Annotated in this window: 55 protein-coding genes and 1 riboswitch (2 of these 56 only partly in view); of the genes, 26 read left to right on the forward strand and 29 right to left on the reverse strand. The window is 73.4% G+C overall.

From position 1 onward, the window contains the following. Positions 1–593, reverse strand: partial view of a 16S rRNA (cytosine(1402)-N(4))-methyltransferase RsmH gene (gene rsmH, locus IE118_RS01565; protein ID WP_189555376.1) — the 5' portion only. The gene continues 364 nt to the left of window position 1, outside the view; 593 of the gene's 957 nt are visible here — the first part of the coding sequence; it begins with the start codon at positions 591–593; its stop codon lies beyond the left edge, outside the window. A gap of 419 nt (positions 594–1012) precedes the next feature. Here rsmH and IE118_RS01570 point away from each other — a divergent pair, with 419 nt between their 5' ends. The 4 genes from IE118_RS01570 to IE118_RS01585 all read left to right on the forward strand — a co-directional run bounded on the left by IE118_RS01570 (position 1013) and on the right by IE118_RS01585 (position 6603). Next, positions 1013–1555 (forward strand): beta-class carbonic anhydrase, encoded by a 543-nt coding sequence (locus IE118_RS01570; protein WP_189555377.1) that lies wholly within the window; start codon positions 1013–1015, stop codon positions 1553–1555. Positions 1556–1817: 262 nt separating this feature from the next. Then, entirely contained in the window at positions 1818–2855 is a 1038-nt protein-coding gene (locus tag IE118_RS01575) for an AAA family ATPase (protein ID WP_189555378.1), read from the forward strand. After that, complete coding sequence (locus IE118_RS01580; protein ID WP_189555379.1) at positions 2855–4216, forward strand: DUF58 domain-containing protein; 1362 nt, start codon at positions 2855–2857, stop codon at positions 4214–4216. Before IE118_RS01575 ends, IE118_RS01580 begins: the two co-directional genes overlap by 1 nt. A 47-nt stretch (positions 4217–4263) precedes the next feature. Further along, positions 4264–6603, forward strand: coding sequence for a transglutaminase TgpA family protein (locus IE118_RS01585; protein WP_189556046.1), 2340 nt, complete (start codon positions 4264–4266; stop codon positions 6601–6603). Between the two features lie 309 nt (positions 6604–6912). Here IE118_RS01585 and IE118_RS01590 read toward each other — a convergent pair whose 3' ends face one another. From IE118_RS01590 to IE118_RS01600, 3 genes are all read right to left on the reverse strand, one after another. Further along, on the reverse strand, positions 6913–7317 hold the full coding sequence (locus IE118_RS01590; protein ID WP_189555380.1) for an SCO2097 family morphological protein: 405 nt from the start codon (positions 7315–7317) through the stop codon (positions 6913–6915). Between the two features lie 288 nt (positions 7318–7605). Then, complete coding sequence (locus IE118_RS01595; protein WP_189555381.1) at positions 7606–8376, reverse strand: methyltransferase; 771 nt, start codon at positions 8374–8376, stop codon at positions 7606–7608. A gap of 75 nt (positions 8377–8451) precedes the next feature. Next, the gene (locus IE118_RS01600) at positions 8452–9009 is read right to left on the reverse strand and encodes an SAV_6107 family HEPN domain-containing protein (RefSeq protein WP_189555382.1); all 558 of its coding nucleotides are present in this window, start codon (positions 9007–9009) and stop codon (positions 8452–8454) included. Between the two features lie 179 nt (positions 9010–9188). Here IE118_RS01600 and IE118_RS01605 point away from each other — a divergent pair, with 179 nt between their 5' ends. From IE118_RS01605 to IE118_RS01620, 4 genes are all read left to right on the forward strand, one after another. Beyond that, the gene (locus tag IE118_RS01605) at positions 9189–9941 is read left to right on the forward strand and encodes an ATP-binding cassette domain-containing protein (protein ID WP_189555383.1); all 753 of its coding nucleotides are present in this window, start codon (positions 9189–9191) and stop codon (positions 9939–9941) included. Continuing rightward, the gene (locus IE118_RS01610) at positions 9913–11997 is read left to right on the forward strand and encodes a YhgE/Pip domain-containing protein (RefSeq protein ID WP_189555384.1); all 2085 of its coding nucleotides are present in this window, start codon (positions 9913–9915) and stop codon (positions 11995–11997) included. Before IE118_RS01605 ends, IE118_RS01610 begins: the two co-directional genes overlap by 29 nt. 35 nt (positions 11998–12032) lie before the next feature. Continuing rightward, a complete protein-coding gene (locus IE118_RS01615) occupies positions 12033–12662 on the forward strand; it encodes a TetR/AcrR family transcriptional regulator (protein ID WP_189555385.1) in 630 nt (209 codons plus the stop codon). Positions 12663–13089: 427 nt separating this feature from the next. Next, positions 13090–14604 (forward strand): phytoene desaturase family protein, encoded by a 1515-nt coding sequence (locus IE118_RS01620; protein WP_189555386.1) that lies wholly within the window; start codon positions 13090–13092, stop codon positions 14602–14604. A gap of 7 nt (positions 14605–14611) precedes the next feature. On the opposite strand, the gene IE118_RS01625 is transcribed toward IE118_RS01620, so the two are convergent. The 6 genes from IE118_RS01625 to IE118_RS01650 form a co-directional block, all read right to left on the reverse strand. Next, complete coding sequence (locus tag IE118_RS01625; RefSeq protein WP_189555387.1) at positions 14612–15571, reverse strand: SCO2102 family sporulation regulator; 960 nt, start codon at positions 15569–15571, stop codon at positions 14612–14614. Between the two features lie 56 nt (positions 15572–15627). Then, complete coding sequence (gene metF / locus IE118_RS01630) at positions 15628–16551, reverse strand: methylenetetrahydrofolate reductase [NAD(P)H] (protein WP_189555388.1); 924 nt, start codon at positions 16549–16551, stop codon at positions 15628–15630. Between the two features lie 107 nt (positions 16552–16658). Beyond that, positions 16659–17321: a thiamine phosphate synthase gene (gene thiE / locus IE118_RS01635; RefSeq protein ID WP_189555389.1), complete on the reverse strand. Its 663-nt coding sequence runs from the start codon at positions 17319–17321 to the stop codon at positions 16659–16661. Positions 17322–17833: 512 nt separating this feature from the next. Then, positions 17834–18199 (reverse strand): Rv2175c family DNA-binding protein, encoded by a 366-nt coding sequence (locus IE118_RS01640; protein ID WP_189555390.1) that lies wholly within the window; start codon positions 18197–18199, stop codon positions 17834–17836. 91 nt (positions 18200–18290) lie between these two features. Further along, positions 18291–19532 carry an NAD(P)/FAD-dependent oxidoreductase gene (locus IE118_RS01645; RefSeq protein WP_189555391.1) on the reverse strand — a complete coding sequence of 414 codons (1242 nt, stop codon included), beginning with the start codon at positions 19530–19532 and terminating at the stop codon, positions 18291–18293. 9 nt (positions 19533–19541) lie between these two features. Next, complete coding sequence (locus IE118_RS01650) at positions 19542–19904, reverse strand: avidin-fold protein (protein WP_189555392.1); 363 nt, start codon at positions 19902–19904, stop codon at positions 19542–19544. Positions 19905–19954: 50 nt separating this feature from the next. After that, positions 19955–20066: riboswitch (TPP riboswitch) on the forward strand. Here IE118_RS01650 and thiO point away from each other — a divergent pair. From thiO to IE118_RS01675, 5 genes are all read left to right on the forward strand, one after another. After that, entirely contained in the window at positions 20064–21230 is a 1167-nt protein-coding gene (gene thiO, locus IE118_RS01655) for a glycine oxidase ThiO (RefSeq protein ID WP_189555393.1), read from the forward strand. (Overlaps the previous riboswitch by 3 nt.) After that, positions 21227–21427, forward strand: a complete 201-nt coding sequence (gene thiS / locus IE118_RS01660) for a sulfur carrier protein ThiS (RefSeq protein ID WP_189555394.1) — start codon at positions 21227–21229, stop codon at positions 21425–21427. Before thiO ends, thiS begins: the two co-directional genes overlap by 4 nt. A gap of 2 nt (positions 21428–21429) precedes the next feature. After that, positions 21430–22224 carry a thiazole synthase gene (locus IE118_RS01665; protein WP_189555395.1) on the forward strand — a complete coding sequence of 265 codons (795 nt, stop codon included), beginning with the start codon at positions 21430–21432 and terminating at the stop codon, positions 22222–22224. Between the two features lie 164 nt (positions 22225–22388). Continuing rightward, complete coding sequence (gene pknB / locus IE118_RS01670; RefSeq protein WP_189555396.1) at positions 22389–24314, forward strand: Stk1 family PASTA domain-containing Ser/Thr kinase; 1926 nt, start codon at positions 22389–22391, stop codon at positions 24312–24314. 47 nt (positions 24315–24361) lie between these two features. Further along, complete coding sequence (locus IE118_RS01675; protein WP_189555397.1) at positions 24362–25240, forward strand: deoxyribonuclease IV; 879 nt, start codon at positions 24362–24364, stop codon at positions 25238–25240. Between the two features lie 12 nt (positions 25241–25252). Here the strand turns inward: IE118_RS01675 and IE118_RS01680 are convergent, their stop codons facing one another. Beyond that, entirely contained in the window at positions 25253–25900 is a 648-nt protein-coding gene (locus tag IE118_RS01680; RefSeq protein WP_189555398.1) for a sulfite oxidase-like oxidoreductase, read from the reverse strand. 182 nt (positions 25901–26082) lie between these two features. Here IE118_RS01680 and bfr point away from each other — a divergent pair, with 182 nt between their 5' ends. Next, a complete protein-coding gene (bfr, locus tag IE118_RS01685) occupies positions 26083–26601 on the forward strand; it encodes a bacterioferritin (RefSeq protein WP_189555399.1) in 519 nt (172 codons plus the stop codon). A gap of 28 nt (positions 26602–26629) precedes the next feature. On the opposite strand, the gene IE118_RS01690 is transcribed toward bfr, so the two are convergent. Beyond that, entirely contained in the window at positions 26630–26857 is a 228-nt protein-coding gene (locus tag IE118_RS01690; protein ID WP_189555400.1) for a (2Fe-2S)-binding protein, read from the reverse strand. Positions 26858–27020: 163 nt separating this feature from the next. Next, on the reverse strand, positions 27021–28373 hold the full coding sequence (locus tag IE118_RS01695) for a class II 3-deoxy-7-phosphoheptulonate synthase (protein ID WP_189555401.1): 1353 nt from the start codon (positions 28371–28373) through the stop codon (positions 27021–27023). A gap of 96 nt (positions 28374–28469) precedes the next feature. Here IE118_RS01695 and IE118_RS34680 point away from each other — a divergent pair, with 96 nt between their 5' ends. Both IE118_RS34680 and IE118_RS01705 read left to right on the forward strand, forming a co-directional pair. After that, a complete protein-coding gene (locus tag IE118_RS34680) occupies positions 28470–28526 on the forward strand; it encodes a trp operon leader peptide (RefSeq protein WP_189556047.1) in 57 nt (18 codons plus the stop codon). 123 nt (positions 28527–28649) lie between these two features. After that, positions 28650–30554 carry an anthranilate synthase family protein gene (locus tag IE118_RS01705; protein ID WP_189555402.1) on the forward strand — a complete coding sequence of 635 codons (1905 nt, stop codon included), beginning with the start codon at positions 28650–28652 and terminating at the stop codon, positions 30552–30554. Here the strand turns inward: IE118_RS01705 and IE118_RS01710 are convergent. The 4 genes from IE118_RS01710 to IE118_RS01725 form a co-directional block, all read right to left on the reverse strand. After that, positions 30506–31501 (reverse strand): 2-hydroxyacid dehydrogenase, encoded by a 996-nt coding sequence (locus tag IE118_RS01710; protein WP_189555403.1) that lies wholly within the window; start codon positions 31499–31501, stop codon positions 30506–30508. The two genes, IE118_RS01705 and IE118_RS01710, sit on opposite strands and share 49 nt — an antisense overlap. Before the next feature lie 119 nt (positions 31502–31620). Beyond that, complete coding sequence (locus IE118_RS01715; protein WP_189555404.1) at positions 31621–32313, reverse strand: response regulator; 693 nt, start codon at positions 32311–32313, stop codon at positions 31621–31623. Then, positions 32310–33554: a MacS family sensor histidine kinase gene (macS, locus tag IE118_RS01720; RefSeq protein ID WP_189555405.1), complete on the reverse strand. Its 1245-nt coding sequence runs from the start codon at positions 33552–33554 to the stop codon at positions 32310–32312. The genes IE118_RS01715 and macS overlap by 4 nt, the downstream gene beginning before the upstream one ends. 35 nt (positions 33555–33589) lie before the next feature. Next, positions 33590–34393 (reverse strand): lysophospholipid acyltransferase family protein, encoded by an 804-nt coding sequence (locus IE118_RS01725; protein ID WP_189556048.1) that lies wholly within the window; start codon positions 34391–34393, stop codon positions 33590–33592. 198 nt (positions 34394–34591) lie between these two features. Here IE118_RS01725 and IE118_RS01730 point away from each other — a divergent pair, with 198 nt between their 5' ends. Further along, positions 34592–35389, forward strand: coding sequence for an alpha/beta hydrolase (locus IE118_RS01730; protein ID WP_189555406.1), 798 nt, complete (start codon positions 34592–34594; stop codon positions 35387–35389). Next, positions 35382–35975, forward strand: a complete 594-nt coding sequence (locus IE118_RS01735; protein ID WP_189555407.1) for a hypothetical protein — start codon at positions 35382–35384, stop codon at positions 35973–35975. The genes IE118_RS01730 and IE118_RS01735 overlap by 8 nt, the downstream gene beginning before the upstream one ends. A gap of 49 nt (positions 35976–36024) precedes the next feature. Here IE118_RS01735 and IE118_RS01740 read toward each other — a convergent pair whose 3' ends face one another. The 6 genes from IE118_RS01740 to IE118_RS01765 form a co-directional block, all read right to left on the reverse strand. Beyond that, positions 36025–36780, reverse strand: a complete 756-nt coding sequence (locus tag IE118_RS01740) for an endonuclease/exonuclease/phosphatase family protein (protein WP_189555408.1) — start codon at positions 36778–36780, stop codon at positions 36025–36027. A gap of 114 nt (positions 36781–36894) precedes the next feature. Then, positions 36895–37848, reverse strand: coding sequence for an ROK family glucokinase (locus tag IE118_RS01745; protein WP_189555409.1), 954 nt, complete (start codon positions 37846–37848; stop codon positions 36895–36897). Positions 37849–37974: 126 nt separating this feature from the next. Continuing rightward, the gene (locus IE118_RS01750; protein WP_189555410.1) at positions 37975–38499 is read right to left on the reverse strand and encodes a DUF5304 domain-containing protein; all 525 of its coding nucleotides are present in this window, start codon (positions 38497–38499) and stop codon (positions 37975–37977) included. 58 nt (positions 38500–38557) lie between these two features. Further along, positions 38558–39730 carry an ArsA family ATPase gene (locus tag IE118_RS01755; protein WP_189555411.1) on the reverse strand — a complete coding sequence of 391 codons (1173 nt, stop codon included), beginning with the start codon at positions 39728–39730 and terminating at the stop codon, positions 38558–38560. An 83-nt stretch (positions 39731–39813) separates the two neighbouring features. Next, entirely contained in the window at positions 39814–40257 is a 444-nt protein-coding gene (locus tag IE118_RS01760) for an SRPBCC family protein (protein WP_189555412.1), read from the reverse strand. 139 nt (positions 40258–40396) lie between these two features. Continuing rightward, positions 40397–41194: a metallophosphoesterase family protein gene (locus tag IE118_RS01765; protein ID WP_189555413.1), complete on the reverse strand. Its 798-nt coding sequence runs from the start codon at positions 41192–41194 to the stop codon at positions 40397–40399. A gap of 296 nt (positions 41195–41490) precedes the next feature. Between IE118_RS01765 and IE118_RS01770 the strand changes: the two genes are divergently transcribed. Then, positions 41491–43287: an AMP-dependent synthetase/ligase gene (locus tag IE118_RS01770; protein ID WP_189555414.1), complete on the forward strand. Its 1797-nt coding sequence runs from the start codon at positions 41491–41493 to the stop codon at positions 43285–43287. A gap of 120 nt (positions 43288–43407) precedes the next feature. Here IE118_RS01770 and IE118_RS01775 read toward each other — a convergent pair whose 3' ends face one another. Beyond that, positions 43408–44550 (reverse strand): glycosyltransferase family 4 protein, encoded by a 1143-nt coding sequence (locus IE118_RS01775; protein WP_189555415.1) that lies wholly within the window; start codon positions 44548–44550, stop codon positions 43408–43410. Between the two features lie 121 nt (positions 44551–44671). Between IE118_RS01775 and IE118_RS01780 the strand changes: the two genes are divergently transcribed. Beyond that, positions 44672–45907, forward strand: a complete 1236-nt coding sequence (locus IE118_RS01780) for a glycosyltransferase 87 family protein (protein WP_189555416.1) — start codon at positions 44672–44674, stop codon at positions 45905–45907. 27 nt (positions 45908–45934) lie between these two features. On the opposite strand, the gene IE118_RS01785 is transcribed toward IE118_RS01780, so the two are convergent. The 5 genes from IE118_RS01785 to IE118_RS01805 all read right to left on the reverse strand — a co-directional run bounded on the left by IE118_RS01785 (position 45935) and on the right by IE118_RS01805 (position 51328). Next, on the reverse strand, positions 45935–47125 hold the full coding sequence (locus tag IE118_RS01785) for a hypothetical protein (protein ID WP_229846636.1): 1191 nt from the start codon (positions 47123–47125) through the stop codon (positions 45935–45937). A gap of 33 nt (positions 47126–47158) precedes the next feature. After that, complete coding sequence (locus IE118_RS01790; protein WP_189555417.1) at positions 47159–48175, reverse strand: C40 family peptidase; 1017 nt, start codon at positions 48173–48175, stop codon at positions 47159–47161. Between the two features lie 194 nt (positions 48176–48369). Further along, positions 48370–49410 (reverse strand): C40 family peptidase, encoded by a 1041-nt coding sequence (locus tag IE118_RS01795; RefSeq protein ID WP_189555418.1) that lies wholly within the window; start codon positions 49408–49410, stop codon positions 48370–48372. 232 nt (positions 49411–49642) lie between these two features. Further along, on the reverse strand, positions 49643–50986 hold the full coding sequence (locus IE118_RS01800) for an NYN domain-containing protein (protein ID WP_189555419.1): 1344 nt from the start codon (positions 50984–50986) through the stop codon (positions 49643–49645). A 102-nt stretch (positions 50987–51088) separates the two neighbouring features. Then, positions 51089–51328 carry a hypothetical protein gene (locus IE118_RS01805; RefSeq protein ID WP_189555420.1) on the reverse strand — a complete coding sequence of 80 codons (240 nt, stop codon included), beginning with the start codon at positions 51326–51328 and terminating at the stop codon, positions 51089–51091. 157 nt (positions 51329–51485) lie between these two features. On the opposite strand from IE118_RS01805, the gene IE118_RS01810 reads away from it, so the two are divergent. The 6 genes from IE118_RS01810 to IE118_RS01835 all read left to right on the forward strand — a co-directional run. Next, positions 51486–52220 carry a rhomboid family intramembrane serine protease gene (locus IE118_RS01810; protein ID WP_189555421.1) on the forward strand — a complete coding sequence of 245 codons (735 nt, stop codon included), beginning with the start codon at positions 51486–51488 and terminating at the stop codon, positions 52218–52220. Continuing rightward, positions 52217–52498 carry an Lrp/AsnC family transcriptional regulator gene (locus IE118_RS01815; RefSeq protein ID WP_189555422.1) on the forward strand — a complete coding sequence of 94 codons (282 nt, stop codon included), beginning with the start codon at positions 52217–52219 and terminating at the stop codon, positions 52496–52498. The genes IE118_RS01810 and IE118_RS01815 overlap by 4 nt, the downstream gene beginning before the upstream one ends. A gap of 113 nt (positions 52499–52611) precedes the next feature. Next, positions 52612–52923 carry a small secreted hydrophilic protein gene (locus IE118_RS01820; protein WP_189555423.1) on the forward strand — a complete coding sequence of 104 codons (312 nt, stop codon included), beginning with the start codon at positions 52612–52614 and terminating at the stop codon, positions 52921–52923. Next, positions 52853–54349 carry a sensor histidine kinase gene (locus IE118_RS01825; protein ID WP_189555424.1) on the forward strand — a complete coding sequence of 499 codons (1497 nt, stop codon included), beginning with the start codon at positions 52853–52855 and terminating at the stop codon, positions 54347–54349. Before IE118_RS01820 ends, IE118_RS01825 begins: the two co-directional genes overlap by 71 nt. Then, complete coding sequence (locus IE118_RS01830; protein WP_189555425.1) at positions 54346–55008, forward strand: response regulator transcription factor; 663 nt, start codon at positions 54346–54348, stop codon at positions 55006–55008. The genes IE118_RS01825 and IE118_RS01830 overlap by 4 nt, the downstream gene beginning before the upstream one ends. Before the next feature lie 76 nt (positions 55009–55084). Next, on the forward strand, positions 55085–56328 hold the 5' portion of the coding sequence (locus tag IE118_RS01835) for an SLC13 family permease (protein ID WP_189555426.1). It continues 172 nt past the right edge of the window; 1244 of the gene's 1416 nt are visible here — the first part of the coding sequence; the start codon lies at positions 55085–55087; the stop codon falls past the right edge of the window.

Here is a 56328-nt window from a genome sequence, read left to right on the forward strand (position 1 = left end):
GCGGCCTGGGGCAGCGCGTCGCGGATCAGCTCGACCAGGCGCGCGCTGTTCGTGAACGGCTCCCGCTCCCGCTCGCGCACGACGGCGGACACGATCCGCTTGGCCTGCTTCTCCTCGCCGTAGGCCCGCAGGATGCGGACGAGCTCGCCGGGCGGGTAGGTGTTGAGGACCTCGGCGGCGCTCATCCCGGTCGTCTGGTCCATGCGCATGTCGAGCGGGGCGTCCTGGGCGTAGGCGAAGCCCCGGTCGGCCTCGTCGAGCTGCATGGAGGAGACGCCGAGGTCGAACAGGACGCCCCGGACGCGCGGGACGCCGAGGCGGTCGAGCACGTCGGGGAGCTCGTCGTAGACGGCGTGCACCAGGGTGGCCCGCTCACCGAAGGGGGCCAGCCGTTCTCCGGACAGGCGCAGGGCTTCCTTGTCGCGGTCGAGGGCGACGAGCCGGGCCTCGGGGAAGCGCCGGAGCAGGGCCTCGCTGTGGCCGCCGAGGCCGAGGGTGCAGTCGACCACCACCGCTCCGGGGCGCTCCAGTGCGGGCGCCAACAGGTCCAGGCACCGCTGGAGCATCACCGGGACGTGTCGACTGTGACTCAAGGGGCCCTCTCAGATCCGGCGCGGCGTCACGCACCGCCGGGTCCCCGCCCTCCCCCTGACGTGCGGGGCGGCCGGCGCCGGGAGGCGTGGGCCGAGCGGCGGCGGGAGGAGGCCGAGCCGTACGTACGCGCCGCGCACGCGGGGAGACCGTCCGCTCGTGGCCGCGGTCTCCGGGAAAACAGTGCGGCGGGCAGTCTCGCCTCCCGCCTGGCGTCACTTTAGTCCACGGCCCCGCCCGGTCAATCAACCGGCCTGCGCGTCGCGGCCCGCGCGACGGAGCCGGGGGACGGAGCGGACACATCCCCCCTGGGAAGGGCGTCACACCACTCCTGTGGATTACCTCACAACAAGGATCACTGACGTTCTTTGTCCCCTCTCACAACGGGCCCGGCGCCCTCCTGACCATTAACGTCATGGGTATGACGACTTCCGCATCGGTTCCCGCAGGCTCCGCGAACGCCACTCCCGGCACGGTCACCGACCGCCTGGTCAAAGCCAACGAGCGGTACGCGGCCGCCTTCACCGACCCCGGCATGGACGCCCGCCCGGTCCTGCACGTGGCCGTGGTCGCCTGCATGGACGCACGCCTGGACCTCCACGACGCGCTGGGCCTCTCGCTCGGCGACTGCCACACCATCCGCAACGCGGGCGGCGTCGTCACCGACGACGTGATCCGCTCGCTGACCATCAGCCAGCGGGCGCTCGGCACCCGCAGCGTCGTCCTCATCCACCACACCAACTGCGGTCTGGAGTCCCTCACCGAGGAGTTCCGGCACGACCTGGAGATGGAGGTGGGCCAGCGCCCCGCCTGGGCCGTGGAGGCCTTCCGGGACGTCGACCAGGACGTGCGCCAGTCGATGCAGCGGGTGCGCACCTCCCCGTTCCTGCTGCACACCGACGACGTGCGCGGATTCGTCTTCGACGTGAAGTCGGGCCTGCTGCGCGAGGTCGACCCGGCCTGACCTGGCCGCCCGCCCCGGAGCCGAGCTGAGTTCCGGAGCCGCTTCCGGCCGTAAGACCTGACATATCGCTGTCAGTTGTCCACAGGCGAGTGACACGAATCGGTAACGGCGGCAAGAATGCGGGAGTGGTGTCACGCGGAACTTTTCCCGCGTGATGTCCGTGATTCGGGGTGGGCCGGTCCGCACAGCAAGGCGTCGGCCCGGAACATTTGGGGTGACCCCGCTCCTCGTCGGAGCGTGGGGAAAGGCCGAGGAGGGCCGGGTGACGACCTATGACGATCGAGCGAGCCTCACTGATCTGACCGCCGTGGTGGAACGCGTGCGGAGTTCGGTGGAAGGCGTGATCGAGGGAAAGCCCGAGGTCGTACGGCTCTCGCTGACCGTACTGCTCGCCGAGGGACATCTGCTCATCGAGGATGTCCCGGGAGTCGGCAAGACGATGCTGGCCAAGGCACTGGCACGGTCGATCGACTGTTCGGTCCGGCGGATCCAGTTCACGCCGGACCTGCTGCCCTCGGACATCACGGGTGTGTCCATCTGGGACCAGCAGCGCCGTGACTTCGAGTTCAAGCCGGGAGCCATCTTCGCGCAGGTGGTGATCGGCGACGAGATCAACCGCGCGTCGCCGAAGACGCAGTCCGCGCTGCTGGAGTCGATGGAGGAGCGCCAGGTCACCATCGACGGCAAGACCTACGAGCTGCCCAGCCCGTTCATGGTGGTGGCGACGCAGAACCCGGTCGAGATGGAGGGCACCTACCCGCTGCCGGAGGCCCAGCGGGACCGCTTCATGGCCCGCGTGTCGGTCGGTTACCCGAGCGCGGAGGCCGAGTTGCAGATGCTGGACGTGCACGGCGGTGTCTCCCCGCTGGAGGACCTCCAGCCGGTGGCGCACGCGCACGAGATCGTGAAGCTGGTCGAGGCGGTGCGCGGCGTGCACGTGTCCGAGCCGGTCCGGCGGTACACCGTGGACCTGGTCGCCGCCACGCGCTCGCACCCCGACCTCAGACTCGGCGCCTCGCCGCGCGCGACGCTGCACCTGCTGCGCGCGGCGAAGGCGTCGGCCGCTCTCAGCGGCCGGGAGTACGCGCTGCCGGACGACGTGCAGGCGCTCGCGGTCGCGGTGCTCGCCCACCGGCTGCTGCCCACCGCGCAGGCCCAGCTCAACCGCCGCACCGCCGAGCAGGTGGTGCAGGAGATCGTGCAGCGCACGCCGGTGCCCGCGGCGGCCGGCCGGCCGAACGGGTTCGGTCTGGGCCGCGGCGGCCCGGGCTACGGCCAGCAGCCGCCCCGGAGGCTGTGATGACCGACCCCGGCGCGGTCCACGCCGAGGGCGACAGGGGCGACCGCAGCGGTGTCAGGACCGCCCTGGCGGGGCTCACCACCCGCGGGCGCTCCTTCCTGGCCGCCGGCGTGGCCGCCGCGATCTGCGCGTACGTGCTCGGGCAGAGCGATCTGCTGCGGGTCGGACTGCTGCTGGCGGTCCTTCCACTGGTGTGCGCGGGCGTGCTGTACCGCACCCGCTACCGGGTCGCCGGCAGCCGCCGGCTCGCCCCGGGGCGGGTGCCCGCCGGCTCCGAGTCACGGGTGCACCTGCGGATGGACAACGTCTCGCGGCTGCCCACAGGGCTGCTGATGCTCCAGGACCGGGTGCCCTACGTGCTCGGTCCGCGCCCGCGGTTCGTGCTGGACCGGGTGGAGGCGGGCGGGCGCCGCGAGGTGTCCTACCGGGTCCGCTCCGACCTGCGCGGCCGCTATCCGCTGGGCCCGCTGCAGCTGCGGCTGTCCGACCCGTTCGGGATGTGCGAGCTGACCCGGTCCTTCTCGACGTACGACACGCTGACGGTGATCCCGCGGGTGGAGCCGCTGCCGCCGGTGCGGCTGAGCGGCGAGGCGAAGGGGTACGGCGACGGGCGGCAGCGCTCGCTGGCCCTGGCCGGCGAGGACGACGTGATCCCGCGCGGCTACCGCTACGGCGACGATCTGCGCCGGGTGCACTGGCGCTCCACCGCCCGCTACGGCGAGCTGATGGTGCGCCGCGAGGAGCAGCCGCAGCGCGCCCGGTGCACGGTGCTGCTGGACACCCGGGCGGTGGCCTACGAGGGGGCGGGGCCGGACTCGGCGTTCGAATGGGCGGTGTCCGGGGCGGCCTCGGTGCTGGTGCACATGCTGGAGCGGGGCTTCTCGGTGCGGCTGCTGACCGACACCGGCAGTTCGGTGCCGGGTGAGGGGTCCGACGGTTTCGCGGGGGCGAACCAGGAGTCGGCGGACGCGGCCGGGATGATGATGGACACCCTCGCCGTGGTGGACCACTCCGACGAGGAGGGGCTCTCGCGGGCCTACGACGTGCTGCGCGGCGGCGGCGAGGGACTGCTCGTGGCCTTCCTCGGCGACCTCGACGAGGAGCAGGCTGCGGTGCTGGCCCGGATGCGGCACCGCAGCGGTGGCGCCCTGGCGTTCGTCCTGGACAGTGAGACCTGGCTGCGGGAGCCGGCCGGTGTGCCCGGTCCGTCGCACGGGGACGAGGAGCGGCTGCGGATGCTGCGCGAGGCGGGCTGGACCGCCCTGGGGGTGCCGAGGGGCGCCTCGCTGGACGAGCTGTGGCGGCAGGCGGACCGCGAGCGGTCGGGCCTGGCCGCGGCGAGCGGTGGGGAGGGACCGTGATCAGCGGGCGGGCGAGGCTGGCCATCTGTGCGTGGGCGGCCACACTGATGGCGGCGTGCGCCCTGCTGCCGCTGGTCGACTCGGCGACCTGGATCGTCCAGTCGGCGCTGCTGCTGGGCGTGCAGTCGGGCGTGGGCGCGGCGACCCGGCGGATACCGCTGCCGCGCCCGGTGACGGTGGCGGCGCAGGTCCTCGTGACGCTGATGCTGCTGACGCTGTTCTTCGCGCGTGAGCACGCCATCGCCGGGCTGATACCCGGGCCGGAGGCGTTCCGCTTCTTCGCCGAGCTGCTGGCGCAGGGCGGCGACGACGTCAACCGGTTCGCGATCCCGGCGCCGCTGACCGACGGCATCCGGCTGATGCTGGTCGGCGGGGTCCTGGTGATCGGCCTGCTGGTGGACACCCTCGCGGTGACCTTCCGCAGCGCGGCCCCGGCCGGGCTGCCGCTGCTCGCCCTGTACTCGGTGGCCGCGGGTCTGTCCGACAACGGCATCGACTGGTTGTGGTTCCTGCTGGCGGCGTCCGGCTACCTGATGCTGCTGCTCGCCGAGGGGCGGGACCGGCTCTCCCAGTGGGGGCGGGTGTTCAGCGGCACGGCGCGCGGCCCGGGCCAGGACCAGCCGGGTGCCGTCGCGCCGGTGCGTACCGGGCGGCGGATCGGAGTCCTGGCGGTGGGCATCGCCCTGGTGGTGCCGCTGGGCCTGCCCGCGATGAACGGCGGCCTGCTGGACCCGGCCGGTTCGGGCATCGGCTCGGGCGGCGGCGGGGGCGGCACGATCTCCGCGGTGAACCCGCTGGTGTCGCTGCGCGACTCGCTGAACGTGGACGAGGACCGCCAAGTGCTGTCGGTGCGCTCCGAGATGGCGGACGTGTCCGACCTGTACCTGCGGATCGTGTCGCTGGACGACTTCGACGGCACCACGTGGAAGCCGTCGAAGCGGTCCATCACCACGGTGCCCGACAACCGGTTCCCGACCCCGCCCGGCCTCGGCCCCGACATCGTGCGCACCGAGGTCGGGACGACGATCTCCACCGCCGACTGGTACGGCCAGAGCTGGCTGCCGATGCCGTACCCGCCGAGCGGGGTCAGCATCCGCGGCAAGTGGCGCTACGAGCCCGTCGGCATGACCCTGGTCGGCGACCACGGTCAGGACACCCGCGGTCTCTCGTACGAGGTGCGCAGTCTCGACGTGCGGCCCACCGCGGAGCAGCTGGCCGCCGCGCCGGAGCCGTCCCCCGCGATGAGGCGCGAGTACACCGAGCTGCCGGACTCCCTGCCGGCCCTGGTGGGGCGGACGGCCCGCGACGTGACCGCGGGCGCGGACAGCGCCTACGACCAGGCGGTCAAGCTCCAGGAGTACTTCACGCTGAACGGCGGGTTCGAGTACGACACCCAGGTCGACGTCGGCAGTGGTTCGGAGGCGATCGCCCGCTTCCTGCGGGACAAGCAGGGCTTCTGCGTGCACTACTCCTTCGCCATGGCGTCGATGGCCCGCTCGCTGGGCATACCGGCGCGGGTCGCGGTGGGCTTCGCGCCCGGCACCCCGCAGGCGGACGGCACGATCGCGGTCGGGCTGCGGGACGCGCACGCCTGGCCGGAGCTGTACTTCGAGGGCATCGGCTGGACCCGCTTCGAGCCGACCCCGACCCGGGGGTCGGCACCGCCGTACACCGTGCCGGAGGCGGCCGACAGCTCGGTGCCCGATCCGGCCCGGCCGTCCCAGGCCGCTCCGGAGGAGTCGTCCGCGGCGCCCTCACAGAGCGAGAGCTGCTCGCCGGAGCGCAGGAGGCTGGACGGGTGCGGCAGCGAGTCGCCGCAGGTGGCGCTGGACTCGGGCGGTGACGGACCGAAGTGGTACGCGCTGCTGCTGTGGGCGCTGGCCGGTCTCGCCCTCCTGGCGCTGCCGCTGTCGCCGGTGCTGTGGCGGCTGCGCACCCGGGCGGTGCGGCTCGGCGGGCACGGCCGGTCGGAGGCGGACGCGGCGCCCTACGTGCTCGCCCTGTGGGACGAGCTGACGGACACGGCGTGGGATCACGGGATCCCGCCGGACGAGTCGCTGACCCCGCGCGGCGCGGCCGCCCGGATCGTGCGGCTGGGGCGGCTCGACCAGGGCGCGGCGGCTTCGGTGCACCGGGTCGCCGACGCGGTGGAGCAGATCCTGTACGCGCCGCGACCGAGGCCGGTGGCGGGTCTGGCGGACGAGGTGCGCCGGGTGACCGCGGGACTGCGTGAGGGGGCCTCCCGGCGGGAGCGGCTGCGCGCGACCCTGGCGCCCCGCTCGGTGGTCCGGGTGGTGTGGGCGGCCTCGGCCCGGTGGGCGGACCTCCGGTCCCGTCTGCTCGCCCTCCGCCCGACCTGGCGCCGCCCGTCCCGCCAGCAGGGCTGACCCCTCCCCCCGGGCCGGCGGGACGTCTCCGCGGGCCCGGGGGCCGCGTCGATCGCCGCTCCGTGCTGCGCTCCGTGCCCCTGCGCTCCGTGCCCCTGCGCGCTGGGCCCTTACGCGGGTCGTCGTGCCACGGGGAGGGCGACGGGAGCGGTCCCTCGCGGGCGCGGGGTGCGCACCGGGCCGGCGATGACGACGTCAGGTGGCCCGGAGGCCCGGCTGCGCAGGTCGCACGCACGCGGACATGGTTCGGGGGGTGACCACCACCTGGTGGTCACCCCCCGAACCATGTCCCGATGTGCCGGAAGGCGGTCAGCGCCCGCCCTGCTCGTCCCGGCGCCGCTGCCACCGCTCTTCGATGCGGTTCATCATGGAGCGACGCTGTCTCCCCTGACGCCCCGCCTGCGGGGTGGCACCGGTGCCGGCGCCCACCTGCTCGCCCGGCTTGGGGGCCTTGCGCCAGCCGGTCACCGCGAGTACCGCGCAGCCCAGCATGACGAGGAATCCCACGACACTGAGCCAGACCTGCTGGGCGACCATACCGGCCATGAGGAGCGCAATACCAACGAGGAAGCCGGCGACCGCCTGGTAGACCCGTCGCCGGGTGTACGTACGCAGTCCGCTTCCCTCGAGCGCCGTCGCGAACTTGGGATCTTCGGCGTACAGCGCTCGCTCCATTTGCTCGAGCATGCGCTGCTCGTGCTCCGAGAGCGGCACGGAGTCCTCCTCATCGTGCAGTCGCCGGGGCGACCCGGGGGGTCCCTTCAGGATAGGCAGGGAATCGCCCCCGTGAAACCCGCCCCTCTACGCCAATTGGCCAACCGGTATCCACCATCACGTCCCGGCCCACTGAGGCTTCTCATTCCCCAACGGCCGACCCGTCATGCCGGGCGGTCTCCCTCGATCATACGGCTCCCCGCCGCCATTCGGGGGGCCTGTGGCGCACTCCATGCACGGCGGGGCCGCCGGACGCGCCGCTGATCAGCGGCGCGCCCCGGTCGTGTCTCAGGCCCCCCGGGCCCCTTCCGTCTCACCGAGCACGTGGAGCTGGGTGGCCACGGAGTGGAAGGCCGCGAGCTCGGCCGCCGCGGCCTCCAGCTTCAGCAGAGCGTCCAGGGCGCCCGGCTCGGTGTCCACGAGCACGCCGGGGACGAGGTCGGCGAAGACCCGTACGCCGTGTACGGCGCCGATCCGCAGGCCCGCGCCCTCCACCAGGGCGGTGAGCTGTTCGGCGGTGAAGCGGCGCGGCATGGGGTCACCGGTGCCCCATCGGCCGTTCGGGTCGTCGAGGGCCTGCCTGGCCTCCGTGAAGTGACCGGCGAGGGCGCGGGCGAGGACCGCGCCGCCGAGTCCCGAGGCGAGGAGGCTGAGGACGCCCTCGGGGCGCAGCGCGGCCACCGCGTTGCGCACGCCTTCGGCCGGGTCGTCGACGTACTCCAGGACGCCGTGGCAGAGCACGACGTCGTAGCCGCCGCGCTCGGCCACGTCGAAGAGGCCGTGGGCGTCGCCCTGGACGCCCCGCACCCGGTCGGCGACACCGTCCTCGGCCGCGCGGCGCTCCAGGGCGAACAGGGCGTTCGGGCTGGGGTCGACGACGGTCACCCGGTGGCCGAGGCGGGCGAGGGGCACGGCGAAGTTGCCGCTGCCGCCGCCGGTGTCGAGGACGTCGAGCGCCTGTCGTCCTGTCGCCTTGACCCGGCGTTCCAGGGCGTCCTGGAGGACTTCCCAGACCACGGCGGTACGGAGAGCGGCGCGGGGTCGCATCGGGTCCGACACGGTAGTGACTCCTCGGCGGGGCCCCGCCGGGGTCTTCGGCGGGGCGGTCGGGCTGGGGGTGCTGTGCCGTCCACCCTATGGCCTGCGGCGCGGGCGCCGGTCACCCGGAGGCTCGCTGCCGCCGTCGGCCCGCGGCGGGGGCAGGACCGGCTGGAGGACCAGCATGCGTTCGACCAGACGGAGGAACATCGTCACGTCGCGTATCAGGTCGTCGGCGTCGCGGGCGGTCGCCGCGCCCTGGACGCCCGCCTCGGCCAGGGCGCGGCGGCGGGCGCCGGCGGCGAACAGCGCGCTCCATTCGGCGAGCTCGGGCGCTATCTCGGGGAGGACGTCCCAGGCGCTGCGGATCTTGGCCCGGGCCCTGGAGGAGCTCTCGGGCCGGCCGCGGGCGGCGAGCACGGCGGCGGCGGTGCGCAGGGCGGCCAGGTGGGCCGTCGCGTAGCGCTCGTTCGGTGTCTCGAGGGCGGTGGTCTCGTCGAGGCCGGCGCGGGCCTGGGCGAGCAGGTCGAGGGCGGCGGGCGGGGCGGCGGCGCGGCGCAGCACCGGGTGGACGTCGCTCGCGGGGCCGTTCAGTGAGGGTGCAGGGCCGGCTGTGCGGCGCCGACGGGCGGCGGCTGCGGACGAGTTGGCCATGACGAACCTCCTGTCGTCTTCGTGACGGCGCGCCCCGAGACGGGGTGCCGTATGTGCACATCGTGAGGTATGCCACTGACAATCCGTTCTGACCTGCGCTTTTGCCTCGCTCGGACGTTCGGGCTAGTTTTTGCACTGACCAGTCAGTTCAAGTTAGTCGGTTCGACGGAGGGGGGACTGTGGACGACGGATTCGCCGTCACGGCCCACGACTTCGGCCTGAAGGGCTCGAAGGGCTGGGTGTTCCGCGGCATCTCGGCCGAGGCGGAGCCCGGATCGCTGATCGCGGTGGAGGGGCCGTCCGGTTCGGGCCGCACCTGCCTGCTGCTCGCGCTCACCGGGCGGATGCGGCCCACGGAGGGGGCGGCCGCCGTCGGCGGTCTGGAACTGCCCAGGCGGATGGCCGCCGTGCGCCGCCGCAGCGCCCTCGCGCACGTCGCCGGGGTGACCGATCTCGACCCGGCCTTCACCACCGGGGAGCACCTGCGTGAACAGGCGCTGCTGCAACGCCGGTTCGGCGGCCCGTTCGCCGGGTTCCCGCTCCGTGCGCGCGGTGGGCGCGCGCGATGGGAGAGGGATCGCATGGACACCGCCCTGGCCGCGGCCGGCCTGGACCTCGGGGCCCTGCCCAAGGGCCCGCGGACGGCCGTACGGGACCTGGAGCGGACGGAGGCACTGCGGCTGTCGCTCGCGCTGGCACTGCTGGGGCGTCCCCGGCTGCTCGGCGTGGACGACACGGACCTGAAGCTCTCCTCCGCCGAACGGGAGGAGATATGGAACCTGTTGAGGTCCGTCGCCGGCACCGGCACCACCGTGCTGGCCGTGTGCAGCGAGGCACCGGACGACGCGGTCGTCGTCCGCACCGCGGCAGGCCCGCTCGACGGGACGAAGGAGGTGGCGGCCGATGCGCTCGCCGAAACTGGCCGCCCTTGAGCTCCGGCGCTTCGGCCGGGGCACCCTGCCGCGCGCGGCGCTGGTCGCCCTGCTGGTGCTGCCGCTGCTGTACGGCGCCCTGTACCTGTGGTCGTTCTGGGATCCGTACGGGCGTCTGGACCGGATCCCGGTGGCACTCGTGAACGACGACGAGGGGGCCGGTGCCGAGGGGCGGCGGATCACCGCGGGCGACGAGATCGCCCAGGGCCTGCGCGACAGCGACACCTTCGACTGGCGGGAGGTGAGCGCGCGGGAGGCCCGGCGCGGGGTCGAGGACGGCACGTACTACCTGTCGCTGACCGTGCCGGCCGACTTCAGCCGCCGCATCGCCTCCAGTTCGGGCGACTCCCCCGAGGCCGGTGCCCTGCGGGTGCGGACCAACGACGCGAACAACTACATCGTCGGGCAGATCTCCCGGACCGTCTTCGGCGAGGTGCGGCGGGCCGCGTCCACCAAGACCTCCCGCTCGTTCCTGGACAAGATCTTCGTGTCGTTCTCCGACATCCACGGCGAGACCGTGAAGGCGGCGAAGGGCGCCGACGAGCTGAACGGCGGCATCGGGAAGGCGGAGAAGGGCTCCGAGGACCTGGCCGACGGCCTCACCGACGCCCGGAAGGGCAGCGGCAAGCTCTCCAAGGGCCTGAAGGACCTGCACGACGGCGCGGGCGACCTGGAGGACGGCTCCCGGAAGGTCGCGGACGGGACGCGCAGGCTCGCCGACAAGGTGAACGCGGTCGACGCCCGGGTGGGCCCGCTGCTGAAGGACGACGAGAAGGCCATCGGCGCCACCGCGCGGTTCGTCGCCGACTCGGCCGGCCGGCTCCGCGACGACCTCGACGCGCTGAAGGAGCGGGCGCCGGCCGCCGCGAAGGACGCCCGCGCGGCCTCCGGCACCCTGGACGGCGTCCACACGGCGCGCTGCGAGGAGGCCCCGCTGCCCGATCCCGGCTGCCCGGACCTGAAGAAGGCCAGGGACGCGGCGGCCACGGCGGCGGCCGTCGCGGAGGACGTCGGCGCGCTGGTCACCGGCCACCGCGCGGAGTGGAAGAAGCTCGACGGGCAGCTCGCCCGCCTGGAGAAGCAGGCCGGCGAACTCGCCGAGCGCGCCCCCCACCTCTCCGAGGACCTCAAGGACGCCGTCAGCCGGATCAACAAGCTGAACACCGGGGCGGGCAAGGTCGCGGCCGGAGCGAGGAAACTCCACCAGGGCCTCGGCACCGCCGAGACCGGCGCCGAGAAGCTGGACAAGGGCGTCGGCGAGCTGAAGACCGGCGCGGACGACCTGAAGGATGGTCTGTACAAGCTCGTCGGCGGCTCCGGAGAGCTGGCCGGCGGCCTGCACGACGGCGCCGGGAAGATCCCCGACTACGACGAGCGGGACCGCGACCGGCGCACCGAGGTGATGGCCGACCCGGTGCGGCTGGTCTCCGGCGACGCGCACAGGGCGCCCAACTACGGCACCGGTTTCGCCCCGTACTTCATCCCGCTGTCGCTGTGGGTGGGCGCGATGGTGGCGTACATGCTGATCGCGCCGATGAACCGGCGCGCCCTCGCGGCGGGCGCCCCGGCCTGGCGGATCGCGCTGGCGGGCTGGCTGCCCGTGGTGGCCATCGGGGTGCTGCAGACGGTGGCCCTGATGTCGGTGCTGCACTGGGCGCTCGGGCTGCAGATGGCGCGGGCGGCCGGAACGGTGGGCTTCCTGTTCCTGGTGACGGCGTGCTTCGCGGCGATCGTGCAGTGGCTGAACGCGCGCTTCGGCGCGGCCGGCCGCATCCTCGTCCTCGCCCTGCTGATGCTCCAGCTGACGTCGGCGGGCGGCACGTACCCCGTCCAGACGAGTCCGCCGTTCTTCAACGCGCTGCACCCGTTCCTGCCGATGAGCTACGTCGTCGAGGCGCTGCGGCGGCTGATCACGGGCGGTGGCCTCGGGCCGGTGTGGCAGGCCTGCGCCGTGCTGGCGGCCTTCACCGCGGGCGCCCTCGCGCTGACCGCGCTGTCGGCCCGCCGCCGACAGGTGTGGACGCCGGACCGGCTGCACCCGGAGCTGAGCCTGTGAACGGGCGGACCGGTACTCCTGTGACAATCGGGGCCATGGAAAGCAGCAGCACCACGCCGGGCGGCAGTGCCCGCCGCGAGGCCACCCGGCAGAAGCTCTACGAGGCGGCCGTCACCCTCATCGCCGAACAGGGCTTCTCGGCCACCACCGTGGACGAGATCGCCGAGCGGGCCGGGGTCGCCAAGGGCACCGTCTACTACAACTTCGCGAGCAAGTCGGTCCTCTTCGAGGAGCTGCTGCGGCACGGGGTCGGTCTGCTGACCGCCTCGCTGCGCCAGGCGGCGGAGACGACGGCCGCGGAGGGCGGCAGCCGGGTCGACGCGCTGGACGCGATGATCCGCGCGGGGCTGGTCTTCATCGACCGCTACCCGGCCTTCACCCAGCTGTACGTGGCCGAGCTGTGGCGCACCAACCGGGCGTGGAACTCCACGCTGCTGGTGGTGCGGCAGCAGGCCGTGGCGGTGGTCGAGGGGGTGCTGCACGAGGGCGTGGCGCAGGGCGAGTTCAGCGAGGAGATCGACGTCCCGCTGACGGCGGCGGCGCTGGTGGGCATGGTGCTGGTGGCGGCGCTGGACTGGAAGTCGTTCCAGCCCGGGCGTTCCCTGGACGATGTGCACGCGGCGCTGTCCCGGCTGCTGCAGGGGCGGGTCAGCGGGCGCCGCTGAGCCGGCCGTACGCGTGAAGGCGCCGGTCCCCCGGTGGCCGCGTCCCCCGCGGGCCACCGGTCGGACCGGCGCCTCCTCCTGCTCCCCCGTGCGTTCCCCCGTGAACCCCCGTTGCGGTCGTCCCCCCGGGTTCCCCCGTGCCTCGCTCCCGCCGACGACGCCGGCGGAAGGAGCGGATCGCGGGCCCGGTCCCCGCTCCGGCGCCCCGTGCCGCCGGTTCCGGGAGCCGTGCCCCTCTCCGTGGTCCCCACTCTCCCCTTTTCGCGGGTCCGCCCCCATCCGCGTGCGTACTCAACCCGGCGGCTAGGTACGGGTACTCACCCCTGCGCGCCCGGCCCCACGCCCGGACGGCGGGGTCTGGTCACGCGGGCGGGGGCCCGGGTACTCGGGGAGGGACCGCCGGTGGCCTGCGGATAAGGTCGCGGGCATGGCACGGATTGCGGTGATCGGCGCCGGGATGGGCGCGATGGCTGCCGCCGCCCGGCTGGCCGTCGCGGGCCACCGGGTGACGGTGTACGAGCGGACGGAGACGTACGGCGGCGCGCTGCGCCGGGTGGAGCGGGACGGGTTCTCCTTCGACACCGGGCCGGGGCTGCTCCCCCTGCCCGCCGTCTACCGCGACCTGTTCCTGAAGACCGGCAGGGAGCCGCTGGAGGAGTGCGTCGACCTCGTCCAGGTCGACCCGTCGTCGCACCACGTGTTCGCGGACGGCACCCGGGTGTCCCTGCCGAACGCCTCCCGCGCGGGCGTCGTCTCCGCCCTGGTGGAGACGCTCGGCCAGGACGCAGCCCGGCGCTGGGGCGACTTCCTGGTCCGGGCCCGGGAGGCCTGGGACCGCTCGCGCCGGCCGCTGCTGGAGGAGCCGCTGTGGCCCAACTGGCGGGTGCTGGCCGAACGCGAGCCGTATCCGGCGGTCCCCCACAAGAGGCTGCTGCGCACCCGCAGGGCGGGCACGCTCGCCGAGGTCGGTGCCTGGGAGCTGCGCGATCCCCGGCTGGCCGCCCTGCTGGAGAGCCACGCCCTGGCGTTCGGTCTCGATCCCCGCCGGGTCCCGGCGAGCGCCGCGGTGCTGCCGTACATGGAGCACGCCTTCGGCATCTGGTACGTGCGCGGCGGGATGCGGGAGCTGGCGCGCGCGGTGCACGAGCGGTGCCTGGCGCGCGGGGTCGGGTTCGTCTTCGGTGCGGAGACCGCGCGGATCGTGGTGGCGGACGGCCGGGCGGCGGGCGTGGAGTTCCGCGACGGGACGTCGGCCGGGGCGGACGTGGTGGTCGCGGGCGTGGACCACCACCGTCTGGAGCGGATGACCGCGCACCGGCTGTACGGGGACGGTGACGTGCGGCCCGGCGAAGCCGGACAGGGGCCGCGTCCGGGGCGGTTCACCGTGCTGCTGGCCCTGCGTGGGGGGCGTGAGGCGGGTGCGCCGCACCGCACGGTCGTGCACACCCCCGACCGCTCCGGCGAGCTGGACTTCCTCGCCGGCGGCGCCGAGCCCCCGGCACGGCCCACGGTGACGGTGCTGCGGCCGGACGACCCCGCTCTGCGCCCCGACGGGGAGCACGAGTCCGTGGTCGTGTCCGCCGTGGTTCCCCCGGGCGGCCGGTGGGGTGAGGACGGTGTCGCGGAGCGGTTCGCCGACCGGGTCGTCGAGGCCGCCGGGGAGGCCGTTCCCGGCCTGCGCGAGCGCGTCCTGTGGCGCGAGGTCCGTACGCCCTACGCCGGTGACGAGGAGACCGGTGCCGTGTCCGGGGGCATCCCCGCCCCGGCGCTCGCGGCGGGCGGAGGCCGGTTCCTCCGGCCGGCGAACGTCACCCCGCTGCCGGGGCTGTACCGCGTCGGCGGCTGGTCGCACCCCGGCGGCGGACTGCCGCACGCCGGGATGTCGGGGGCGCTGGTCGCGGGACTGATCGTCGAGGGGCCGGACTTCCGCGGCTCGCAGTGATCAGGCGTCAGAAACGGTACTGCTCGTCGTACCCGGCGCCGTTGCCGTGCGTCCGGCCGTCGCCCTGGTACGGGTACTGCTGCTGCTCCGGCGGGAGTTCACCGCCGTAGGGGTCCTCGGCGGTGCGCTGCTGCGGGACCCAGAGTCCGCCGGCCGGGGTCTCGCCGCCGTACCCCGCGGCGTACGGGTCCTGCCCGTAGCCCTGCTGCTGGCCGTACTGCTGCGGGTCGGCGTAGCCGGTGTCGTAGGTGGTGTCGCCGTACGTCCCGTTGCCGATGTACGGGTCGGAGTAGGCGGCGTACTGCTGGCCCGTGGTGTCGTAGCCCTGCTGCTGGCCGTAACCCGAGTAGTCGTAGGCGTAGTTGTTCTGGTCGGCCCCCTGGGTGGCCGCCGCGTACTGGTCCTGGGACGGGGCGGCGTACCCGGGGTCGCCGCCGTAGACGCCGTAGGAGCCGGTGTCGTCGGGCAGGGGCTGCGGTTCGTAGACGGAGGTGGTCTCCGCGGCCGTCATCTGCTCGGGACGGGCGGCGGGGGTGAACACGTCGTCGCGGTCGTGGTCGTCGTCCACGCCGTAGCCGGTGCGGTCGCGGCGGTCGTCGGCGTCGTCGCCGTAGCCGTCACGGGGCGCCTCCAGGTCGGAGACCTCCAGGGTCGGCTCCTGCCGTCCGCGGCCGCCGCGGCTGCCGCGGCCGCCCTTGGCGGCGGCCAGCGCCGGCGCGTTGACCGCCCAGCCGGCCGCGAAACCGCGGCGGAACGACAGCGTGACATAGGTCTGGCCGACCGCGAAGGCGGCGGCGCCCAGTCCGATGACGATCACGGACGGGATCAGCACGCCGAGCACGACGCCGAGGAAGCCGCCGAAGGCGAGCAGCCGCCAGCGCAGCCGTGCCTTGTACTGCAGCAGCACCTCACCGAGCAACCACAGCGCGACGATGCCGAACGCGATGTAGAGGACCGCCCAGCCCATGTACGCCCCTCTCCCAGTGGTCGTTACGCAGTGTGTCGTATGTGCGTGCGACCGGTCTAGGCCCGCGGTGGGTGGTGCAGGCCCAGGTTCTCGTAGATTTCCAGCGTCGCCGTGGAGTTGTTCAGCGTGATGAAGTGCAGTCCCGGCACTCCCTCGGCCAGCAACCGCGCACAGAACTCCGTGGCGAAGTCGATACCGATGGAGCGTACCGCCGCCGGATCGTCCTTCGCTGTGAGGATCCGCTCTTTCAGGGCGTCGGGGAACTCGGCGTTACTGAGCTTTGGCAACCTCTCCAGCATCTTCACGCTGGTCACCGGCATGACTTCGGGGATCACGGGGGTTTCGCAGCCCGCGGCGTGTACTCGGTCACGCAGGCGCAGATAGGACTCGGGCCGGAAGAACATCTGGGTGATCGCGTAGTCGGCGCCGGCCCGGCACTTGTCGACGAAGTGGGCGACGTCGGTGTCCCAGTCGGCCGAACGCGGGTGCATCTCCGGGAAGGCGGCGACGCCCACGCAGAAGTCACCCGACTCCTTGATGAGCCGGACCAGGTCGGCGGCGTAGGTGAGGCCCTGCGGGTGCGGGACCCAGTCCCCCATGGGGTCGCCGGGCGGGTCGCCGCGCACGGCGAGCATGTTGCGGATCCCGGCGTCGGCGTACTGGCCGATGATGTTGCGCAGTTCGGCGACGGAGTGGTCGACCGCGGTGAGGTGGGCGACCGGGGTGAGGGTGGTGTCGGCGGCGATCTGCTCGGTCTCCCTGACCGTTCCGGCGCGGGTGGAGCCGCCCGCGCCGTAGGTCACGGAGACGAAGTCGGGGGCGACCGCCTCGACCCTGCGCAGCGCGCTCCACAGGTTCCGCTCGCCCTTGGGGGTTTTCGGCGCCGAGAACTCGAAGGAGTACGTCGTCCTGCCTGCGGCGAGCATGTCGCGCACGGTGCGTGCGCGGTCCGTCCTGGTGGATGCGGTTCCGAGGGCCATACCGGCAGGTTAGCCAGGGCGTCGCGGTCCCCCAACCAGAAGCGGGAGATTTGCCCTCTTTGTCGACTTGTCGTCCACCCCTTGGACAGATCTGAGACGCACGGGGGTCATCCGGCGTCCGGAGCCGCCTCCCGCAGCCGTGCGGCGAACTCGGCCGCGGCCGCTCCCGGGTCGTCGGCGTCGGTGATCGCGCGGACCACGACGACCCGCCGGGCGCCCGCGTCCAGCACCTCGTCGAGGTTGCCGAGGTCGATGCCCCCGATCGCGAACCAGGGCCGGTCGGTGCCCAGGGCGGCGGTGTACCGGACGAGGTCCAGGCCGGGGGCATGACGTCCGGGCTTGGTCGGGGTGGGCCAGCAGGGGCCGGTGCAGAAGTAGTCCACGCCGGGCTGGACGGCGGCCGCGGCGGCCTCGGCCCCGGAGTGGGTGGAGCGGCCGATCAGGACGTCCTCGCCCAGCAGGGCGCGGGCCGCGGGGACGGGGAGGTCGCCCTGGCCGAGGTGGAGGACGTCGGCGCCGGCGGCGTGGGCGACGTCCGCGCGGTCGTTGACCGCGAGCAGCTTGCCGTGCCGGGCGCAGGCGTCGGCGAGGACGGCGAGGTGCTCCAGTTCCTCGGCGGCCTCCATGCCCTTGTCCCGCAGCTGCACGATGTCGACCCCGCCGGCCAGTACCGCGTCCAGGAACTCGGGGAGGTCCCCCTGCCGCTTGCGCGCGTCGGTGCACAGGTAGACCCGGGCAGCGGCGAGCCGGTCGCGGTCGGTGTCGGTCATACGGGTGTCCCCCAGGGTGTCGTGGGCGTACGCACCGGACGGGCCCGACGGGTCTCCGCCGGGCCCCCGGTGGGCCGTGGGCGGGTGCTCCCGCCCGGTGGGCCGTGGACGGGCGTGGCATACCCGCCGTGTGGGTCGTGCGTGGGTGTTCCCGCCCCGGCGGGCCGGGGCGGGCGTACCCGCCCGGTGGGTCGTGCGTGGGTGTTCCTGACGGCGGAGGGCCGCCCGGGCGGTGCGTGCGCGCCGCCATCCCACGCGGCTCACCGCGTCGGGCCGGGGGCGGGCGTCAGGCGCCGGCCCCCGTGCGCCCCTCAGGACGCCGTGCGGAACGGGCCGCCCGGTCCGGCGGGTCGCCGCCGGGCTCGTTTGGCCGGACCGGGCGGCGGCCGGGCGGGCGCGCAGCTCCCGCCCGGCGGGTCCGCTGCCGGTGGCGGCCGGCGGCCGGCAGGCACCGGCCGCCCCCTCCGCCGTACGAGTCGCTGCCGGGCCTGCCCGGCCCCGTCCGGCGCGGGTCAGACCGCGAGTGCCTGGGCCCGGCGCTTCACCTCCGTGCCGCGGTTCTCGCTCAGCGCCTGCGCGGGGGTGCCGGGCAGGGACGGGTCCGGGGTGAAGAGCCACTCCAGCATCTCCTCGACCGTGAAACCGTCGTCCCGCAGGAGCGTCAGTGTCCCGGTCAGTCCCTTGACCACCTTGTCCCCGTCGATGAAGGCGGCGGGCACGTGCAGCGCGCGGTTCTCACCCCGGCGCACGGCGATGAGCTGGCCCTCCTTGACCAGCTGCCGGACGCGCGTCACCTCGACGCCGAACTGCTCGGCGATGTCGGGGAGAGTGAGCCAGGCGGGGACGAGAGCATCGATCTTTGCGTCAATCTCGGTCACGGGACAAGCCTGCCACCTGCCACTGACAGTCGGAAGTCGGCCCCCGCCACCTGGGCGGACGCGTCGTCCGGAGACCCCGGGCCGGGACGGGTCACGCCGCCGCGGACTTCAGCGGACGCGCCGGGTCCGCCAGCAGTTCCGCGTCCATCGCCGTACCCGCCTCGATCAGCCGGCGCCCCTGCGCCAGGTCCCGGGGCCGGCCCACCGCGAGCAGCGCGACCAGGCGGGACTCCCGCAGCCAGCAGACGCTCCACGCCGCCCCGGCCGGGTCCCCGCGCCACACCGTGCGGTCGGCGTCCGCGTGGTGTCCCGCGTACTGGACGAACCGCCCGAACTGCTCGGACCAGAAGTACGGCACCGGGTCGTACACCGCCGCTTCCGGGCCGGCGGGCCCGCCGGCGATGTTCGCGGCGACGGTGCGCGGCCCCTGGAGGGCGTTGTCCCAGTGGTGGACCAGCAGACGCTCGCCGTAGCGCCCGGACGGGAAGGACGCGCAGTCACCGACCGCGTACACGTCCGGCACGGAGGTCGTCAGACGGCTGTCGGCGACGACCTCGCCCCGCTCCCCGAGTGCGACGCCGGAGCCCGCCAGCCAGGCCGTGGCGGGGCGCGCCCCGATGCCGACGACCACGGCGCCCGCGGGCAGCCGCGTGCCGTCGTCGAGGACCACGGCGTCCGCCTCGACGCGCTCCACCCGGGTGCGGGTGCGCAGCGCGACGCCCGCCTCGGCGTACCAGGCGGCCATCGGGGCGGTCACCTCGGCGGGCAGCGCCTCGGCCAGCGGCCGCTCCCGGGCCTCGACGACGGTGACCGCGCAGCCCGCCTCCCGCGCCGCCGTGGCGAACTCCGCGCCGATCCAGCCGGCGCCGACCACCACGATGTCGTGCTGCCGTGCGAGCACCGGCCGCAGCCGCTCCGCGTCGTCCAGGGTGCGCAGCAGGTGTACGCCCGGGACGCCCTCGGCGCCGGGCAGCCGCACCGGTTCCGCTCCGGTGGCGATCACCAGCACGTCGTACGGGACGGGTCCGGCCGCGGTGTCCAGTTCGTGGTCGGCGGGGCGCAGGCCGAGCACCTCGCAGCCGAGCCGCAGCTCGATGCCGAGTTCCTCGAAGTCGAGGTCGAAGGCGGAGTCCTCGGCCTTGCCGAGCAGCACCGCCTTGGACAACGGCGGCCGGTCGTAGGGCTGGTGGGGTTCCGCGCCGATCAGTGTCACGGTGCCGGTGAACCCCCGCTCGCGCAGGGCGGCCGCGGTCTGCACGCCGGCCATGCCCGCGCCCGCCACCACCACCCGCCGCGGTGCGGACCGTCCCGGTTCCTGCGTCTGCTCGCTCACCCGATCACCTTAGACACCTGGCGCGGCATCAGATCGGCCGAGCTGCTCCACCACGCTCGTCCCGCTGCCGGACTGCGACTCCCACTCCCAGTCCTCCTCCAGGCGCAGCCGCCCGTCGGGCAGTTCCACCACCGTCGAGACGCAGTGTCCCGAGGACGTCGTGCCGTCCCGCTTGAGCTGCACGTACCGGAAGTCCAGCCGGTCGCCCGCGCGGGTGCCCACCAGGTGCCCGCGCACCACGTCACCACCCGCGTACTCGGCCCAGACCTCCCCGTCCCGCTCGTGGTAGTGGAACCGGGTGAGGGTGCCGACCTGGCCGGGGGCCTGGTCGGCGACGGGGGCGAGGACGAGTCCGTCGAGAGATCGGGCCACCTGGGGGCTCCCTTACAAGCGCGCTGTTCCGAGGGCTAGGGTGGCCAACGTAGAACACTCGCGGGAGCCCGGGCGCACCGGGCTGAGAGGGAGGCTGACGGCCTCCGACCGTACGAACCTGATCCGGGTCATGCCGGCGAAGGGAGGGGCAGGACGCCCATGTCGCCCACGGGTACCCCCGACGTCCTCGTCGTCGGGGGCGGAATCATCGGTCTGGTCACCGCCTGGCGGGCCGCGCAGCGCGGGCTCGCCACGGCCGTGGTGGACCCCGAGCCGGGCGGCGGCGCCGCCCAGGTGGCCGCCGGGATGCTGGCCGCCGTCACCGAACTGCACTACGGCGAGGAGACCCTGCTCGGTCTGAACCTCGCCTCCGCGCGCCGCTACCCCGACTTCGCCGCCGAACTCACCGAGCTCACCGGCCACGACCTCGGCTACCGCCGCTGCGGCACGCTCGCCGTGGCCCTGGACGCCGACGACCGCGCCCACCTGCGCGAACTGCACGCCCTGCAACAGCGGTCGGGCCTGGAGGCGCAGTGGCTGTCCGGGCGGGAGTGCCGGCGCCTGGAACCGATGCTCGCGCCCGGGGTGCGCGGCGGGCTGCGGGTGGACGGCGACCACCAGATCGACCCGCGGCGGCTGGCGGCAGCCCTGGTGAGCGCGTGCGAGCGGTCCGGCGTGACCGTGCACCGCACCCGGGCCGAACGGCTCGTCGTCACGGGCGGCCGCGCGACGGGGGTGGTCACCGCCGGCGGCACCGGGCTGGGCGGGGGCCAGGTGGTGCTCGCCGCGGGCAGTTCCAGCGGGCGGTTCGAGGGTGTCCCGGCGGACGTGCTGCCGCCGGTGCGGCCCGTGAAGGGGCAGGTGGTGCGGCTGACGATGCCCGAGCACCCGGGTCCCTTCCTCAGCCGGACCGTGCGCGCCGTGGTGCGCGGCAGCCACGTCTACCTGGTGCCGCGCGCGAACGGCGAGCTGGTGATCGGGGCGACCAGCGAGGAGATGGGCTGGGACACCACCGTGACCGCGGGCGGCGTGTACGAACTGCTGCGCGACGCCCACGAACTGGTGCCCGGCATCACCGAGCTGCCGCTGACCGAGACCCGGGCCGGGCTGCGCCCCGGCTCCCCCGACAACGCGCCGCTGCTCGGTCCGACCGGGCTCGAGGGGCTGCTGCTGGCCACCGGCCACTACCGCAACGGCGTCCTGCTGACACCGGTCACCGGCGACGCCCTGGCGGACGCCCTGACCACCGGTGAACTGCCCCCTGAGGCCCGCCCGTTCACCCCCCGGCGCTTCGGTGCCGCCGTCCTCACGGAGCAGACCGCATGAACATCTCCGTCAACGGGGAGCCCCGGCAGTTCACGCCCGGCACGGCTCTCGACCGGGTCGTGAAGTCCCTCACCGCGGCGCCCTCCGGGGTCGCCGCCGCCCTCAACGAAACCGTCGTCCCGCGCGCGCAGTGGCCCACCACCCCCCTCGCGGAGGGGGACCGGGTGGAGGTCCTCACCGCCGTCCAAGGAGGCTGACCATGGCCGACGATCCGTTCGTCCTCGGCGGTGTGTCCTTCACGTCCCGGCTGATCATGGGTACCGGAGGGGCGCCGAGCCTCGACGTGCTGGAACGGGCGCTGGTGGCGTCCGGGACCGAGCTGACGACCGTCGCGATGCGGCGGGTGGACGCCTCGGTGCACGGGTCCGTGCTGTCGGTGCTGGAGAAGCTGGGCATCCGGGTGCTGCCGAACACGGCGGGGTGCTTCACCGCCGGGGAGGCCGTGCTGACCGCGCGGCTCGCGCGGGAGGCGCTCGGCACGGACCTGGTCAAACTGGAGGTCATCGCCGACGAGCGGACACTGCTGCCGGACCCGGTGGAGCTGCTGGACGCGGCGGAGACGCTGGTGGACGACGGGTTCACGGTGCTGCCGTACACCAACGACGATCCGGTGCTGGCGCGGAAGCTGGAGGACGTCGGGTGCGCGGCGGTGATGCCGCTGGGGTCGCCGATCGGGTCGGGGCTGGGGATCCGCAACCCCCACAACTTCGAGCTGATCGTGGAGCGGGCGGGGGTGCCGGTGATCCTGGACGCGGGGGCGGGGACGGCGTCCGACGCCGCGCTGGCGATGGAGCTGGGCTGCGCGGGGGTGATGCTGGCGTCGGCGGTGACGCGGGCGCAGGAGCCCGTGCTGATGGCCGGTGCCATGCGGGCGGCGGTGGAGGCGGGGCGGCTGGCCCGGCGTGCCGGGCGGATTCCCCGGCGGTGGTTCGCCACGGCGTCCTCCCCCGCGGAGGGCATGGCCGCACTGGATCCGGAGCGGCCGGCCTTCTAGAGCCCCGCCCGGCCGGTACGGGGCGGGGCGGGTTCCGCCCGCCGGGTCCGCCGGGTGCCGTGCCCGCTCGCGGCTCCGCCCGGGCGGGCGGTGCACGTCACAGGTCCGCTGCAACGGAGCACGGACCGGACGGGGGTGTCGGCGGGGCCTCGTAGACTCGCTGCGTGGACACGACCCTTCAGGACCCTCTGGTCGGGCAGGTGCTCGACGGCCGCTACCGCGTCGACGCGCGGATCGCGGTCGGCGGGATGGCCACGGTCTACCGGGCCGTGGACACCCGCCTCGACCGCATCCTCGCGCTCAAGGTGATGCATCCCTCCCTCGCCGCCGACGCCTCCTTCGTCGAGCGGTTCATCCGCGAGGCCAAGTCCGTCGCCCGGCTGGCCCACCCGAACGTGGTGCAGGTCTTCGACCAGGGCGCCGAGGGCGCGTACGTCTACCTGGCGATGGAGTACATCGCCGGCTGCACGCTGCGCGACGTGCTGCGCGAGCGCGGGGCGCTCCAGCCGCGGGCGGCGCTGGACATCCTGGAGCCGGTGCTGGCCGCGCTCGGTGCCGCGCACCGGGCCGGTTTCGTGCACCGGGACATGAAGCCGGAGAACGTGCTGATAGGGGACGACGGCCGGGTCAAGGTCGCCGACTTCGGGCTGGTCCGCGCGGTGGACTCGGTGACGAACACCACGGGCACCGTGCTGGGCACCGTCTCCTACCTGGCTCCGGAGCAGATAGAGGACGGCGTCGCCGACCCCCGGGTGGACGTCTACGCCTGCGGCATCCTGCTGTACGAGATGCTGACCGGCGAGAAGCCGCACGACGGCGACTCCCCCGCGATCGTGCTCTACAAGCACCTGCACGACGACGTGCCGCCGCCGTCGTCCGCCGTGGCCGGAATGGCCTACGAGCTCGACGAACTGGTCGCGTCGGCGACCGCGCGCAACCCCGAGCTGCGCCCGCACGACGCGGTGGCGCTGCTCGCGCGGGCCCGCGAGGCGCGCGGCCGGCTCGGTGACGCGCAGCTCGACGCGGTGCCGCCGCAGGCGCTGGCCTCGGAACACGACAACGCGGACGACCGTACGAGCGTCATCCCGCGCGCGCCCGTCATGCCCCGCCCGCTGCCCGTCGACGGGGACGGTGACGCGGACCCGGTGCGGCACACCACCCGGTTCCGGTCGCCGCCGCCGCTGCCTCCCCGGCGCCGGGGAGCGCTGCCGCGCGGCCCGATGACGATCGTGGTGGCCGTGCTGCTGGTCCTCGGGCTCGGTGCGGGCGTCTGGTACATCAACTCCGGCCAGTTCACCAAGGTCCCGCCGCTGCTGACGAAGACCGAGCAGCAGGCCCGGGACCGGCTGGCGGACGCCGGGCTGGACGTCGGCCGGGTGGAGGAGGCGTACAGCGACACGGTGGAGCGGGGCAGGGTGATCGCCACCGACCCGAAGGCCGGCGCCCGCATCCGGGGCAACGACTCGGTGTCGCTGACCGTCTCCAGGGGCCCGCAGACCGTGCGGGTGCCCGATCTCGACGGCTATCCGCTCGACAAGGCGCGCTCGCTGCTGGAGGACGAGGGTCTGAAGCCGGGTATGACGACCCGGGAGTTCAGCGAGACCGTGGCCGCGGGCTCCGTGATCTCCACGGAGCCGGGCAAGGGCACCGAGGTCCGCACGGACTCCGCGGTGGCGCTGACGGTGAGCAAGGGCAGTCCGGTGGACGTGCCCGACGTGGCGGGTGACGAGCTGCGGGACGCGCGCGCCGAGCTGGAGGAGGCCGGCCTGAAGGTGAAGGTCGCCGCGGAGCGGGTCAACTCCGAGCACGACGCGGGCGAGGTGGCCCGGCAGAGCCCGGCCCCCGGCCGGCAGGCCGCCGAGGGCGACACGGTGACGCTGACGCTGTCCAAGGGGCCCGAGATGATCGAGGTGCCGGACGTGGTCGGCGACAGCGTGGACGACGCACGGGAGCGGCTGGAGGGCGCCGGTTTCCGGGTGAAGGAGGACCGCGGGCTGCTCGGTCTGTTCGGCGACACCGTCAAGGACCAGTCCGTGGACGGCGGCGACACCGCGCCCAAGGGGTCGACGATCACCCTCGGGATCCGCTGACGGAGGGGGCCGGACGGACGGGCCCCCGCCCGTGTCACCCTTGACGGGTGAAGAGTCACCCGTCCGGCCCTGCCCGCAACCCGATCGGCGGCCACGTCCCCGTGGCCGGCGGCCTGCATTCCGTCGGCCTGTCCTACGCCCGTGAGCTGCGCGCCGAGACCGTGCAGGTCTTCGTCGCCAACCCGCGCGGCTGGGCCACGCCGGCCGGGAACCCCCGGCAGGACGAGGCGTTCCGCGCGGCCTGCGCCGACGCGTCGATCCCGGCGTACGTGCACGCCCCGTACCTGATCAACTTCGGGTCCCACACCGAGGCGACCGTGGAGCGGTCGGTGGAGTCGCTGCGGCACTCCCTGCGGCGGGCGCGGGCGATCGGCGCGCTGGGCGTGGTGGTGCACACGGGCAGCGCGACCGGCGGCCGGGAGCGGGCGGTGGCGCTGCGGCAGGTGCGGGAGCACATGCTGCCGCTGCTCGACGAGCTGACCCATGACGACGACCCGTTCCTGCTGCTGGAGTCCACCGCCGGCCAGGGCGCGTCCCTGTGCTCGCGCACCTGGGACTTCGGACCGTACTTCGAGGCGCTGGACGCCCACCCGAAGCTCGGCGTCTGCCTGGACACCTGCCACGTCTTCGCGGCCGGACACGACCTGACCGGGCCGGACGGCATGCACCGGACGCTGGACCTGCTGGTGGACACCGTCGGCGCGGGCCGGCTGAAACTGATCCACGCCAACGACTCGATGGACGTGGCCGGCGCGCACAAGGACCGGCACGCCAACATCGGGGAGGGACACATCGGCGAGGACCCGTTCCGGGCGCTGATGACGCACCCGGCGACCGAGGGGGTGCCGCTGGTCATCGAGACGCCCGGCGGCAAGGAGGGGCACGCCGCGGACGTGGAGCGGCTGAAGAAGCTCCGGGACGCCTGAGCGGGGCGGCGGTCAGAGTTCGGGACCCTCCCCGGGCTCCTCCTGGTAGGAGTAGCGCTGCTCCCGCCACGGGTCGCCGACGTTGTGGTACCCGCGCTCCTCCCAGAAGCCCCGGCGGTCGGCGGTCATGTACTCCACACCGCGGACCCATTTGGGTCCCTTCCAGGCGTACAGGTGGGGGACGATCAGCCGCAGCGGGAAGCCGTGCTCGGCGGTCAGCAGTTCGCCGTCCTTGTGGGTGGCGAAGAGGGAGCGGGCGGACGTGAAGTCCTCCAGCCGCAGGTTGGAGCTGAATCCGTACTCCGCCCACACCATCACATGGGTGACGTCGGGCGCGGGCGGGGCGATGTCCACGACGGTGCGGGCCGGGATCCCGCCCCACTCGGCGCCGACCATGCTGAATTTGGTGACGCAGTGCAGGTCGGCCACGACGGTGGCGTACGGCAGAGCGGTGAACTCCTCGTGGTTCCAGCAGTGCTTCCCACCGTCGGCGGTCGCGCCGAAGACCCGGAACTCCCAGCGCTCGGGCCGGAACTTGGGGACCGGTCCGTAGTGGGTGACCGGCCAGCCCTTCTGCAGCCGCTGCCCCGGCGGGAGCTCGGGATGTGCCGCCCCCTGCGCTGCGCGCTCCCCCGATTCGCGTTCCGCCGGCTGACCCATGTCTCCATCCTGACAGACCGGGGACGATGCCCCTGAACCGGGCCCGGCAGATTCGGGCAATCAGGTACAGAACGGACTGAGTATGTACGTACTTACTAAGTCCGCACTTACTGGACGATTTTCCACGCCGGTGCAATCATGCGCCCCAACCTGCCAGTTCCCGCGCGGAAGGAGCCCATGCGATGCAGGGCGACCCCGAGGTCATCGAATTCCTGAACGAGCAGCTGACCGCCGAGCTCACGGCGATCAACCAGTACTTCCTGCACTCGAAGCTGCAGGACCACAAGGGCTGGACGAGGCTCGCCCAGTACACGCGTGCCGAGTCCTTCGACGAGATGCGGCACGCGGAGGTGCTCACCGACCGCATCCTGCTGCTCGACGGCCTGCCCAACTACCAGCGGCTGTTCCACGTCCGGGTGGGGCAGACCGTCACCGAGATGTTCCAGGCCGACCGGGAGATCGAGCTGGAGGCGATCGACCGGCTGCGCCGCGGGGTGGAGGTCATGCGCAACAAGAACGACATCACCTCGGCCAACATCTTCGAGGCGATCCTGGCCGACGAGGAGCACCACATCGACTACCTGGACACCCAGCTCGACCTCATCGAGAAGCTGGGCGAGTCGCTCTACCTGTCCACGGTCATCGAGCAGTCACAGCCCGACGCGTCGGGTCCGGGCACGGGCGGCTTCTCGACGCACTGACCGCCGGGGCGCGACCGGGTCCGGGTGTCTAGGCGGCTTCCGGGAGCTCCGCGGCGAGCGGCTGCCCGCCCTGGTCGGCCAGCTGCCGGCGCGGGCAGGAGCCGCGGCCGAGCAGCGCCTGGATGCGCCGCACACAGCCGCCGCAGTCGGTGCCGGCCTTGCAGGCGGAGGCGATCTGCCGGGGCGTGCACGCTCCGGCCGCCGCGTGGCCCCTCACCTGTTCCTCGGTCACGCCGAAGCAGCTGCAGACGAACACGCGGGTCACCTCCCGACGGAGTACTGGGTCGAGCCGAACCGACCCCTGATCGGTGAGGCTAACCTAACCTTACCTGGCACCCCGGGGGCACAAAAGTGGGGTGGGGCGCGATCCGCTGTGATACGCGCCCCACCCCGTCCCACCGTGTCACCGGCGGGTTCCGCTACTGGTCGCGGTACATCTCCGCGACGAGGAACGCCAGGTCCAGGGACTGGCTGCGGTTGAGCCGGGGGTCGCAGGCCGTCTCGTAGCGCTGGTGCAGATCGTCGACGAAGATCTCGTCGCCGCCGCCCACGCACTCGGTGACGTCGTCACCCGTCAGCTCCACGTGGATGCCGCCCGGGTGCGTGCCGAGCTCCTTGTGGACCTCGAAGAAGCCCTTCACCTCGTCGAGCACGTCGTCGAAGCGGCGGGTCTTGTGGCCGGAGGCCGCCTCGAAGGTGTTGCCGTGCATCGGGTCGGTCACCCAGGCCACGGTGGCACCGGACGCGGTGACCTTCTCGACCAGCTCGGGCAGCTTGTCGCGGATCTTGTCCGCGCCCATCCGCACGATGAAGGTCAGCCGGCCGGGCTCACGCTCGGGGTCGAGGCGGTCGATGTAGCGCAGCGCCTCCTCGGCCGTCGTGCTCGGGCCGAGCTTGATGCCGATCGGGTTGCGGATCCGGGAGGCGAACTCGATGTGCGCGTGGTCGAGCTGCCGGGTGCGCTCGCCGATCCACACCATGTGCCCGGAGACGTCGTACAGCTGCCCGGTGCGCGAGTCCACCCGGGTCAGCGCGGACTCGTAGTCGAGCAGCAGCGCCTCGTGCGAGGAGAAGAACTCGACGGTCTTGAACTCCTCCGGCTCGGCGCCGCACGCCTGCATGAAGTTCAGCGCCTGGTCGATCTCGCGGGCGAGCTGCTCGTAGCGCTGGCCGGACGGGGACGACTTCACGAAGTCCTGGTTCCAGGCGTGCACCTGGCGCAGGTCGGCGTAACCGCCGGTGGTGAAGGCGCGCACCAGGTTCAGCGTGGAGGCCGACGCGTGGTACATGCGCTTCAGCCGCTCGGGGTCCGGGATACGGGCCTCTTCGGTGAAGTCGAACCCGTTGACGGAGTCGCCCCGGTAGGTGGGCAGCGTCACCCCGTCGCGGGTCTCGGTCGGCTTGGAGCGCGGCTTGGAGTACTGGCCGGCGATCCGGCCGACCTTCACCACGGGCACCGACGCGGCGTAGGTGAGCACGGCGCCCATCTGCAGCAGCGTCTTGAGCTTGTTGCGGATGTGATCGGCGGACACGGCGTCGAACGCCTCGGCACAGTCGCCGCCCTGGAGGAGGAACGCCTCTCCCTTGGCGACGGACGCCATCCGGGCGCGCAGCTGGTCGCACTCGCCCGCGAAGACGAGCGGCGGATACGACTCGAGGTCCGCGATCACTGCGCGCAGAGCCTCGGTGTCGGGGTACTCGGGCTGCTGCGCCGCGGGCAGGTCTCGCCAGGTGTTGCCAGCGCTCGCGCTGGTCTTAGCGTTCACGGTCACGGAATCCACACTACGGGGTCGGATCGGTCGTCCATCCCGACGCCCAGCAAATGAGACAAGGGCCGCACGGCCGGTGGATGCGCTAGGGTCGGGGCCATGTTCGCGCACTCGACCCGTAACTGGTGGTGGACCGCTCTCCCGGCGGCCCACTGACTGCGCGTACGCACAGACTTCGCGAAGGCCGCCCGAGGGGCGGCCTTCGGTGTTTCCGGGGTCGTTCCTCCGACGCTCATGACCGCCGTGCTCATGACCGAGACGAAACGAGGAACGCCCACCATGGACCTGGCACGCCTCCCCCACGACGACCGTCCCTTCGCCCTGCTGCGCCGCCGCACCCCGGGCCGTGACCACGACGTGGTCGAGCTGCTGATCGGCCCGGTAGGCGTCCGTGAACGCCTCGCCGACCTGCCCGGCGAGGGGCTGGCGCTGGTCCCCTTCCGGCAGATCCGCGAGCGCGGCTTCGACGTGCGCGACGACGGCACCCCGCTGCTGGTGCTGATCCCCGAGGAGCGCCACGAGATCCCCCTCGCGGACGCCCTCGACCGGCTCCCCGCCCATGACGTCCGCGTCGAGGGCGGCGGCTTCGACGTCGACGACGAGGAGTACGCGCGGATCGTCGGCCGGGTCCTCGACGAGGAGATCGGACGGGGGGAGGGCGCCAACTTCGTGATCCGCCGGACGTACCAGGGGCGGATCCCCGGGTTCGGGCGTTCCGACGCGCTGGCTCTGTTCCGGCGCCTCCTGGAGGGCGAGCGGGGCGCGTACTGGACGTTCGTCGTCCACACCGGGGACCGGACGCTGGTCGGGGCCAGCCCCGAGGTGCACGTCAGGGCGTCCGGCGGGACGGTCGTGATGAACCCGATCAGCGGCACCTACCGCTACCCGGCCGAGGGGCCCACCCCCGAGCACCTGCTCGGCTTCCTCGCCGACGGCAAGGAGATCGAGGAGCTGTCGATGGTCGTCGACGAGGAGCTCAAGATGATGTGCACCGTCGGCGACATGGGCGGCGTGGTGGTCGGCCCCCGGCTGAAGGAGATGGCCCACCTCGCGCACACCGAGTACGAGCTGCGCGGCCGGTCCTCGCTGGACGTGCGCGAGGTACTGAGGGAGACCATGTTCGCGGCGACCGTCACCGGGTCGCCGGTGCAGAACGCCTGCCGGGTGATCGAACGGCACGAGGTCGGCGGGCGCCGCTACTACGCGGGCGCGCTCGCGCTGATCGGCCGGGAGCCGGGGGGCGACGGGCCGGAGGGCGCCGTCGGTGGCCAGACGCTGGACTCCCCCATCCTCATCCGGACCGCCGACATCGACGCGGCCGGGCGGCTGCGGGTGCCGGTCGGGGCCACGCTGGTGCGCGGCTCGAACCCGGCGGGCGAGGTGGCGGAGACCCACGCCAAGGCGGCCGGGGTGCTGGCGGCGCTGGGGGTGCGCCCGGGACGCCCGCGCGGTGAGGACGTACGGCCGGGACTGGCCGACGATCCGCGGGTGCGCGCGGCGCTGGACGGACGCCGGTCCAGGCTGGCGCCGTTCTGGCTGCGCATGCAGGAGCCGTCGGCGGCGCTCACCGGGCACGCCCTGGTCGTCGACGGGGAGGACACCTTCACCGCGATGCTCGCCCACGTGCTGCGGGCCGCCGGTCTGGAGGTGACCGTGCGCCGGTTCGACGAGCCGGGTCTGCGGGAGACGGTCCTGGCGCACCCGGGTCCGCTGGTGCTGGGTCCTGGCCCGGGCGACCCGTCCGACACGGCCGACCCGAAGATGCGCTTCCTGCGCGCGCTCACCGCCGACGTCCTCCGGGACGGCCGCCACGGCGTCCTCGGCGTCTGTCTCGGCCACGAGCTGATCGCGGCCGGGCTGGGCCTGGAGATCGTGCGCAAGGACGTCCCGTTCCAGGGGGCGCAGACGGAGATCGACCTGTTCGGGCGGCCGGAGACGGTCGGCTTCTACAACAGCTTCGTGGCGCACTGCGACGACGACACCGCGCGGGAGCTGGCCGCGCACGGCGTCGAGGTGAGCCGCACGGCGGGCGGTGAGGTGCACGCGCTGCGGGGGCCCGGCTTCGCCGGGGTGCAGTTCCACCCCGAGTCGGTGCTGACGCTGAACGGCGCGGCGGTGGTGCGGGAGCTGATGGGTCAGCTGCGGGGCACCAGCACGTTCTCCGAGCGGCGGCCCGCGGTGTAGTCGAGGACGTTGTTCACGGTCGTCTCGACGATCTGTCCGACGGCGTCCTCGGTGTAGTACGCCTGGTGGGAGGTCATCAGCACGTTGGGGAAGGTGACGAGGCGGGCGAGGGTGTCGTCGTCGACGGCCTCGAGGGACTTGTCGAGGAAGAAGAGTCCCGCCTCCGCCTCGTACACGTCCAGGCCGACGCCCGTGAAGCGGCCCGCGCGCAGTTCGGCGACGAGGGCCGCGGTGTCGACGAGGCCGCCCCGGCTGGAGTTCACCAGGATCGCGTCGTCCCGCATCGCCTTGAGGGCGGCCGCGTCGATGAGGTGGTGGGTGGAGGGCAGCAGCGGGACGTGCAGGCTGACCAGGTCGGCCTGGGCGAGCAGGTCCTCCTTGGGGACGTAGGTCATGCCGAGTTCCCGACAGGCCGGGTTCTCGGCGACGTCCCAGCCGAGCAGCCGCATACCGAAGCCGTGGGCGATGCGGGCGAACGCCTCGCCGATCTTCCCGGTGCCGAGGACTCCGGCGGTGCGGCCGTGCATGTCGCGGCCCATCAGCCCGTCGAGCCGGAAGTCGAAGTCGCGGGTGCGGGTGGAGGCGCGGACGACCCGGCGGTTGACGGCCATGGCGAGCGTCCAGGCGAACTCGGCGACCGAGTACGGCGAGTAGAAGGAGACCCGGGCGACGGTCAGGCCGAGCCGTTCGGCGACGTCCAGGTCGATGTTGTTGAAGCCGGTGGAGCGCTGGGCGACCATCCGGGTGCCGCCGGCCGCGAGGTCGGAGAGCACCTCGGCACCGAGGTCGCAGTTGACGCTGGTGGAGATGATCTCGTGGCCGGCGGCGATGGGGGCGGTGTCCGTGTTGAGGAAGACGTCCAGTCCGCGCACCGGGTGGTGGCTCGCGAAGGCCTGCTCGACCAGGGGCTTCTCGTCCGCCTGTACACCGAACGCCAGGATCTCCACGGGGTCCCTCCGGGTTGTGTGCGGGTTCCTCTGCCGTACCGGCGGCTGCCCACCGCCGTACCGGCGAATATACGGGCGCGCCTCGCCCGTCCGGGCGGGGACGGGCGGGCGCGCGGCGGTCACTCGTCGTCGAGGCCGCGCTCGATGGCGTAGCGGACGAGCTCCACGCGGTTGTGCAGCTGGAGCTTGCCGAGGGTGTTCTGGACGTGGTTCTGCACGGTGCGGTGGGAGATGACGAGCCGCTCGGCGATCTGCTTGTAGCTGAGGCCCTTGGCGACCAGGCGCAGCACCTCGGTCTCGCGGTCGGTGAGCCGGGGGGCCTTGCTCCCGCCGTCGGCGGGGGCGGCACCCGCCGGTTCGGAGGCGAGGCGCCGGTACTCGCCGAGGACCAGTCCGGCCAGTCCGGGGGTGAACACGGGGTCGCCGGCGGCGGTGCGGCGCACGGCGTCCTGGAGTTCCCCGGTGGAGGCCGACTTCAGCAGGTAGCCGGTGGCGCCGGACTTCACCGCCTCCAGGACGTCGGCGTGTTCGCCGCTGGCCGAGAGCACCAGGACGCGGACGGCGGGGTCGGCGGCGACGACCTCCTTGCAGACCTGGACGCCGGGCCTGCCGGGCAGGTTGAGGTCCAGGACGAGGACGTCGGGTGCGGCCGCCTTGGCGCGGCGGACCGCCTGGTCGCCGTCGCCGGCGGTGGCGACGACCTCGAAGCCGGACTCGGACAGGTCGCGGGCGACGGCGTCGCGCCACATGGGGTGGTCGTCGACCACCATGACCCTGATCGGATCGGCCGGCTTGCCGGTGGTGTCCGTCATCGCTGCTCCGCCTTCCCCCGCGGGTCGTTCCCGTTCTTCGTCTCCTTGGGCACCTTCAGTTCGACCTCCGTGCCCTGTCCCGGCACCGAGATCAGTTCCGCGCTGCCGCCGAGGTCGCGCAGCCGGCCGCGGATGGAGAGGGCCACGCCGAGCCGTCCCTCCCCCTCGGCCTGGGCGAGCCGTCCGTCGGGGATGCCGGGTCCGTCGTCGCGGACGGTGACGATCACCTCGTCCGGTTCGTCCTCGACCAGGATCCACGCCCGGGCGTCCTCCCCCGCGTGCCGGCGCACGTTGTCCAGGGCGGCTCCGACCGCGGCGGCCACCTCCCGGGCGGCGGCCGGCGCGAGCGGCACCGGCGCTCCCGGTTCGGCGAGCGCGACCAGGGCTCCCGCGTAGGGGGCGAGCAGGGACCGCAGGTCAACCGGGCCGTCGTCGGCGGCCTCGTCCCCGTCCTGGTCCACGGCCCGTACGAGGGCGCCCCGGGCGGTGTCCTCCGAGGCGCGGGAGACGGGGACGAGTCCGCCGGAGACCAGGGTGCGCAGGGCCACCTCCTGCTCGCCCGCCATCCGGCCCAGCTCCGCGGCCTCGCCGCCGATCACCGCGCCGCGGCGCTGCACCATCGCCAGCACCTGGAGCACGCTGTCGTGGATGTCCCGCGCGAGGCGCTCGCGCTCGCGGGTCGCGGCCTCGATCTCCAGGGCGCGGGCGAGGGTGCGCTCGGAGGCGCGGGCCACCTCGACGACGTAGCCGATGGCGATGGAGGCGACCCAGACCAGGATCACGTTGTGCACGGTGTCGCGGGCGGGACCGCCGCGTTCGATCAGGTTGGCGACGGCGACGAGGGTGGAGGCGAGGGCCGCCCAGCGCCAGCCGCCCTTGATGGCGAAGGCGAGCACCGCTCCCGCGGTCCAGATCGAGGGCAGGGTCGGGCCACCCGCGTGGACGCGCTCGGCCGCGTCGGCGACCGGGGTGAGCAGGATGCCGGTGAGCGCGAGGGTCAGGTCGGCGGCGAGGAACCGGTTGGTGCAGGCGGCGGCGCTCGCGACCTTCGGCAGGGTGGCGAGGGTCCACACCACGAGGACGGCGAAGAAGCCGACGGCGAGCCAGGGGCGGGTGAACTCCTCGTGGGCGGTGGCGAACAGCCCGACCGCGTAGAGCATGGCGAGGACCCGGTAGCCGGTCAGGGCACGCCACAGCGGCTGCTCGACCGACATGCGTACGACTCTTTCGCGCTTGGCCATGTCCCCCATGTCCCCCATGCCCCCGTCCGGCCCTGCTAGGGGCCGGACCCTCTCTCGGTCCGGTCCCGGTCGGCCTGCTCCATCGCGGCCCTCAGCTTCTCGGCCTGTTCCTTCTCCGCGCGGGCGAGGGCGGCCTTCGCGGCCTTCTCCGCTTCCTTCTCCGCCTTGGCCGCCTCCGCCAGCTGCCGCTTCATGGCGGTGGCGTACATGTCGACGTACTCCTGGCCGGAGAGCTTCATGATCTCGTACATGACCTCGTCGGTCACGGCGCGCAGGACGAAACGGTCGTGCTCCATGCCCTGGTAGCGGCTGAAGTCCAGAGGCCTGCCGATCCGGATGCCGGGCCGCATCAGCTTGGGCATCACCTGCCCGGGAGGCTGGATCTTCTCGGTGTCGATCATCGCGACCGGGATCACCGGTGCCCCGGTGGCCAGCGCCACGCGGGCGAGGCCGCCCGGCTTGCCGCGGTAAAGGCGGCCGTCGGGCGAGCGGGTGCCCTCGGGGTAGATGCCGAACAGCTCGCCGCGCTCCAGCACCTCTATGCCGCTCCTGATCGCGGCCTCGCCGGCGCCGCGCGCCCCGGAGCGGTCCACCGGGAGCTGACCCACGCCCTTGAAGAAGGCGGCCGTCATCCGGCCCTTCACGCCCGGGGTGGTGAAGTACTCCGCCTTGGCGATGAAGGTGACCTTGCGGTCCAGCACCGCCGGGAGGAAGAAGGAGTCCGAGAAGGACAGGTGGTTGCTGGCCAGGACGGCCGGGCCCTCGGCGGGGATGTTCTCCAGGCCTTCCACCCAGGGCCTGAAGGCGAGCTTCAGCGGCCCTCCGATGGCGACCTTCATCGTGCCGTACAACAACCGAGTGCCTCCCGTGCGTGTTGGTCAGACCATATCCCGGAGAGCCGTCGAAGGACCCGACGGCCCTGGTCGGTGTCAGTGCGGTCGCGTACGGTGAAGGTCCTGCAATCCGTGTGCCGTCCGTGTCCGGCCGTCGTGACGCGCCGGTCCTTCCCACCGACCCATCGAAACAGGAGGCCGCAGGTGTCGCTCCTGCCCGGCGCCGAGCCGTTCCGCCACGAGGGCGGGGAGACCGCCGTTCTCCTCTGCCACGGTTTCACCGGTTCGCCGCAGTCGCTGCGCCCCTGGGCGGAGTACCTCGCCGAGCGGGGCCTCACCGTCTCGCTGCCGCTGCTGCCCGGGCACGGCACCCGCTGGCAGGATCTCGGGGTCACCGGCTGGCAGGACTGGTACGCCCAGGTGGACCGGGAGCTGCGGCTGCTGCGGGACCGCTCCGAGCGGCTGTTCGTGGCCGGGCTGTCGATGGGCGGCGCGCTCGCGCTGCGGCTGGCGGCGCGGCACGGTGACGCGGTGAGCGGGGTGATGGTGGTCAACCCGGCGAACAAGGTGCACGGGGTGGCCGCGCACGCCCTTCCGGTGCTGCGCCACCTCGTCCCGGCGACGAAGGGCATCGCGAGCGACATCGCGAAGCCGCTGACCAGGGAGCTCGGCTACGACAAGGTGCCGCTGCACGCGGCGCACTCCCTGCGGAACTTCTTCCGGCTCGTCGACGGCGAGCTGCCCGGGGTCACCCAGCCGCTGCTGCTGATGCGCAGCCCGCAGGACCATGTGGTGCCGCCCGCGGACTCGGCGCGGATCCTCGGCCGGGTGTCGTCGGCGGACGTGACGGAGATCCTGCTGGAACAGAGCTACCACGTGGCGACGTTGGACCATGACGCGGAGCGGATCTTCCGGGAGAGCGCCGCGTTCATCGGCCGACTGGCGCCCGGCGCCGTCAAGGAGCCCGGCCTCGGCAAGGAAGGGACGACCACAGGTGGCTGAACACGACTCGGACCGTGAGGGCCGCGAGCCGGAGGAGAAGGGCGTCCCCTTCGACGAGACCGCCGCGTGGGAGGCGATCGTCGCCGGGTACGGCGAGGAGCCGCCGGACCCGCCGGGCGCCAAGCCGTTCAAGTCCGTCGAGGACCTGGCGCTGCTGGAGGCGGAGACCAACGACGAGGACGGCACCGCCGGGACCAAGGCGCCGCCGCGGCAGGCCGAGGACAAGCCGGCCAAGCCGCTGGGCGGTTCCGTCTCCTTCGCCCCGGGCGTCGGCGGCGGGGGCCCGCGTGACTACAGCGTGGCCGAGCCCGCGGAGGACGACCTCGACGAGAGCGACGAGGGCCACTTCGTGCCGCCTGAGCCGCCGCCGCTGCCGGAGACCGACGTGACCTCGCGGTTCGCCTGGCTCGGTGTGCTGGGCGGCCCGCTGCTCCTGCTGGCGGCGGTGCTCCTCGGCTGGGAGATGACCTGGTGGCTGACCACCCTGTGCATCGGCGGCTTCCTGGGCGGCTTCGCCACGCTGGTGATGCGCATGCGCACGGACGAGGACGACGAGGACGACCCGGGCCGCGGCGCGGTGGTCTGACCGTCCGCTTCCGCCCAGGGCCTGTCCGGCGGACCGTGCCGGGCCGGCCCTAGGAGGCCGGGACCCGGAGTGCGGCCAGCACCGGGAGGTGGTCGGTGGCCGCGGCCAGGTCCCGCTCGCTCACCCCGGGCTGCCCGTGCGGCACCCCGCACCCCAGCACGTCGACGCCCTTGCCGGCGAAGAGGGCGTCGATGCGCCGGTGGGGTTCGTTCCGGACCCAGGTGTGCTCGCCGCCCCGGGGCGCGGCGGCCCAGCAGTCGGTCAGGGACTCCCCGAGCCGCCGGAAGGTCCGCCCGTCCGGCCCCTCGTTGAGGTCCCCGCCCGCCACCACGTGCTCCACCCCCATCCCGGCGAGCCGGTCGAGCAGCATGCCCCCCTGCGCGTAACGCTCGCGCCGGTCCAGGGACAGATGACAGCTCAGCACCCCGACCCGCGCCCCGCCGAACCGTACGACGGCGGTGGCGAACCCCCGTCGGTGCTGTCCCGGGGTGAGGGGCAGCAGTACGTCCTCGGTGCGCTCGACGGTGGCCCGCAGCGAGCACAGCAGGGCGGGCCCGGCGGCGGTGGCACCCCCGGAGAGCGTCACCAGACCGGACTCCGACGCCAGCCGGGCCAGTTTCTTGCGCCACCGGAAGAACCGGGGCGCCTCCTGGAGCAGCACCAGATCGGGCGCACAGGCGCGGATCACCCGGGCGAGCGCCTGGACGTCGTCCCGCATCGACCGGATGTTGTAGCTCAGCACCCGGACGACGGCCGAACCGTCGGGCCCGGTCCGGGAGTCGGGCAGCAGCGGAGTCGTCGCCATGGGATCAAGATAGTCCGGCCCCCGCGGACCGGCGCCCGTACGGCCGGGGAAACGGCTGCGCCCGCCGTCCCCGGGAGGGGATCGGGCGGGCGCCGCCGTGCGTGTGACCTGAGGTCACATGATGGGGTCGGGCTCGCGGGCCAGGTCGGCCGCGCCGACGAGGCCCGCCTTGTTGCCGAGCTGGGCGCCGAGGACCTCGGCGACCGGGCGCCAGTTGCCGCCCACCAGCCAGCGCTTGTAGGACTTGCGGATCGGGCCGAGGACCAGTTCGCCCTCGTCGGAGAGGCCGCCGCCGACGATGAAGGCGGAGGGGTCGAAGAGGGAGGCCAGGTCGGCGAGGCCGGCGCCGACCCAGCGGGCCAGCTCGCGGTAGGAGTCGACGGCCACCCGGTCGCCCTGGCGGGCGGCCATGGAGACGTGCTTGCCCTCGATCCCCTCCGGGGTGCCGTCACCCAGCGAGAGCAGCGTCTCCGCGTTCTCGGGGGTGGCGTTGGCGCGCTGCTTGGCGTAGCGGACGAGGGCGCGGCCGGAGGCGTACTGCTCCCAGCAGCCCTGCGAGCCGCAGCCGCACAGCAGACCGTCCGGCACCATGCGGATGTGGCCGAACTCGGCGGCCACGCCGAAGTGGCCGCGGCGCAGCTTGTTGCCGATGATCACGCCGCCGCCGAGGCCGGTGCCGAGCGTGATGCAGATGACGTTGCGGTGGCCCTTGCCCGCTCCGAACTTGTACTCGCCCCAGGCGGCGGCGTTCGCGTCGTTCTCCACGACCACCGGGAGGTCCGTACGGGCCTCGACCTTCTCCTTGAGCGGCTCGTTGCGCCAGAGGATGTTGGGGGCGAAGTAGACCTCGGAGCGCTGGCGGTTGACGTATCCGGCCGCACCGATGCCCACGCCGACGATGTCGTGTCCGGTGCGCGCTCCCTCCACCGCGGAGGCGATGGCGTCCACGATCTCCTCGGGCGTGCCCGGGGTCGGCACCTTGTGGATCGAGAGGATGTTGCCCTCCTCGTCGACCACTCCCGCCGCGATCTTGGTGCCGCCGATATCGACGCCGATGGTGAGTCCCATGAATCCCTCAGTTCCGGTCGAGCCCCGCTACCGCCAACGGTACCCGAGGCTCTGCCCGAGAAGTCCCGGTGTCCGTACGGTGGGCGACGCGGCGGGCACCATGGGTGGTCCGCCGGGACCGTGGGGTCAGTCCAGGTCGATGTGCTCGCCGGTGCCGGTGCCCGGGTCGTCGCCCCGGTCGCGGCGCTCCCCGGTGTCGCCGGGGCGGGTGTCGCGGGCCGTCCAGCGGCGCTCCTGGTCCTGGACGGCGGAGCGGTAGGCGGCGAGGAGTTCGCTGCCCGCGGCGGCGAGGTGGTCGAAGACGTCCGGGTTGCGTTCGATGACCGGTTCGACGGCGGCCTTCGCCTGTTCGACGACCTGGCGGACGACCTGCTGTGCCGCGGGTCCCGCGACCGCTCCGAGGAGCGGGGACTGCAGTCCGGAGAGCTTGTCGGCGACGGCGTCGACGAGCTTCCGCAGTTCCTCGGCGGCCGAACCGGGGGGCGGCCCGTGCTGGGCGCGGCGGCGGGCCTTCTCCGCCTCGAGGTCCTCGGCGGCCGCGGTCGCCCAGGCGTCGGCGTGGGACTCGGCGGGGGCCGCCCGTACGTCGTCCGCCGGCTTGTCGGCGCTCTCGTCCCCGGCGTCGTCGAACGGGGGGAGCTGTTCGCTCATGACGGACTCCTTGACTGCGGGTGGCCCTATTGACGGTACCCGAACGGCCGCCGTCGCTTCAGCGGGTGCGCGGCCACAGCTCCGGATCCGGCCGGAACCGGATGCGCAGTTCGTCCTCGCGCAGGGCGGCCCCGTCCACGGTGCAGCGGCGCAGCGCGGAGGGCAGCGGGACGGTGCGGCGGAACGGTCCCGCGGTGACGACCAGTTCGTCGCCGCGCCGTATCAGGTCGAGTTCGTCACGGTTGGCGCCCGGGAGGGGGAGGTGCCAGACGAGGACGCCGTCGTCGGCGAGCCCGTCGGTGACCGGCCAGTCGGCGGCGCCGCGGCCCGCCGAAGGGCCGGGCACGGCGAGCGCGGCGAGGTCGTCGCCGCCGCGCGGGTCGCGTCCCAGGTGGGCGACCCGGTGGACGTCGTGCGTCTCGCGCCACGCGTCCAGGGCCTTGCGCTGCTGGGCGACGGGTCCGGCGAGCCAGCCGCCGGCGTCGGCCTCCGGCAGGACCCGGTTGGCGATCAGCGCGTCGGTGCGCAGGCCGCGCAGGGCCAGGCCGAGGGCGGCGGTGCGGACGGCGTCGGCGCCCGCGGGGCCCGGTTCGGCGACCAGCCGTACGGCCGTGTCGCGGTCGGCGAGGACGGCTTCGACGGCGGCGAGCCGGAGGTCCAGGCGGGCCGCCGTCTCGTACAGCCACTCCGCGGGCATCGGCACGCCGGCGAGGCGGCCGAGCACGGGGCGCAGCGCGCGGGCAGCCTGACGCTCCGGCGGGAGGAGGCGGCGCAGGTGGCGGCGGAGTTCCTCGGGGAGGGCGAGGAGGGCGAGGGCGCGCGGGGTGGGCGGGAGGTCGACGACCAGCAGGTCGTACGCCTCCTCGGAGAGCGCGGCGTCGCGCAGGGCGCGCAGCACGGCGAGTTCCTCGGCGCCGGGGAGGGGGCCGGTCTCCTCGGGTTCCAGGCGGGAGGCGCCGAGGAGGTCCAGGGCGGAGGCGGCGCGGTCCTGGAGGGCGGTGAGGTCCTCGCGGAAGCCGGTGTCGGGATCGACGCGGCGGGCCGTGAGGCGGGGCGCGATCACGGTGGGCGCGGCCGCGACGGGGGTGCCGAGCACCGCGCCGAGGGTGTCCGTGCGGTCGGTGCCGAGCAGCAGGGTGCGGGTGCCCTCGCGGGCCGCGGTGAGCGCGGTGGCGGCAGCGGTGGTGGTGCGGCCGCTGCCGCCGGGGCCCGTGATCAGGAGGGTGCGCATGGAGGTGAACGCTAACCGACGCGGGGCGGGGGCGGGTTCCGCCCGCCGGCGCCCGGCGGATGTCCGCCCCTGGGCGGCCCGGCCTACTTCGGGCCGGACTCCACGCGCTGCTTCAGGCCCGCCAGGGCGCGGTCGATGATGACCTTCTCCGCCTTGCGCTTGATCATGCCGAGCATGGGGATCTTGACGTCGACGGTCAGCCGGTAGGTGACCTCGGTGGTGTCCGGGCCGGCCGGCGTGAGGACGTACGAGCCGTCGAGGGAGCGGAGCATCTGGGACTTCACCAGGGTCCAGGAGACCTCGTGGCCGCCGGTCCAGGTGTACGCCAGGGTCTGGTCGTCCTTGATGGCGCCCGCGTCCATGACGAGACGCACCTGCTCGGCGCGGCCCTGCGCGTCGGTTTCGAGGACCTCCGCCTCCTTCACCTCACCCGTCCAGTCGGGATAGCGGGCGAAGTCGGCGATCACCCCCATGACCTCGGCCGGTGCCGCCTCGATCGTGATGCTCGAGCTGGTGTGTTCCGCCATCGCCGTGGCTCCTCCAGATGCGGGCCGGTAGTCGTCGTGCCGTGCGCCGGTCACCCGGCGCACGCGCGTGCAGCGGAAGGCTACCGTGCACCGGCCCGGTGGAACTCATCCGACCTGGGACATCCGTGCCCTTCCGGTCTCACCACTCGAGCGCCCAGGGCCGTCCGGTGCTCGCGAAGTGGCCCACGTTGACGCATTCGGTCGCGCCGATCCGCATGCGCCGCACCAGCGGCTGGTGCACGTGCCCGAAGAGGGAGTAACGGGGACGGGTGCGGCGGATGGCGTCCAGCAGGGCGCGGCTGCCGCGCTCGAAGCGCCGCGCGACGGTGTCGTAGACCAGCTCCGGCACCTCCGGCGGGATGTGCGTGCACAGCACGTCGACCTCGCCGACGGCCTCGATCTTCGCCGCGTACTCCTCGTCGTCGATCTCGTAGGGCGTGCGCATGGGGGTGCGCAGCCCGCCGCCGACGAAGCCGAAGGTCCAGCCGCCGATCTCGACCCGCTGACCGTCCAGGACGGTGGTGCCGGGGCCGGCGTACTCCGGCCACAGAGGCGGCATGTCGACGTTGCCGTACGTGGCGTACGTGGGCGTGGGGAAGGCGGCGAAGAGTTCGGCGTACTGCCCCCGCACCGCCCTCTCGATCGCCGCGGCCCGGTCCGCGCCGATGCCGGCCCACAGCCGCCGCTGGAACGCGCGCGCCTCCTCGAAGCGGCGGGCGGTGCGCAGCTCCACGATGCGGTCGGCGTTCGCTGCCCCGAACAGGTCGGGGAAGATGCCGCGCGAGTGGTCGGCGTAGTCGAGGAAGAGGACCAGATCGCCCAGGCAGATCAGGGCGTCGGCGCCCTCGCCGGCCCGGGCGAGGTCACGGGCGTTGCCGTGCACGTCGCTGACCACGTGGACGCGTGTGCGCCGGTTCCCGCCTGGTGTGGATGCCATGGCGATCAAGCGTAGACGCGCGCGGCGGGCGTGAACAATGGCGGGCCTACCTGCGGTTACTGGCTCGTCGGTCCGGGGGTGGACTACTGTGCGCAATGGAACACCAACCTGTGTGACGCAGCGAACATCTGGCGGGGACCCCCTGTCCCAAGGGCCATACCGACGGGTAACGTCCGGGCAGTCCAGTCGTGCTCGGGATTTCAACTTGTGAATTCGCGAGCACCCGCCCGAGCCTTGGACCGCACCGTCGCATCGCACAACGTCGTGGCGCCGGCGCCCTAAGAGGAGCAGCAGTCTTGCGCGAGTTCAGCCTTCCGGCTTTGTACGAGGTCCCCGCGGACGGCAATCTGGCCGACATCGTCCGCCGAAACGCCGCGCAGCATCCCGACGTCGCCGTCATCGCCCGCAAGGTCGGGGGCACGTGGCAGGACGTGACGTCCACCACCTTCCTCGCCGAGGTGCGGGCGGCCGCCAAGGGCATGATCGCCGCCGGTGTGCAGCCCGGTGACCGGGTCGCCCTGATGTCCCGCACCCGCTACGAGTGGACGCTGCTGGACTTCGCGATCTGGAGCGCCGGCGCGGTCACCGTGCCGGTGTACGAGACCAGCTCGCCGGAGCAGGTGGCCTGGATCCTCAGCGACTCGGGTGCCACCGCCTGCGTCGTGGAGCTGGACGAGCACGCGGCGACCGTGGAGTCGGTGCGCGACCGGCTGCCCGCGCTCGAGCACCTGTGGCAGATCGAGGCCGGCTGCCTGGACGAGCTGAGCCGGCTCGGGCAGGGCGTCACCGACGAGACCGTCGAGGAGCGGAGCTCGGTCGCGAAGGCCGACGACCCGGCGACCATCGTCTACACCTCCGGCACGACCGGCCGCCCCAAGGGCTGTGTGCTGACCCACCGCAGCTTCTTCGCCGAGTGCGGCAACATCGTGGAGCGGCTGCGGCCGTTGTTCCGCACCGGCGAGTGCTCGGTGCTGCTGTTCCTGCCGCTCGCGCACGTCTTCGGGCGGATGGTACAGATCGCGCCGATGGTGGCGCCGATCAAGCTGGGCCTCGTGCCGGACATCAAGAACCTCACCGACGAGCTGGCCTCGTTCCGGCCGACGCTGATCCTCGGTGTGCCGCGGGTGTTCGAGAAGGTCTACAACTCGGCGCGGGCCAAGGCCCAGGCCGACGGCAAGGGCAAGATCTTCGACAAGGCCACGGACACCGCCATCGCCTACAGCCGCGCCCTGGACACGCCGTCCGGCCCCTCGCTCGGCCTGAAGATCAAGCACAGGGTGTTCGACCGGCTGGTCTACGGCAAGCTGCGCGCGGTGCTGGGCGGGCGCGGCGAGTTCGCCATCTCCGGCGGCGCCCCGCTGGGCGAGCGGCTCGGCCACTTCTTCCGCGGCATCGGCTTCAGCGTGCTGGAGGGTTACGGGCTGACCGAGTCCTGCGCGGCCACCGCCTTCAACCCGTGGGACCGCCAGAAGATCGGCACGGTCGGGCAGCCGCTGCCCGGGTCGGTCGTCCGGATAGCGGACGACGGTGAGGTGCTGCTGCACGGCGAGCACCTGTTCAAGGAGTACTGGAACAACCCGGCCGCGACCGCCGAGGCGCTGGCCGACGGCTGGTTCCACACCGGGGACATCGGCACCCTCGACGAGGACGGCTACCTGCGGATCACCGGCCGGAAGAAGGAGATCCTGGTGACGGCGGGCGGCAAGAACGTCGCCCCGGCGGTCATCGAGGACCGGATCCGCGCGCACGCGCTGGTCGCGGAGTGCATGGTGGTGGGCGACGGGCGGCCGTTCGTGGGCGCGCTGGTCACCATCGACGAGGAGTTCCTGGGCCGTTGGTGCGCCGAGCACGGGAAGCCGGCCGGCTCGACGGCGGCGTCGCTGAGCGAGGACGCGGATCTGCTGGCCGCGATCCAGACGGCGATCGACGACGGGAACTCCGCGGTGTCCAAGGCGGAGTCGGTGCGGAAGTTCCGGGTGCTGCCGGCGCAGTTCACCGAGGAGTCGGGGCACCTGACTCCGTCGCTGAAGCTCAAGCGGAACGTGGTCGCCAAGGACTACGCGCACGAGATCGAGGCGATTTACGCCAAGTAGGGCGCAGCGCGGTCCGGTGTGCCGCCCGGGCACCGTCCGCGGGTGCGGGTCGTCCGTGGCCGGCCGCGCGGCTCCCCGCGCCCCTGGGCGCCCCGCACGGCACCCTGCCGGACAGCCGTGTCAGAGCAGCCTCTTCAAGTGCTCGGCCAGCAGGTCCCAGCGCCACTTCTCCTCGACCCAGGCGCGGCCCCGCTCGCCCATGCTGCGGCGCAGTTCCGCGTCGGCGAGGAGGGTGGTGAGGCGGTCGGCCGTCGGGGCGGGATCGCCGCCCGGCACGACCCAGCCGGTCTCGCCGTCCAGCACCGCGTCGGGGGCCCCGCCCGAGTCGCCGGCGACGACCGGCAGGCCGGTCGCGGACGCCTCCAGGTAGACGATGCCCAGCCCCTCGACGTCCAGGCCGCCGCGCCGGGTGCGGCAGGGCATGGCGAAGACGTCGCCGGCGCCGTAGTGCGCGGGGAGTTCGGACCAGGGGACCGAGCCGGTGAAGCGGACGGACGCGGCGACGCCGGTGTCCTGGGCGAGACGGCGCAGGTCCTGCTCGTAGGGGCCGCCGCCGACGATCAGCAGGACGGCGTCGGGTTCGGCCGCGAGGACCGCGGGCATCGCCCGGATCAGCGTGTCCTGGCCCTTGCGCGGCACCAGCCGGGAGACGCACACGACCACCGGCCGGTCGGTCAGACCGAGGCGCGCCCGCACCTCGTCACCGCCCGATCCGGGGTGGAAGGTCTTCTCGTCGACGCCCGGCGGCAGCTGCACCATCCGCGCGGCGGCCTCCGGGGTCAGCGCCGAGGCGATCCGGGAGCGCGTGTACTCCCCCAGGTAGGTGATCGTGTCCGTGGACTCCCCGATCCGGCGCAGCAGCTGCCGTGCGGCGGGCAGCTGGGCCCAGCCCGCCTCGTGGCCGTGGGTGGTGGCCACGATCCGCTCGGCCCCGGCGCGGCGCAGCGCCGGTGCCATCAGGCCGAGGGGGGCCGCCGCCCCGAACCACACCGAGGTGCACCCGTGTTCGCGCAGCAGTCCGACGGCCCGCCGGGTGACGGCCGGGGTGGGCAGCAGCATCGTCGTACGGTCGCGGACGACGGTGAAGGGCTGCTCGGCGTCGAAGGCGGCCGTCGCCTCGACACCCTCCCGGGAGCGCTTCCAGGTGGAGGCGTAGACAACGAGCCGCTCGGGGTCGAGCCGCAGCGCCATGTTGTGCAGGAACGCCTGGATGCCGCCGGGCCGGGGCGGGAAGTCGTTGGTCACGATCAAGGTCTTGTGCATCGTCGCAGACCCTATCGAACGGCGGTCCGGCCCTCCGTCGCGGCGGCGCTCTGTGGCACGTACACCGGTGTCCGGGACATCATGGCCCCTCACGACCGCACACCGGACGGACAGGAACCACGTGAAGACGACGGCCGCACCGGGCTCACCCGCGGGGCTCCTGGTCCTCTGGACGCTGACGAGGACGGCACTGCTGCTGTGCGTCCTGAAGGTGATCGTCTTCCCGGGGCCGGACGTCACCAGCGACGTGTCGGTGATCTACCGGGGCTGGTACGACGTCCTGAGCGCCGGAACGTTCCCGCAGGACGACGTGACCTGGCAGTACCCGCCCGCGGCGGCGCTGGCGATCCTCTCCCCCGGTCTGCTGCCGTTCCTCGGGTACGCCACCGCGTTCTTCGTCCTGGCCCTCGTCGCCGACCTGGTCACGCTGGCGCTGCTGCTGTACGCGGGCCGCGGTCCCGGGCGGGCGCGGCGCGGGGCCTGGGTGTGGGTGGCGGGCGTGCCGCTGCTCGGGCCGACGGTGTACGCGCGCTACGACGTGATGGTGACGGCGGTCGCGGTGGCCGCGCTGCTGGCCGGGGTCAGGCACCCGCGGGTGATGGGCGCGCTGGTGGGGTTCGGGGCCTTGCTGAAGGTGTGGCCCGCGCTGCTGCTCGTCGGCGTCCGGCGGCGGGGGGCGTGGGTGTCGGCGGTGGTCACCGGTGCGGGCGTGGCCGTGCTGTTCGCGGTGCTGATGCCGGGGGCCTTCGCGTTCCTGACGTTCCAGAAGGACCGGGGGACGGAGGTGGAGTCGCTGGGCGCGCTGGTCTTCCACGTGGCCCGGCACCACGGGTGGGAGGGCGAGGTGCTCCTCAACTACGGGTCGGTGGAGTTCCTCGGGCCGTACGTGAACTGGGTGAGCACGGGGGCGCTGTTCCTGACGGGGGCCGCGCTGGTGTGGCTGGTGGTGTGGAGGGCGCTGGCGCGCCGTCTCGAGCCGCACACCGTCGCGGACGCGGCGTTCGTGGGGGTGCTGCTGTTCACCACCACGAGCCGGGTGATCAGCCCGCAGTACATGGTGTGGCTGGTGGGGCTGGCGGCGGTCTGCCTGTGCTTCCGGGACAGCCGGATGGGGGCGCCGGTGGTGCTGGTGCTGGGGGCCTGCCTGGTGACGGTGCTGGAGTTCCCGGTGTGGTTCGCGCATGTGGTGGCGAGCGACGCGCTGGGGGTGTCGCTGCTGGTGGTCCGGAACGGGCTGTTGGTGGCGGCGGCCGTACTGGGGGGTCGCAGGCTGTGGCACGCGACCGTTCCGGGGTGGCGCGGGGTCGCCGGTGTTCCCGGGCCGGCACCGGCCGCGGAGACGCCGGTCGCGCCCTGAGGCGCACGCGGCGGGACCGGGGGCGGGTCAGGGCAGGACCTTCTGGATGTAGTCGTGCCACTGGAGCGTGAAGGCTTCCGGGGTGGTGTGCAGGACCGTGTCGAGGGCGTGTTCGACCGCGCCCTCGCGGGTCTCGTGGGCGCCCACCGTGCGGTAGAACGCGCGCAGGCGTTCCTCGCCCCAGTGGTCGGCGATCAGGCGGCAGGCCAGCCAGCCGCCCTCGTAGGCGCGGGCCAGGCCGTCCGCGTCGCCGGAGAAGCCGAAGTCCTCGTCCTCCGGGAGGGAGTCGGGGACGTCCCCCCGGCTCACCGCGTAGGCGAGCTCCGGAGCGGCCTCGGCGGGGGTGCGGTCGCTGCCGCGGTAGCCGACCCAGTCGGCGAACCCCTCGGACAGCCACAGCGGCGTCGCCGCCGAGGTGTGGGCGCGGGTGGCGACGTGCGTGGTCTCGTGGGTGAGGACGACCTGCCGGCCCGGGTCGCCCAGCAGCCCGAAGGCGTCCGGGTTGACGATCACCCGGTCCGCGGGACCGCGCCCGTCCGTGCCGGTGGCGCCGGTGGTGACCGCCGCGATCCCCCGGTAGGCGGAGGCGGGCGAACCCAGCAGGCCCGCCATGTCGTCCAGGGACCGCGGGACCAGCACGACGACGCGCCGGGGCCACTCCGGGCCCCAGGCGTCGGACACGGCGGGCACCGCGCGGTCCGCCAGCGTCGCGTACTCGCGCAGCTTCGCGGCGGGCTGCCCGACGCCCAGCACCAGGCTCCGCTCCCCCCGCACGGCCCGTGCCGCGCCCTGGTCCCACAGCTGTTCGCCGGACCTGCGGGCGGGGCGGTCGGAGTCGACGGACCAGCGGCCGTCCCGGTCCCGGCTCAGGGCCAGGGAGCGGGCGGTGACGACCGGGGCCCGGTCGTGTCCCTCGACGCGGTAGCGCAGGTCGGCGGAGGCGGTGGCCGAGTCGCCGGTGCGGTTCAGGGCGGTGACCCGGTAGGACCAGTCCGCCAGCGGGACCCCGCGCAGGTTGTCGAACCCGGCCCCGTCGCCGGTACCGGCGTAGGCGGCGGCGTCCCGGTCCAGGACGGCCTCGGCGCGCCGGTCGAGGAGTGACTGCACCTCCACGCGGGCGGTGTCGACGGCCGGACCACCGCCGCACGCCACCAGGGAGACGAGCAGCAGACACAGCGCCACCACCGACGCCGCTGGCACCCGCTTTCGATCAGCCACCTTTCCGAGGGTACGGGCGCGGGGCCGTCCCGGTCAGACCCTGGTGACCGACGAGACCGGCATCATCCCGACCGGGTCGTAGCGCACCGGGGCACCGGGGTAGGGCGCGTGGATCACCTGGCCGTTGCCCGCGTACATACCGACGTGGCTGGCGTCGGAGCGGTAGAGCACCAGGTCGCCGGGGCGCGCCTCGGAGAGCGGGACCTGCCGGCCGGCGTACCGCTGGGCCTGCGAGGTGCGCGGCAGCGCGACCCCGGCCTGGGCGTAGGACCACTGGGTGAGGCCGGAGCAGTCGAAGCCGGAGGGCCCGTTGGCGCCCCACACGTAGGGCTTGCCGAGGGCGGAGCGGGCGGCGGCGACGGCCGCGGCGGCACGGCCCGAGGCCGCCGCGGCGCCGGGTCCGGTCAGGTCCGTGCGGGCGGAGCGGCCGGCGCGGTCCCAGGCGGCGCGTTCACCGGCCGGGAGGGAGTCGAGCAGGCGGCGGGCCTCGGCGAGCTTGCTCTCGACGGTCCGCTTGTGGGCGGCGGCGGCCTTGCGGCTCCGGTCGAGCGCGCCGAACTTCCCGGCCGCCTCCACGCGGTCCTGGGCGAGGGAGCGCAGGGCGCTGCGCAGCTTCCTCAGCTCACCGACCTGGTGGACGGTGATCCGGTCGAGGACCGAGGCCTTCGCGAGGTAGTCCTCCGGGTCGTCGGAGAGCAGCAGGGCGAGGGCCGGTTCCAGGCCGCCGGAGCGGTACTGGGCACCGGCGAGCGAGCCCAGCGACTCCCGCATGGCGTTGACGCGCTGCTGCTTGCGGGCGATCCCGTCCTGCGCGGCGGAGATCTGCCGGCGCAGTCCGTCGGCCCGCTCGTCGGCCGCGTTGTACGCCTCGGTCGCCCGCTCCGCCTCCTCGTACAGGCGGTCCACGTCGGCCGCCCGGGTGTCGTCGGGCGGAGCCGCCGCGGCCGGTGCCGCGCCGAGGGCGGTGGCCGCCGCTGACAACAGGCCGAGGGCGACGACGGCGCTCCGGTCGGGCCCGGAGGACGGTGCGGTACGACGATGGGACCCCACGGGAAGCCGCGCTCCTTCCGCTGGCGGACAGGGAAACGCGGCAGACAGTAGCGCCGGCGCGGCGCACGGACCGCGGGCCCGGGCCGCACACACGGTGACGCCCCGCCTCTGACCTGGGTCGGAGGCGGGGCGTGGGGCCGGGCGGCTCCGGTGCGATTCCCTCTAACGGGCGCACCGGGAGCTGTCGTGACGTGCTAGACGCGGACGCCGAACATGAAGGGACCGCCGATGGTGTTCATCGACTCGTAGCGCACGACGGTGCCGGTGCGCGGGGCGTGGATGATCTGGCCGTTGCCCGCGTAGAGACCGACGTGGTGCAGGTCGTTGAAGAAGAACACCAGGTCGCCGACCTTGAGCTGGCTGGCCGAGTAGATCCTGGTGCCGGCTCCGGTCTGCGCCTCGGAGGTGCGCGGGATACCGACGCCGGCCTGGGCGTACGCCCAGGAGGTGAGGCCGGAGCAGTCGAAGGAGGACGGGCCGGTGGCGCCGTAGACGTACGGGGTGCCGAGCTTGCTCTGGGCGGCGGCGAAGGCGGCGGCGGCGCGTCCGGAGCCGGCCGGGACGTTCACGGAGAGGGCGTCGCGCTCGCTGGTGCGGGTGGCGCGGTTCTGCTCCTCGGCGAGTTCGGCCTTCTGCTCGGCGGTGAGGGTGTTGAGCAGCTTCTGCGCGGAGGCGAGCTTGCCCTGGACTTCCTTCTTCTTCTTGCCCAGTTCGGTGCGCGTGGAGGAGAGGTCCTGGAGCTTCTCGGACGCCTCGGAGCGCTGCTGGGAGAGTTCGCGCTGCTTCTCCTGGATCTTCTTCAGCGCGTCGACCTGCTGGGTGCTCAACTGGTCGAGGGTGGACGCCTTGTCGAGGTAGTCGTCCGGGTCGGCGGAGAGGAAGAGCTGCAGCGAGGGGTCTATGCCGCCGCTGCGGTACTGGGCGCTGGCCATCGAACCGAGGCCGTCGCGCAGCTCGTTGAGCTCCTTCTGGCCCTTGGCGACGTTGTCCTGGATCGTGGAGATCTCCTTCTGGAGCTTCTCCTGCTTCTCCTTGGCGCCGTTGTACTTCTCGGTGGCCTGCTCGGCCTGCTCGTAGAGCTTGTCGACCTTGGCCTTGACCTCGTCCTTGCTCGGCTTCTCGCTCGGGGCGGCGTTGGCGGCCTGCGAGCTCATGACGACGGCAGCTGCGGCAGCGGTGGTGAGCACGGTGACGCGTGCGCGGCTCGGCTGCTTGGGACGACGGTGGGACGCCACGGAGACGAGCTCCTTCTCGAGAGTGATCGCGCGAGCGAGGGTTCGAAGGGAGACCCTAGTGATTCTCTTGTGATCAGTTCAAATCCCCGGACACAAAATCTCCGTCACAGCGGGTTTATCGGGTCTCAACTCACCTGTAGTGATGCCTGTCTGACGCTACGTTGCGTGACGGTTCCGTCAATTCGGGCAATCGAGCTTGTACGTTGCACGGGGGACGGAAGTGCATCAGGTACTAGGAAAGCCTTTTGAGGAGCACCGCCGACGCGACGGGGCGTGCGCCCGCGCGGGCGACCCCGTCGGCGACCTCGCGGTCGGTGGAGGCGACGATGACGGGACGTCCCGGCGGCTCGGCGCGCACCAGCTGGCGGATGAGCTCGTCGGCGGTGACGCCCGGCTTGGAGAACAGCACGCGGACGCCGCGCGGCGGCGCCAGCAGGACCGGCGCGGCCAGCTCGGCGCCGTCGAAGACGCAGGTGACCTCGGCGCCGGTCTGCGCGGCGAGCTGGGCGAGCTGGCCCAACAGGCGCAGGCGCTGCTTCTCCAGGGGCATCTGGGGATAGCCGGTCTTGGTCACGTTGTAGCCGTCGACGACGAGATGGGCCTGCGGCAGCGCCAGCAGCTGGTCGACGATGGCCGGGTCGTTCTCGGACAGCGCGCGGGCGGCGATGTCCTTCGGGGTCATGCGGCCCGGCTCCACGGCGTCCACGGTCTCGGCGGGCCGGACGGACACGGGGGGCAGCGCCAGTTCGCGCCGCAGCCCCTGGGCGGCGTCGAGCACGGTGTCCAGCAGCAGCCGCACCCGCATGTCCTCGACGCTGCGTCCCTCGCGGGCGGCCCGGCGTGCGGCCTCCAGGGCGGCCTCGGTCTCCCCCAGGCGGGCCTTGAGGCGCCGGCTCTCGCTCTCGGCGGCCGACAGCTGGGCGTGCCCCTCGGCGCGCACGGACTCCGTCTCGGCCCGCAGCTTGCGCAGGGCGGCCTCGCCGCGCTTGACGTCGCTGAGGGCGGAGCGCAGCTTGCGGTGGAGCGAGTCGGTCTCCTTCCTCGCCGCCTCCAGCTCGGCGCGCAGCCGCTCGGTCTCGGACCTGGTGTGCTCACGGGCCCGGTCGAGTTCGGCGCGCAGCCGTTCCAGCTCGGCCCGGGTCTCCTCGTCGGCGCGCTCGGCGTCGGCGCGCTGGGCCTCTTCGCCGGCCGCGGTCACCAGCTTGACCCAGCCGGCCGGGCGGAGCACGTAGGCCGCGGCCGCCACGTCCAGCGGGTCCGCGGCCGGGGGCGGGGAGCCCGAGTCGAGGGCACCGGTCAGTTCCGGCTGGGCCTCTCTGAGCTTCTCCCCGATGCGCTGCCGGAACAGCGGATCGGTCTCCAGCGCCGCCGCCATGGCGTTGCCGGCGAACTTGGCGCGGCGGTTCGGCGCGAATCTGGCGTACTGCCTGAGCTGGGCGGGCAGCTCACCGACCGTGAGGCCGCCGAAACCGTCGGCGACGATCTGGACGACGCGGCGGCGCACGCCTTCGGGCAGCGGACGGTCGAGCACCTCGGTGGCGCCGTCCTGCGGCCCTCCGCCCGTGGTCTCCACCATCCGTCACACCCCAATGCCTGTGCGACCCCGTGTGCGGGGTCGCCGTCCGCGGGGCCCTCCCCCGCTCTCGACTTCGCTCGAGCGGGAGGGTCCCCCTCCGCTTCAGGAGCCGGCGCCCGGCCTGTCCACGAGTTCCACCTGGTCCACGGCGTTGCACCAGCGGCACCGCACCGACTCGATCGTCTCACCGAGCACCTCGCGCTCCTCGACCGTGGGCTCTCCGGCCAGGTCGAGGTGGACGTACTCGACGACCTTCGACGAGCGGGTCACGTCGAAGCGGGTCAGGTTGCCGCAGAGGGTGCAGCGCCACCGCGTCGAGGCGGTCGGCAGAGGAACCGTCATCGTGGCTGTTCGCCTTCCTTCCAGTGTCCGTGACGCACCGGGCCGACCGGTGCGTGTGGCTCGTAACCCTACGGCCTGGGGGGTCCCCGCCGCCCGCCCGTCCACGGCGGCGAGGCGGTATGCGGGGTTCCGTCCTCTTGCGTCATGCTCTGTGTCCATGATCCGCAACTGGGGCGCGTCGGCCGCCGCGGCGATCCGGGGCACGTCCGCGCCGGTGACCCACACCCTCGTCGTGCTGTGCTGCCTGGTCTTCCTGACCGGCCCCGTCCCGGGCCTCGGCCCGGCGCACGGCTCGGGGGACGAACTGCTGGCCGCGCAGCGGGCCTACTTCCAGCGCTGGGGCGTCATCCCCGCAGACCTGTTCGACGGGTCCCCCGGGGCCCTCCTGACCCCCGCCACGGCGCTCTTCGTGCACGGCGGCTGGGTGCATCTGCTCGGCAACATGCTGTTCCTCCACGTGTTCGGCGCGATGACCGAGGCACGGATGGGCCGGCTGCGGTTCACCGTCTGCTACGTCGGCTGCGGCTACCTGGCGCTGCTCGGATACGCCGCCGTCAACGCGGACTCCGAGCGGGCGCTGGTCGGCGCCTCGGGGGCGATCTCGGCGGTCCTCGGGGCGTTCCTCTTCCTGTTCCCCGGGGCCCGGGTGACCAGCCTGCTGCCGTTCCTGTTCTTCCTGCCGGTGCGCCTGCCGGCGTGGGTGGTGCTGCCGTTCTGGGCGGCGCTGCAGTGGGCGGCGGCGGGCCGGGCGGACGACGGGCCGGGGGTGGCGTACCTGGCGCACCTGCTGGGCTTCGCCCTGGGCTTCGGCTGCGCGTGGGCCTGTTTCGGCAGGGCGACTACAGTGAGGTCCGCCCCTGCTCCGGCCCCCGAGGGAGAGAACCAGCCGTGATCACCGCGATCGTCCTCATCAAGACCAGCGTGGACCGGATCCCCGAGATCGCGGAACAGATCGCCGCGCTGGACAGTGTCAGCGAGGTCTTCTCCGTCACCGGCACCTACGACCTGATCGCCATGGTCCGGGTGCGCGGGCACGAGGACCTGGCGGAGGTCATCCCCGGCCGGATCAGCAAGATCCCGGGTGTGGAGGGCACCGACACGCACGTGGCGTTCCGCACCTACTCGCAGCACGACCTGGAGGCGGCGTTCGCCATCGGTCTGGACAGCTGACCCCGGGCCCTCCCCCGGCCCCGCCCCGCGCGCCGGAGGGGCCGCGCGCCGGATGAAGAACTCTTCATCCGGGACTCATCCGGGGCCTCGGGTGCGGTGCGCAGGATCGGGGCATGGTCTTCACTCGCCGGATGGCGGCGCTCGCCGCCGTCGTGCTGATCCCGCTGGGCGTCGCCGCGACCAGTTTCGCGCTCGCCGACAGCCCCGAAACGCCCAGGGTGCCGCCGCAGGTCGAACTGGACAGCGGCTCGCCCACGCCCTCACCCACGGCCTCCTCGGCACGGCCCGAGCCGACGCCGAGCGACGAGGTGGTCTCCCGGCCACCGGTGACCGACAGCCCCGCGGGTGGTGACGATGACGACGACCGGGGCCGGGACTCCTCGGACGACGGACCGGACGACGACGGCCCCGACGACGAGGGCTGACGGGGTCCGCCGGCGGATCTCCGCCCGGGTCCGCATCCTGCTGTGGCTGCTGTTCGTCATGGCCGTCGCGTTCGCCTCCGTCGCCATGACCACCCGTTCCTTCCTGCTGCGGGACGTCGACGACCGGATCAGCGGGCTGCTCTCCCAGGAGGCGGGCGAGTTCGCCAACTTCGAGGACCGGGGCTTCGACCCGGAGACGGGCCGGCCCTTCACCGACCCGGACCGCCTGCTGCGGGTCTTCCTGGAGCGGCAGTACGCCGACCCGGACGAGGAGCTGATCGGCCTGGTGGCCCGGCGCGGCGGCGGTCCGGCGCAGATCATCCAGCCGCGGGACCTGCCCGTCGCCCTGCCGCTGCACCGGGACGCCGACGCCCGGCGCCGCATCTTCGCCTCGCCCGACGCCTCCGGGGTGCTCCGGCGGCCCGAGGGGGAGATCCGCTGGGCCAAGGTGCCGGTGGCCCGGCACGGCGGCGGCGACCCGGAGGCGGCGTTCGTCGTCGCCTTCCACCCGGAGCGCGAAGTGGCCCGCGTCGACGAGGTGTTCCGGGTGCTGCTCGCCATCTCCGGGGTCGCCCTGCTGCTGACCACCGGCATCGGCTGGGCGGTCGCCGGCCGGATCCTGCAGCCCGTGCGGCTGGTGCGGACCGCCGCCGCGCAACTCACCGAGCAGGACCTCACCCGCCGCATCCCGGTGCGCGGCCACGACGACATCGCCGCCCTCGCCGAGACCTTCAACGCCATGCTGGACCGGATGGAACGGGCCTTCGCCACCCAGCGCCAGTTCGTCGACGACGCCGGCCACGAACTGCGCACCCCGATCACCATCGTGCGCGGCCACCTGGAGCTGATGGGCGACGACCCGGCCGAACGCGAGGAGACCGTACGCCTGGTCACCGACGAACTGGACCGGATGAGCCGCATCGTGGAGGACCTGCTGCTGCTCGCCAAGGCCGAGCGGCCCGACTTCGTCACCCCGGAACCGGTGCAGCTCGCGGAACTGACCGCCGACGTCTACGTCAAGGCCCGCACCCTGGGCGAACGCGACTGGCAGCTCACCGGCACGGCCGACCGGGAGGCGGAGCTGGACCCGCAGCGGATCACCCAGGCGATGGTGCAGCTCGCGCAGAACGCGGTGCAGCACACCACGACCGGGGAGACCATCCGCATCGGCTCCCGCGCGCAGGGGTCGCGGATCGAGCTGTACGTCGCCGACTCCGGGCCCGGCGTCCGGCCGCAGGACCGGGAGCTGATCTTCGAACGCTTCCGGCGCGGCACCTCACGGCGCGGGTCGCGCGGTTCGGGTGCCGGGCTCGGCCTGTCGATCGTCAGGGCGATCGCCGAGGGCCACGGCGGCCGCGTCCGCCTGCACGACACCGAGGGCGGCGGCGCCACCTTCGTACTCATCCTGGAAGAGGCACGCACGTGAACCGGATTCTGATCGTCGAGGACGAGGACCGCATCGCCTCCTTCGTGCAGAAGGGACTGCGCGCCAACGGCTTCACCACCACCGTCGTCCCCGACGGCGAGACCGGCTACGAGTACGCGCTGACCGGCGGTTTCGACCTGGTGGTGCTGGACATCGGGCTGCCCGGCCGGGACGGTTTCACGGTGCTGCGCGAACTGCGCGAGTCCCGGGTGACCACCCCCGTGATCGTGCTGACCGCGCGGGACTCCGTACGGGACACGGTGGCCGGGCTCGAGGGCGGCGCCGACGACTGGATGACCAAGCCGTTCCGCTTCGAGGAACTCCTCGCCCGGGTGAGGCTGCGCCTGCGCACGGCGGCCCGCGCGCCGGAGGTGACGGTGCTGAGGTCGGGCTCGCTCAGCCTGGACCTGCGCACCCGCCGCGCCCGGGCCGGGGAGCGCACCGTCGACCTGACGGCCCGTGAGTTCGTGCTGCTGGAACTGTTCCTGAGGCACCCCGGGCAGGTACTCTCCCGCGAGCAGATCCTGTCCCACGTGTGGGGCTACGACTTCGACCCGGGCTCCAACATCGTGGACGTGTACGTCCGCGCGCTGCGCAAGAAACTCGGCGCGGAGAGGGTGGAGACGGTCCGCGGGATGGGCTACCGGCTCCCCGCGTGAGCACCCCGCGGCCGGGTGAAGTTCCCTTCATCTTCGGCTCATCGACGGCTCACCGCCCCCGGGGACCGTCGATGACGTGACCTTGAACCTCCGTCTGGCAGTGGCCCTGTGCGCGGCGCTGTCGCTCTGCGCGCTGCTCGCGGTCCCCGGCACCTTCCCCGGTCTCGGCGGGGACGCCCGGCTCACCCTCGCCGTGTTCGCGCTGGCGACGTGCGCGTGGATCGGGACGCCGATCGACGACACCTACATCGCGCTCGGCGCCGGTCTCGCCCTGACGGTGACCGGGGTGATAAGCAGCGACACCCTCTTCGGCACCCTGGGCGACTCGACGGTGTGGCTGCTGATCTGCGCGTTCGTGCTGGCGGCCGCGGTAGCCCGGACCGGGCTCGCGGGGCGGGCGGCAGCCTTCCTGGTCGGCGGGGCCCGGACGGTGCGGCAGTTGACGCACCTGACGACGGCCGCCCTGGTCGTCACGGCGTTCGCGGTGCCGGCCACCTCGGGCCGGGCGGCGCTCGCGCTGCCGGTGTTCCTCGCCCTCGCCAAGGCACTCGCCGACCGGAAGCGACTGGTCGTGATGCTGGCCCTGCTGTTCCCGACCGTGATCCTGCTGTCCGCGGTGGCGACCCTGATCGGTGCGGGAGCACATCTGATCACCGTGTCGGTGCTGTGGGAGGCCACCGGGGACCGGGTGGGCTTCACCGAATGGCTGCTGCTCGGGCTGCCGCTGGCCGTGACCTCCTCCCATCTCGCCGCCGAGGCGGTGCTGTCGACCACGACCCGCCGAGCGGACCGCCGGGGTCCTGTGCACATCACCGCCGAGGAGATCCAGCGGCACAGCGACCGCCCGGTGACCGGCCCGTGGACGCAGGCCGAGAAGCGCTGCGCCCTGCTGCTCGCCACGGTGGTCGCCCTGTGGTGCAGCGAGCCGCTGCACCGGGTGTCACCGGCCGTGGTCGCGCTGATTGGCGCGGTCGTCGCCGCCTCCCCGGCACTGGGCACCGTACGGCTGAAGGACGCGCTGAAGACGGTGCCGTGGTCGCTGCTGCTGTTCATGGCCGCGACGATGGCGATGGGCGTGGCGCTGGCCGAGTCGGGCGCGGCGGTGTGGCTGGTCGGCGGACTTCCCTCGGGCATCACCCCGGTGATGTTCCTGGCGGTCGTCGTCGCGGTGAGCACGGCCGCCCACCTGGTCCTGCAGTCCCGCTCCGCCCGCTCCTCCGTACTGGTCCCGCTGGTGGTCGCGGCGGCCGTCGGCGCCGGGGTGAACCCGGTCGCCGCCGCGCTCGCGTCCACCGCCGCCGCGGGTTTCTGCCACACGCT

Source organism: Streptomyces pilosus (assembly GCF_014649835.1).
Lineage (GTDB): Bacteria > Actinomycetota > Actinomycetes > Streptomycetales > Streptomycetaceae > Streptomyces > Streptomyces pilosus.

Excerpts from the sequence above, each read along its gene's own strand:
- IE118_RS01570 (WP_189555377.1), top strand. The coding sequence starts at position 1,013 with ATGACGACTTCCGCATCGGTTCCCGCAGGCTCCGCGAACGCCACTCCC.
- IE118_RS01580 (WP_189555379.1), top strand. The coding sequence starts at position 2,855 with ATGACCGACCCCGGCGCGGTCCACGCCGAGGGCGACAGGGGCGACCGC.
- IE118_RS01585 (WP_189556046.1), top strand. The coding sequence starts at position 4,264 with ATGGCGGCGTGCGCCCTGCTGCCGCTGGTCGACTCGGCGACCTGGATC.
- IE118_RS01600 (WP_189555382.1), bottom strand. The coding sequence starts at position 9,009 with ATGGCCAACTCGTCCGCAGCCGCCGCCCGTCGGCGCCGCACAGCCGGC.
- IE118_RS01610 (WP_189555384.1), top strand. The coding sequence starts at position 9,913 with ATGCGCTCGCCGAAACTGGCCGCCCTTGAGCTCCGGCGCTTCGGCCGG.
- IE118_RS01615 (WP_189555385.1), top strand. The coding sequence starts at position 12,033 with ATGGAAAGCAGCAGCACCACGCCGGGCGGCAGTGCCCGCCGCGAGGCC.
- IE118_RS01620 (WP_189555386.1), top strand. The coding sequence starts at position 13,090 with ATGGCACGGATTGCGGTGATCGGCGCCGGGATGGGCGCGATGGCTGCC.
- IE118_RS01625 (WP_189555387.1), bottom strand. The coding sequence starts at position 15,571 with ATGGGCTGGGCGGTCCTCTACATCGCGTTCGGCATCGTCGCGCTGTGG.
- metF (WP_189555388.1), bottom strand. The coding sequence starts at position 16,551 with ATGGCCCTCGGAACCGCATCCACCAGGACGGACCGCGCACGCACCGTG.
- thiE (WP_189555389.1), bottom strand. The coding sequence starts at position 17,321 with ATGACCGACACCGACCGCGACCGGCTCGCCGCTGCCCGGGTCTACCTG.
- thiO (WP_189555393.1), top strand. The coding sequence starts at position 20,064 with ATGTCGCCCACGGGTACCCCCGACGTCCTCGTCGTCGGGGGCGGAATC.
- thiS (WP_189555394.1), top strand. The coding sequence starts at position 21,227 with ATGAACATCTCCGTCAACGGGGAGCCCCGGCAGTTCACGCCCGGCACG.
- IE118_RS01665 (WP_189555395.1), top strand. The coding sequence starts at position 21,430 with ATGGCCGACGATCCGTTCGTCCTCGGCGGTGTGTCCTTCACGTCCCGG.
- IE118_RS01680 (WP_189555398.1), bottom strand. The coding sequence starts at position 25,900 with ATGGGTCAGCCGGCGGAACGCGAATCGGGGGAGCGCGCAGCGCAGGGG.
- bfr (WP_189555399.1), top strand. The coding sequence starts at position 26,083 with ATGCAGGGCGACCCCGAGGTCATCGAATTCCTGAACGAGCAGCTGACC.
- IE118_RS01705 (WP_189555402.1), top strand. The coding sequence starts at position 28,650 with ATGGACCTGGCACGCCTCCCCCACGACGACCGTCCCTTCGCCCTGCTG.
- IE118_RS01715 (WP_189555404.1), bottom strand. The coding sequence starts at position 32,313 with ATGACGGACACCACCGGCAAGCCGGCCGATCCGATCAGGGTCATGGTG.
- macS (WP_189555405.1), bottom strand. The coding sequence starts at position 33,554 with ATGGCCAAGCGCGAAAGAGTCGTACGCATGTCGGTCGAGCAGCCGCTG.
- IE118_RS01725 (WP_189556048.1), bottom strand. The coding sequence starts at position 34,393 with ATGAAGGTCGCCATCGGAGGGCCGCTGAAGCTCGCCTTCAGGCCCTGG.
- IE118_RS01740 (WP_189555408.1), bottom strand. The coding sequence starts at position 36,780 with ATGGCGACGACTCCGCTGCTGCCCGACTCCCGGACCGGGCCCGACGGT.
- IE118_RS01745 (WP_189555409.1), bottom strand. The coding sequence starts at position 37,848 with ATGGGACTCACCATCGGCGTCGATATCGGCGGCACCAAGATCGCGGCG.
- IE118_RS01750 (WP_189555410.1), bottom strand. The coding sequence starts at position 38,499 with ATGAGCGAACAGCTCCCCCCGTTCGACGACGCCGGGGACGAGAGCGCC.
- IE118_RS01755 (WP_189555411.1), bottom strand. The coding sequence starts at position 39,730 with ATGCGCACCCTCCTGATCACGGGCCCCGGCGGCAGCGGCCGCACCACC.
- IE118_RS01760 (WP_189555412.1), bottom strand. The coding sequence starts at position 40,257 with ATGGCGGAACACACCAGCTCGAGCATCACGATCGAGGCGGCACCGGCC.
- IE118_RS01765 (WP_189555413.1), bottom strand. The coding sequence starts at position 41,194 with ATGGCATCCACACCAGGCGGGAACCGGCGCACACGCGTCCACGTGGTC.
- IE118_RS01775 (WP_189555415.1), bottom strand. The coding sequence starts at position 44,550 with ATGCACAAGACCTTGATCGTGACCAACGACTTCCCGCCCCGGCCCGGC.
- IE118_RS01800 (WP_189555419.1), bottom strand. The coding sequence starts at position 50,986 with ATGGTGGAGACCACGGGCGGAGGGCCGCAGGACGGCGCCACCGAGGTG.
- IE118_RS01805 (WP_189555420.1), bottom strand. The coding sequence starts at position 51,328 with ATGACGGTTCCTCTGCCGACCGCCTCGACGCGGTGGCGCTGCACCCTC.
- IE118_RS01810 (WP_189555421.1), top strand. The coding sequence starts at position 51,486 with ATGATCCGCAACTGGGGCGCGTCGGCCGCCGCGGCGATCCGGGGCACG.
- IE118_RS01820 (WP_189555423.1), top strand. The coding sequence starts at position 52,612 with ATGGTCTTCACTCGCCGGATGGCGGCGCTCGCCGCCGTCGTGCTGATC.
- IE118_RS01825 (WP_189555424.1), top strand. The coding sequence starts at position 52,853 with ATGACGACGACCGGGGCCGGGACTCCTCGGACGACGGACCGGACGACG.